Genomic DNA, 56,153 nt, shown 5'->3' with positions numbered 1-56,153 from the left:
GCCGCGGCGCCGACCTGCCGCGCCGGGCAGACCTCGGCCTTCCGCCCCTCTGACATTGACGCCGCGGCCAGTCCCGGGAAAACATGAAAAGGCCCGCCGGACAGGATCCGGCGGGCCTTTTCATCGTCATGCCGATGCCGGCGGCTGTCGCCGCCGGCACAGGTCCACTTAGTTGAAGTGGTAGGAAGCCTTGGCCATCACCGAGTGATAGGTCAGGTCGTTGTTGGAGTCGGTCGAGAAGTTCGCGATCGTGCCATCGCGCGAGGTGTAGTCGACGTCGACCGAGCTTTCGCCGAGGTCGGTGTAGAGGTACTCGAGGCCGAACGAGACGTTCTGGGTCGCGAGCACGTCGAAGCCGGCGCCCACAGCGTAGCCGATGTCGTCGTTGTCGGTCTGCGCCGAGACGTCAAACGTGGTGCCAGCGCCGTTCGTGTAGGTGCTGCCGCCGCTGTAGTTGTTGTCGATGTCGGCATAGGCGAGACCGCCCGTCGCATAGACCATGAACCGGTCCATGGCGTAACCGGCCTTGGCGCGGACGGTACCGACGTAGTTGATGTCCTGCTCCGAACCGAAAGTGTCGGTGGTGGCGACGCCGGTCGGCAGCGTGTAGCTCGTGTTCGACTCGGCGTCGATGTAGTTCAGGTCGGCGACGGCACCGATGACGAAGTTGCCCATCTGGTAATCGTAACCGATGTGACCGCCACCGATGAAGCCGGAATTGCTGTCGTCATTGCCGCCGTTGAAGCCGGACGTGTCTGACGAGAAGGCGCCGGAGTCGCGGTTGAAGGCAACGCCAGCCTGGCCACCGACATAGAGGCCGGACCAGTTCCACTGGGGAGCGGCTTCGACCATCGGCGCCGGGGCCGGCGGCTCGTCATAGATCACGTCGGCGGCGAGCGCAGGCGAGACGAAAACGGTGGCCGAAGCGAGAAGAAGAGCGAAACGTTTCATAGGGTGATACTCCAACTGTGTGTCGCCAGGAGCGACGTTTGATCGATCGACATTTCCCTCGTAAGGCCGACCGAAACTCTACCGGGGCTGTCTGACCCCGTCTTGTGTTCAAATGTCGGCCGGAAGAAAGCGTTGCAATGGCAGACTGACTTCCAAACGACCCTGTTGCCGAAGCGCCACATCGGTTACGACCGGGCATGGCGTTGGTTAAGAGTCACTAAGGCGAGACCGTTGATTTTGAATTAAAAAACCTGCGGGGCCGAGGCCCCGCAGGTCACGAAACGGTGTTGGAACTCAGCCGGGCTGAGCGTTCGCCTTAGTTGAAGCGGTAGGACAGCTTGGCCGTGACGGTGTGGAAATCGAAGTCGCCGTCGCTGCGGAAGTCGGTGGAGTTGCCGGGGATCACAGCCGCGCCGCTGCCGTCGAAGGGACCGCCGCTAAGCCGCGTGAAGGAATCACCGCCGCCGAGATTGGTGTAGAGATATTCCGCGCCGAACGAGATGTTGTCGGTCACGAGAACCTCCATGCCGGCGCCGACCGTGAAGCCGAAATCGTCCTCGTCCTCGTTGACGATGGCCGCCGGGTTGACGCCGGTCACCGCCGGGGAATCGGTCGAGAAGCCGTAGTCGACCTCGCCATAGGCCAGACCGCCGGTCACATAGGCCAAGGCCGACGGCGTCACCGTGTAGCCGGCCCGCAGGCGCGCCGTCGCCAGGAAATCGAGGCTCCGCTGGGCGGTATAGAAGGCCGGGGTGTTGGAGAAGGCGCTGGCGGTCTCCTTCACGTCGATGGCGTTGATGTCGAGGATCGCGCCGAGCACGAAGCTGCCCATCTGGTAGTCGTAGCCAAGATGCGCGCCGCCGACGAAGCTGGAGTCGAAGCTCGAGTCGAAATTGTTGCCGAAGGCATCGACGCCGTTGCCGATGATGGGACCGGCAAAGCCGTTGGTGTTCAGGCTGATATTGTCCGGATCCTCAGGATTGAAGGCGCCACCGCCCTGGATACCGATGTAGAGACCGGTCCAGCTGGCAGCCGGAGCGGCCATCGCCATCGGGGCCGGCGGCTCGTCGTAGACGACGTCGGCGGCCAGCGACGGCACGGCGCCCAGCGACACGGCTGCGAGAGCAAGGGCGATTCTTTTCATGATCTAATCCTTCCTGGGCGGCGCGATTACCGCGATAGACTTCAGCTCGGGCCGATAGCCTTCGCCCGACACGCGGGAAGGATGACAATCGCGAGAAATTCCACAAGTCCCGGCAGTACGGGCCTTCGGATATCGTTGCATGATAGGCACAACGGCGGTTCGGGGCGACCCGAGCCCGCTCCCGGCGATAACGCCTTAAACCAATGATATCGAAACCCTTTATCGGATGGATTTTAGGTCGCGTGAGATTCGTAACACATAAATTCACGCTCACTTTACTTCGCCGTTACAGTCCACCATCGACACCACATGCGTTCAAGCGAGGAGCCCGCGTCGCGCGGGCGCGAAATGTCGCATCAATTGCCAAGCGCCGGGCGCGCTGCATATGGTCTGCTCGGGCATCTAGAATCCCAGGAGGAAACATGCGGTTACAGACACTATTTGCTGGTGCGGCGCTGGCCGTCGCGCTCGCCACCCCTGCCCTTGCTCAGACCGCCGGCGATCCCGTGGCGGGCAAGAAGGTTTTCAACAAATGCATGGCCTGCCATGCCGTCGGCCCCGGCGCCAAGAACAAGGTCGGACCGGAACTGAACGGCATCGTCGGGGAAGCGATCGCCTCCGTCGAGGGTTACAACTTCTCGCCCGCACTGAAGGAGTATGCGGCGTCGCATCCCGTCTGGACGGAAGAAGAACTGACGGCCTGGCTCGCCAACCCCAAGGCGGTGGTCCCGAAGACCAAAATGGCCTTCCCCGGCCTGAAGAAGCCCGAGGAACTGGCCAATGTGATCGCCTATCTCAAGACATTCGACGAGAACGGCGAGCCGGCCGCCAACTAGGCCGGCCGTCAGGACACCCAGAGGGGAGCGCTGGCGCGAGCCAGCCTCCTCCGCTCAAGGCTCCCGCTTCGCCCTGTGCGGCAGCTGATCGATCAGGGTCTGCAGTTCGGCATAGAAATAACGTCGGCCGGGATAGCCGACCAGACGGCCGATTTCCCGGGCTCCGTCGACCAGAACGAAGGTTGGCGCAAAGACGGCGGGATCGAGCCCGGCAATGCCGCCCGTCCGGCTGTCGGCGATATCCACGCGTCGCAGGGTCGCCGACGCCCCGGCCGCGCTCCGCGGATAGTCCGGCGCGATCTCGCGGTCGAAGCGAGCGCAGAACGGACAGCCTTTTCGCTCGAACATCAGGAGTTCCGCGGCGGTCGCCGGGGAATAGCCGATGCCGGACGCAAGCCCCAGCATCCATACCGCCGAAACGGCAACGCACAGTCTCGCCAGTCTGCCGGATCGGGTCGAAACGCTCGTCATGCGACCAGCCTAGCGGCAAATCCGCGCCTGCGCGCACACAAAAGCGGGATGGCGGCCGCCGGCCCTCCCGCTCGGTAATTTCGTGGAACGGCGCCGAGAGACGGCGCCGTTCACGGGGCCTGTCAGCCCGAACGCTTTTGAGGCGGCCTGCCTGTCGCCTTGACGACACCCAGGCCCTGCAACCAACTCAGGCGTAGATGTCCATGACCTCGTTCAGCAGCGACAGCGCCTCTGCCTTCGGGCGCTGGAAGGAATTGCGGCCGATGATCGAGCCGTTGCCGCCGCCGTCGCGGATGCCGCGGACCTCGTCGAGCAGTTCTTCCCGCGTCTTGGCCGCGCCGCCCGAGAAGACCACCAGTCGCTTGCCGGCGAAGGAGGCCTGCATGATGTGGCGAACCCGGTCGGCCGCGTCCGCCGCCAGGATTGCGTGCTTCTCGTAGGAAGATTTGGCCGCGTCGAGATCGATGTGTTCGGTCGGCAGCTTCACCTTGATGATCGTCGCGCCCATCAGCGCCGCCACATGCGCGGCATAGGCGATGATGTCGAGGCCGGTCTCGCCGTCCTTGGTCACCTTGCCGCCGCGCGGATAGGACCAGACCACCGTCATCAACCCGCGCGACTTCGCCTTCAGGCTGATCTCGCGCAATTCCTCCAGCATGTCGTAGGCGCTGTCCGAGCCGGGATAGATGGTGAAACCCACCCCGACGCAGCCGAGGCGCATCGCATCCTCGACGGTGCCGGTCACGGCCTGATCGTTCGAACCCGAGGCGAGCGAATTGCCGCTGTTCATCTTCAGGATCAGCGGCACCTCGCCGGCGAAGGTATCGGCACCCTGCTCGAGCAGGCCGAGCGGGGCAGCATAGCCGGAAACGCCGGCCTCGATCGCCAGTTCGTAGAGGTAGTGCGGGTCGTAGGCGGCGGGATTGGGTGCGAAGCTGCGGGCCGGTCCATGCTCGAAGCCCTGGTCGACCGGCAAAATGACGACTCGCCCTGTGCCGGCCAATCGGCCGTGCATCAGCAGGCGGGAAAGATTACTCTTCAGGCCTGGGGTCTCGCCCTCGTACCAGGACAGGATCTTGCGGACGGTATCACTTCTGAGCATGGTGCCTCTTTCATTGCGTGCGACTTGATGCGGCATTCTATCCTGCCACTGTTGCTACCCCTGTCTTTGTCTGGCTTCCGCCAGAAGGTAAAGATGCCAAGGCAGGCAGAGAAATATTATAATCGTTTGAAACCGGGATGCCGCCTCGAAGCGGCTCGATGGGCAGGAAACAGGCCGCCCTCCCGCGTCCGATCGCCGTCCCGGCGGAGGGTGGATCGGCGCCGGGACAGATCCGAAATCGTCGGCGCAACTCCACCCGCCACCGTTGAACAAAGGCCGCCTTTCCGCGTTAACCTTTGGTTAGGAAACGGGAAAGCGGAGTGGAATCGATGTTGACGGGATTTCCCAAGGGGTTTGGCTTCGATCCGACGGTCATGGGCGAAAGCAGTGTCGGCTACATCGCCGGGCGATCGCGGCTTGCGCGTCTCCAGGCAGATCCTCGGAGCACCAGGCTGCCGGTCGTTCTCGTGGCCGACGAACTGCTGCCGGTCGATCCGCAGCAGGAGGCGGATGCTGCCCCTTCTGGGTCGGGCACGCAGAGCCCCTTCCTGGCGACTGCCCTCGTCGGGCTTTTGCTGGCCAGCGTCGGCTATTTCATGGGCTTCAACTAGCGCTCACCTCGACAGGTAGCGTTGTCGCAGTTTTGGCGTAGGGCAAAACCGCGTATCGTCACGCACCGGCACCTTTCCAGCGCCTGGAGACTGTCGTCTGGCAGACCGCCCTCGCGACCCCGAACCTGACTTTTTGTCCTGCAGTAAATATACTGCATATCTTCTTAACGCTGATTTATCCACTCAAGATTTTCTCGACGAGACGGCCCGCTGTTCAACTATAGAATGCTTCTAAAGAAACATTCGATCGTTGACAAAACCACTCAACAAATCTAGCCATCGGCAAGCAAACGGGTGGCCTGACCGCCCGACGCTGCCGGCCATCGCCGGCGGGTTGTCCGTTGGAGGTTTGAATGTCCCGCTCGATCCGCTCTCGCATGCTGTCTTCTGCCTGGCTCGCACTGGCCGGCCTCGCCGCCGTGCAGACCGGGGCCCGTGCCGAAGCGGCGCCGGACATGACCGCCGTTCTCGGCACCTATGCAGACATCGCCTTGGCCGGCTATTCCGATGCCCTGGCCGGTGCGAAGGCGCTGGACACGGCGGTTGACGCGCTCGTCGCGACCCCCTCGGATGCGACGATGGCCGCGGCCCGCGACGCCTGGCGCGCCGCCCGCCCCGCCTACCAGGAAACCGAGGCCTTCCGCTTCGGCAATCCCATCGTCGACGACTGGGAAGGCCGGGTGAACGCCTGGCCGCTGGACGAAGGCCTGATCGACTACGTCGCGCCGGCCTATGGATCTGAATCCGATTCCAACCCGCTTTACGTCGCCAATGTGGTGGCCAACACATCGCTGACGCTCGGCAGCGAGACCGTGGACGCCACCGTCATCGACGCGGCGCTGCTGGGCAAGCTGCAGGAGGCGGGCGGCGTAGAAGCCAATGTCGCCACCGGCTACCACGCCATCGAGTTCCTGCTCTGGGGTCAGGATCTCAACGGCACCGGCCCGGGCGCCGGCCAGCGCCCCGCCACTGACTATGCCAAGGACGGCTGCACCAATGGCCATTGCGACCGCCGGGCAGCCTTCCTGCAGGCGGCGACCGACCTTCTTGTCGCCGATCTGGGGGAGATGGTCGGCAATTGGGAAAAGGACGGCGCGGCCCGCAGCCATCTTCTCGCCGACCCCGCCGCCGGTGTTTCGGCGATTCTCACCGGCATGGGCTCGCTGTCCTATGGCGAGGTCGCGGGCGAGCGCATGAAGCTCGGCCTGCTGCTGCATGATCCCGAGGAAGAGCACGACTGCTTCTCCGACAACACGCACGCCTCGCACCTCCACGACGCCATTGGCATCCGCAACTTCTATACCGGTCGCTATACGCGCACCGATGGCAGCGTCATCGAGGGCCCGTCCGTGGCTGCCCTCGTCGCCGCCAAGGACGAGGCGCTCGACGACGAAATGCGCGCCAAGCTCGACGCCAGCGTCACGGCGATCGGCGAGATCGCCAAGGCGGCCGAGGCCGGCGAGGCCTATGACCAGCAGATCGGCGAGGGCAACGCGGCCGGCAACGCCCGCGTTCAGGCCGGCATCGACGCGCTGATCGCCCAGACCCGGACGATCGAACGCGCCGTGGCGGCGCTCGACCTCAAGAATGTGACCATCGAGGGCTCCGACAGCCTCGACAATGCCAGCGCCGTGTTCCAGTAGGCAGAACGTCCCGGAGCGAACGCGCCGAAAGCGGCTCGCCCACCGCCAGAATGACGGACGCGCCGCTTGGTGCGTCCGCGGCCGCCTCGGCCATCCGATCCAGAGTATCCCTGGCCATGAACATGCGTCGCCTCGCTCTCCTCGCCGCCATTTTCGGCGGTGCCGCGCTTTTGCCGATGGCCGCCGTGTTCGGCGAGACGCCGGCGGTCCGCACGGACCTCTCGGCGAAGGATCGCGCCCGTGTCGCTGCGGTCACCCGCCCGACCACCGACTTCTCGGCGCCGGAGAAATTCGAGCTGATGCAAGGCGGCGCCGGCACGCTTCAGAACCTCGTCAGCCGCGACAGTTTCAGCAGGATCGCCGCCAACCAGTCCTTCGCGGCGCGCGAGAGCTTCAACCTCGGCAACGGCATCTTCCGGAAATTCTGGGTGTCCTCCCCCTCCTCGACCGAGGCGTCGGACGGGCTCGGGCCGCTGTTCAACGCCCGATCCTGCCAGAGCTGCCATCTGAAGGACGGCCGCGGCCGCCCGCCCGAGGGCGGCGAGCCCGGCGTTTCGATGTTCCTGCGCCTCTCGGTGCCGCCGAAGACCGCCGAAGAGCATCAGGCGCTCGCCGAGCGGACGATGCTGCGCATTCCCGAGCCGACCTATGGCGGGCAGCTGCAGAATTTTGCCGTCCCCGGCATTTTGCCGGAAGGCCAGATGCGGATCGACTATGCCGACAGACCGGTGACGCTCGGCGATGGCACGGTCGTGTCCCTCCGCCATCCCCGCTATTCCGTCTCCGACCTGAACTACGGCCCGATGGCCGCTGACGCGATCCTGTCGCCGCGCGTTGCCCCGCCGATGATCGGCCTTGGCCTGGTCGAGGAAATTCCGGCCGCCGACATTCTCGCCCATGCCGACCCCGAGGACACCGATGGCGACGGCATTTCCGGCAAGGCGAGCCTGGTGCGCGATCCAGAGAGTGGCGCGTTGGTGCTCGGCCGCTTCGGCTGGAAGGCCAGCGCCAACTCGATCAAGGTCCAATCGGCCGATGCCTTTTCTGGTGATATCGGCATTTCGACGCCGCTCGTCACCGACGCCTTCGGCGAGTGCTCCGTTGCCCAGACCATCTGCCGCGAGGCGCCGAGTGGCGTGCAGGCCCGCCTCGGCGAGGTCGAGGCGCCCGATCCGGTGCTGGATCTGGTCGCCTTCTATTCGCGCAATCTCGCCGTTCCCGCCCGCCGCGATGTCGGCGCGCCGGCGGTGCTGAAGGGTAAGGGCCTGTTCTACGGCAGCGGCTGCGCTTCCTGCCACGTGCCGAAATTCGTTACCAGCCGCGACGCGCTCGACACGCCGCAGTCCTTCCAGCTGATCTGGCCCTATTCCGACTTCCTGCTGCACGACATGGGCGAAGGCCTTGCCGACGGTGCCACCAACGGCGATGCGACCGGCACGGAATGGCGCACGCCGCCGCTCTGGGGCATCGGCTTGACTGAGGCGGTCAACGGCCACACGCTGTTCCTGCACGACGGGCGGGCCCGCAATCTCACCGAAGCCATCCTCTGGCACGGCGGCGAGGCGGAGAAGGCGCGCGACGCTTTCGCCGGCCTCGCCAAGGCAGACCGGGACGCTCTCCTCGCCTTTCTGGAGTCGCTATGACCTTCGCACGATCCTGTCTCGCCGCAGCGCTGCTGGCGCTGACGACCGGCGCCGCGGCCGCCATCACGCCGGCGGACGTCGTGCGCCAGGCGGTCGATGGCACGATCCGCCCCGGCTATCAGCGGTTCGACAAGGCCAGCGAGGGCATGGTCGAGGCGCAGAAGGCGCTCTGCGCGGCCCCGTCCGAGGAGACGGTCGCGGCGGCACGCAAGAGCTTTGCCGATGCCATCCTGACATTCTCCCAGATGGAGTTCGTGCGCTTCGGCCCGGTCATGGTGGACAACCGCATCGACCGCATTCTCTTTTGGCCCGATCCCCGCGGCATCGCCTTGCGCCAGGTGCAGGCGCTGGTGGCCGAAAAGGATGAAACCGCCACCGATCCCGTGGCGCTGCACGGCAAGAGCGTCGCCGTTCAGGGGCTGACGGCGCTGGAGTTCGTGCTCTACGGAACAGGGTCGGAAGAGCTCGCCGGTGCGAAGGGCCGCTATCGCTGCCGCTACGGCGCGGCGATCGCGGCCAATATCCTCGCCATGTCGGACGCCATCGTCGAAGGCTGGCGGGAGGGCAAGGGCGGCTTTGCCGAGGAGATGCTGGATCCCCAGCCGACCAACCCGGCCTATCGCAGCATCACCGACTCGCTGCAGGAGATCACCGGCGTCTTCATCCACGGGCTCGAGGCGATCCGCGATCTTCGCCTGCGTCCGGCCTTCGGACGGCTGCCGGAAGATGCCAAGCCGAAAGCGCTCTTGTTCTGGCGCTCGGGTCTCACCGCCACAAGCCTCAAAGGAAATTTTACCGGCCTTTCCGACCTCTTCGAGTCGTCTGGTCTCGCTGATCTGCTGCCGCCTGCAGCCGCCGACAGCGCCGCATCGGTGCGCTCGACCTTCAACGATGCCGCCACCGTTCTCGCGACGCTCGACAGGCCGATCGCCGACGCCCTGACCGACCCGGCGGCGCGGACGGAAGTCGGTCGGCTCGTGGTGGCGACGCAGGCGCTGCAGCCGATGTTCGTCGGCGAGATCGCGCCGGCGCTCGGCCTCAGTGCCGGCTTCTCCTCGCTCGACGGGGACTGAGATGCTCGACCGTCGCCATTTTCTCGCCAGTGCCGGCGCCGCCTTCCTCACCGGCCTTTCGCCCGCCGCCGCCGAAGCCTTCGACCGGACAGAAGCGGTCTTCGGCGCCGCCTGCCAGAAGGCCGACGGCAGCTTTGGCTGCGCGATCTTCTCCGAGACCGGCCAGATCCTGTCGATGATCGACCTGCCGGACCGCGGGCACGACGTCACCGTCGACAGGACCAGCCGCCGCGCCGTCGCCTTCGCCCGGCGCCCCCGGACCTTTGCCGTCGTCTTCGATCCGCAGAGCGGCACGACGCTGCAGACCATCACTTCGAGCGAAGGTCGGCACTTCTTCGGCCACGGCTTCTTCTCGCCCGACGGCAAGCTTCTCTACGCCACCGAGAACGAGATCGAGACCGCCGCCGGCCTCATCGGCGTCTACGACGCGACGGCGGATTTCCGCCGCGTCGGCGAGTTTCCCACCCATGGCATGGACCCGCACGAGGCGCTCCTGATGCCGGACGGGGAGACCATCGTCGTCGCCAATGGCGGTATCGAGACCTATCCCGACTATGGCCGGCAGAAGCTGAACATCGCCACGATGGAGCCCTCGCTGGTGTTTCTCGACCGGCGCTCGGGCAGCCTGATCGAAAAGCACGCGCCGCCGCAGGACCTGCACCAGCTGTCGATCCGGCATCTGGCCATCGACGCCGGCAACCGCGTCTGGTTCGGCTGCCAGTACGAGGGCAATCCGAGCGACCTGCCGCCGCTGGCGGGCTTCGCCCGTCCGGGCGAGCCGCTCTCGCTCGTGTCTCTCGCGCCGGAAAAGCTCGCCGCGCTGTCGAACTATGTCGGCTCGGTCGCGACCAATGGCGACGGCAGCCTCGTCGCCTTCGCCTCGCCGAAAGGCAACACCATCCTGACGCTCGATGCGGCGACCGGCCAGGCGGCCGCGAGCTACACCCTCGCCGACGGCTGCGGCCTCGCCCCGATGCCGCACGGCCTCCTCGCCACCAGCGGCCGCGGCGACGTCATGGCCCTGCCGGGTGGCCAGGATCGGCAGCCGTCGCAGAAGGTACTGTGGGACAACCACATCCTCGCCATCTGAGGCGGGAAAGCGAACAGCAGCAGCGAGCCGCTCTACCGTCTGACAGTGCTCCCGGACACGGCCGCCACCTATCAGAGATTAGTCATCCCGGACCTGATCCGGGATCCATGCCAAGACGCTCGAAACCGATTGTTCGGCAGCAGGAACCGCCGTGCCCAACGCGGCGTCCTGACCCGAAGCAACGTCTCGAGCGCTTCGGCATGGGTTGTCGGGTCAAGCCCGACAATGACTCATTCCTGGGGTTTGCGCCTGGCGAACAAGCGCACGGCCCGGTCTCGATCGCGTTCGGCGGTGGATCCCGGCTCGAGGCCGGGATGACGATCTCGCTGTTTGCGATAGTCCAACTTCCAACAACGCCGACGCGAACGCTCCCTCCCCCCTCGACATCGCCGATCCGATCCGCATCAATAGGTCACCGACCATGATGGTCAGGGATGAGGAGGGGAGCATGACGCTGTCGCATCGTTTCTGGAGTGCCGGGGTCGCGCTCGGACTGGTTCTCGCCGTCCCGGCCCATGCCGCGGAGGGCCTCTGGTCGGTCTACGACACGGCCTTAAAGGGCGCAAAATATGTCGACCTGACGCACACGATCACGCCGACCATCCCGGTCTGGTCCGGCTTTGCGGCGGCGACCTTCTCACCGGCCAAGGCCGGGTCGGACATTCCGAACTACGCCGCGAAGGGCGACGCCTACACCTACGCCAAGCACGGCTTCGAGGCGACGGAATACACGCTGCGCACCGACCAGCTGGGTACCCAGCTCGATCCGCCGGCGCACTGGGCGCCGGAATATCCAGCCATCGACGAACTGCCGCCGACCTATGCGCTGCGGCCGCTGGTCGTCATCTCCATCGTCGAGCAGCTGAAGAGCGATCCGAACTACGCGCTGAAGGTCGCCGACATCGAGGCCTTCGAAAAGGCCCACGGAACGATCCCCGAGGGCTCGGTCGTTTTCGTGCGCTCGGACTGGTCGAAGACATGGCCGGACCCGGCGCTGGCGAAATTGAAGGAGTTTCCGGGCGTTTCGCTCGACGCGCTGAAATTCCTGCACGAGCAGCGCCGCATCCTGTTCCACGGCCACGAACCGCTCGACACCGATTCGACGCCTACGCTGGAGGGCGAATACTGGCTGATGCACAACGGCTATGCTCAGGCCGAGGGCGTCGCCCATCTCGACCAGGTCCCGGAAACCGGCGCGCTGGTCTCGATCGGCTATCCGAAATTCCAGGGCGGCCTCGGTGGCTACGCGCGCTACGTCGCGATCTGCCCGCCCGACTGGCCGTACGGCGTCGCCGCCGGCCCGGCCGACGCACCGCTGCCGAAATCGGACAAGCCGCTGCACTTCGACCAAGCGCAGGGCATGAGGGTGCGGTAACGGCGGCGTCTCTCATGGGTGAGAGACGCCGTTTCCTCAGCGCTTTGCGAAGTCCAGTGTCCCGATGGTTCTTCAGAATAGTCATTCCGGGCTTGACCCGGAACCCATGCCGAAACGCTCGTCGCTGCCAAACCGGGTCAGGAAATGGGAATGTCCACCGTCCTCGATCAAGTTCGGCGGTTTGGCATGGATCCCGGGTCAAGCCCGGAATGACTATTTGAGAGCGACGGTCCCGACGATCAGACGCAGCAATCGGGGGCAGCGAAAAGCGTCGCATTGCCGACGCTCAGCGACGCCGCGCCGCTCTTCTCGTTTTTCACACCGCCGGAAAATGCGCTGCCTCTGTCAGCAGCCCCCAGACATAGTCGGCAAACGAGCGCACGCAGAGGATCTCGAACTCGCTCTCGCTGGGCCGCCAGATCACGATCTCGGCCTTGGCCAGCACACTGCGGCTGACGGCGCCGACGGGGAAGGTCTGGGGGCGCAGGTCCTGCGGGCAGTTCGATGACAGGACGGCCTCGGCCGCTGGGCCCTCGATGCGGATGCCGACATAGCGGTCGGTGACGTCGACGGCCGAATGCAGCGCCGTGCCGGAGGCCTCGACGGCGGCGATCAGCTGCGACGCCGGGGGGCCGCCGACGAGCAGCCAGTCCTCGGGACCCAGCCACAGCGCCGCCATGCCTTCGGCGACGACGCTCGTCTTCGGCTGGTCCGGAAGGCTCAGCCCCAAGGCCGCGGCCACGGCCGAAACGGCATCGGGATGGGCGCGAAGGCTCACATGCGTGCGCGCCGGGATCGGCACCAGCGAGACGCCGGGGCCGGCGGCATAGTGGCCGGCCAGCGCCTCGAGGGCTCGGGGTGCGGCCGAAGCCGTCGTCATCGGATCAGCCATGCAGCCGCTCCCCTTCCGGATCGAAGAATATCGGCTTGGTGACCTCGACGGCGATGGTCTCGTCCGGCATCGGCACGTGCAGCGTCTGGCCCGTCAGGGCGACGCCGTCGCGCACCAGCGCCAGCGCGATCGAGCGGCCGAGCGTTTCCGACCAGTAGCTCGAGGTGACGTGGCCGATCATGGTCATGGGAATGGCCTGCTTCGGATCGGCGACGATCTGCGCGCCCTCCTCCAGCACCGTCAGCGGGTTGCGCGTCAGAAGGCCGACGAGCTGTTTGCGGCCCGGCGCCACGAGATCCGGCCGCGTCATGCCACGCTTGCCGACGAAATCCGCCTTCTTCTTCGACACGGCCCAGCCGAGCGCCGCGTCCGCCGGCGTGACGGTGCCGTCCGTCTCCTGGCCGACGATGATATAGCCCTTCTCGGCGCGCAACACGTGCATCGCCTCGGTGCCGTAGGGCATGAGGCCGAGCGGCCGGCCGATCTCGCGCAGCGCGTCCCAGACGGCCCGGCCGCGGTTCGACGGCACGTTGATCTCAAAACCCGTCTCGCCGGTGAAGGAGACGCGGAAGAAGCGCGAAGGCACGCCCATGAAGGTGCCTTCGGCGACAGACATGTGCTTGAAGGCCTCGGGCGAGATGTCGATGCCGCCGACCAGTGGCGTCACGATCTCGCGGGCCCGCGGGCCCTGGATCGCGATCGTCGCCCACTGCTCGGTGACGGAGGTCAGCCAGACGTTGAGGTGGGGAAACTCGGTCTGGAGATAGTCCTCCATGTGGTTCAGGACGCGCGGCGCGCCGCCGGTCGTGGTGGTGATGTGGTAGCGGCTTTCACCGATGCGGGCGACGATGCCGTCGTCCATGACATAGCCGGCCTCGCTCAGCATGATCGCATAGCGGCATTTGCCGACGGCAAGGCTCGCGATCGGCGTCGCATAGATCAGGTCGAGGAATTCGGCCGCATCCGGGCCGCACACCTCGATCTTTCCGAGCGTCGAGGCGTCGAACATGCCGGCGGCGTCGCGCACCGCGCGGCATTCGCGCTTGACCGCATCGTGCATCGAGGCGCCCTGCGGAAAGTACCAGGCGCGCTTCCAGTTGCCGACGTCCTCGAACACGGCGCCTTCGGCCTCCGCGCTGTCGTGAATCGGCGTCTTGCGGACGGGATCGAAGAGGTCCCCGCGCGACTGGCCGGCAATGGTGCCGAAGGTGACGGGCGTGAACGGCGCGCGGAACGTCGTCAGGCCGATCTGCGGCATGGTCTTGCCGAGCGCCTCGCCGGCGACGCCGATGCCGTTGATGTTCGACGTCTTGCCCTGGTCGGTCGCCATGCCGTTGGTGGTGAAGCGCTTGATGTGCTCGACCGACTTGAAGCCTTCGCGGGCGGCGAGGCGGATATCCTTGGCGGTGACGTCGTTCTGGAAGTCGACGAAGGCTTTGACGAAGCGGTCGGGGCCGGCGGAAGGCGTCGCCCCGGCCATGCCGCCCTGGGTGCCGGCGGCACCCGCGACCCGCACCGTGCCGGAGACGACCATGCCGCCGGAATCGTTGTCGGCACCGGCAGCTGCCGAAAGGCCGGCGGCGCGGCCCTTGGAAATGGCGGAGGCCAGATCAAAGTCCCCGGCGCAGGAGCCGACGGAGACGCAGTCCTGCGCCGACTCGCCCGGCACATAGGCCTGCAGTTCCGGCGCGAAGGCCACTTTCCCGCGCGACTGCGAGAACAGGTGCACCGAGGGCGTGAAGCCGCCGGACATGAGAAGCGCGTCGCAGTCGAAGCCGCGGCGGTCGAGGCCGGTTTTGGTCTCGACGACGGTGATGCCGCGGATGCGCTTGACGCCGCGCACCTTGGCGACGTCGTAGCCGGCCAGGACCTCGATGCCGAGTTCGCGCGCTTCGCGCGTCAGCTCGCTCTGCGGATCCTCGCGCAGGTCGACGATCGCCGGCACCTGCACGCCCGCGCGCTTCAGGTCGAAGGCGGCGGCATAGGCGCTGTCGTGAGCCGTGAAGACGACGACGCGCTTGCCGACCTTGACGCCGTAATGGTTGAGATAGGTGCGGCCGGCGCTGGCCAGCATGATGCCGGGCCGGTCGTTGTCCGGAAACACCAGCGGCCGCTCGATCGCGCCGATGGCGAGCACGACCTTCTTCGCCCTCACCTGCCAGAGCCGTTCGCGCGGCGCGGCCGGATCGGGAGCGGCGAGATGGTCGGCGAGTTCCTCGACGAGGGCGAGGTAGTTCTGCACGTAATAGCCGAAGGCGGTGGTGCGCGGCATCACCCGGACATTGGCCATGCCCTTCAAGCGCGCGACCGCGTCGGCGACGAAATCGGCGGACGTGACGCCGTCGATGGTCACCGCGCTCTCGGCCTTCAGCCAGCCGCCGAAGGCATCGCCCTCGTCGCAGAGGATGACGCTGGCGCCGCTCTCGCCCGCGGCGAGCGCCGCCGCGAGGCCGGCCGGGCCGCCGCCGACGACGACGACGTCGACATGCTCGAAGCGGTTGGCGTAGCGGTCTGGATCGGCGGCCTCCGGCACCTTGCCGAGGCCGGCGGCGGAGCGGATGTTCGGCTCGTAGACCTTATGCCAGAACGACTTCGGCCACATGAAGGTCTTGTAGTAGAAGCCCGCCGACAGGAAGCGCGAGAACAGGCCGTTGACCGCGCCGATGTCGAAATCGAGCGTCGGAAAGCGGTTCTGGCTGGTCGCGACGAGGCCCTGATACAGCGGCTGCATGGTTGCGCGGATGTTCGGCTGGCGCCGGGCCTTGTCGCGGGAAATTTCGACCAGCGCGTTCGGCTCCTCGGAGCCATGGCCGAGAATGCCGCGGGGGCGATGGTACTTGAACGAGCGGCCGGTGAGATGGACGCCGTTGGCGAGCAGCGCCGAGGCGAGCGTGTCGCCCTCGAGCCCCTCGTAGCGCGTGCCGTCGAAGCTGAAGCCGAGGCGACGGGCGCCCTTCAGGCGGCCCTGTCCGGGAAGGCGATGGGACGTCACTGCTGGGCCTCCGTACGGGCGACGGGCGTATGCGCGGCATCCCCCATGTGGTCGGGATCGACATGGGCGTCGCGCGATGCGCCGGCAAGCTGCCCGTTGTCGTCGATATCCGGCTTCGGCTCGCCGGCCTTGTAGGTGATCACGAACTTGTCCGTGACGGCATGACGCGCCGCATTGAAGAAGCGGCCGCAGCCATGGATGTGGCGCCAGCGCTCGAAGATCACGCCGCGGCCGTTGGAGCGGAAATAGAGGAGCTCGGCCGTTGCCTGGTCGGTGAGGCCGGCGGCGCCGTCGGGACGCTTCAGATGGGCCTCGCCGGCATGGCGGAATTCGGTCTCGGGCCGTTCCTCGGCGCAATAGGGGCAGTGGATGAGCAGCATGTCGGCCCCCTCTAGTGCGCGACGGCGGCGGCGGCCGCCTCGTCGATGAACCGGCCGGTGACGAAACGGTCGAGGTTGAAGGCCGCATTGATCGGGTGCGGCTCGTCGCGGGCGATGGTGTGGGCGAAGACATGGCCGGAGCCCGGCGTCGCCTTGAAGCCGCCCGTGCCCCAGCCGCAGTTGACGTAAAGACCCTTGACCGGGGTCTTCGACAGGATCGGCGAGCGGTCGGGCGTTACGTCGACGATGCCGCCCCAGGAGCGCAGCATCTTCAGCCGCCGGAAGATCGGGAACATGTCGGTGATGGCGTCGAGCGTGTGGTTGAGGATGTGCAGGCTGCCGGCCTGCGAATAGGAGGGATACTGGTCGGTGCCGGCGCCGATCACGAGCTCGCCCTTGTCGGACTGCGAGACGTAGGCGTGCACGGTGTTCGACATCACAACGCAGGGCATGCAGGGCTTGATCGGCTCGGAGACCAGCGCCTGCAGCGGAAAACTCTCCAGCGGCATGCGCACGCCGGCCATTTCCATCACGGTCGAGGTCGAGCCAGCGGCAACGACGCCGACCTTCTTCGAGCCGATGAAACCGCGGGCGGTCTCCACGCCCTTCACCGAGCCGTCGGCGCCGCGGCGGATGCCCGTGACGGCGCAGTTCTGGATGATGTGGACGCCGAGCGCCGAGGCGGCGCGGGCATAGCCCCAGGCGACGGCATCGTGCCGCGCCGTGCCGCCGCGCCGCTGCAGCGCGCCGCCGACGATGGGATAGCGGGCATCGGCCGAAATGTTCAGCGGCGGGCAGAAGGCCTTGGCTTCTTCCGCGTTCAGCCACTCGTTGTCGACGCCGTTCAGCCGGTTGGAATGGATGTGGCGCTTGGCCACCTGCACGTCGTGGACGTTGTGGGCGAGCATCAGCACGCCGCGCGGCGAGAACATGACGTTGTAGTTCAGCTCCTGGCTGAGCCCCTCCCAGAGGTTCAGCGCGTGGTTATAGAGCGCCGCCGATTCGTCGTAGAGATAGTTCGAGCGGATGATCGTGGTGTTGCGGCCGGTATTGCCGCCGCCGAGCCAGCCCTTCTCGATTACCGCGACATCGGTGATTCCATGCACCTTGGCGAGGTAGTAGGCGGTGGCCAGGCCATGCCCGCCGGCGCCAACGATGATCACGTCGTAGTGCTTGCGCGGTTCGGGCGAAGCCCATTGCTCGCCCCAGCCCGTATGGTTCCGCAAGGCCTCCCGGGCCAGCGCAAAGGCTGAGAAACGACGCATTCGGGCATCCCTAGATCTGGTGTCGGCACGGCGATCCACCGCCGCCATGGTGTATCGCACATGCGGGGGCACGCTAGTCCTTTCAGCCTCAGATCATGCTCATTTTGCGACGGGGCGTGACGCTTTGCCCGGCACGATCCGGGAAACATCGCCGCAGTCAAAAAAAAGGGCGGGGCGCAGAAGCGCCCCGCCACCGTCGATCATCGTGCCGAAAGGATCAGACCGCGACGGTCGCGATCCGCGGCCGCGGGCGGCCGACGAGACCACCGACGGCGGCGACGATCAGGCCGAGCAGCAGCGCGACGAAGCTAGCGAAAGACGCCGTCGACACCGTCTCGGCGGCCTGGTCGGCTGCGACCTTGGCCTTCTCGACAGCCTCATTGTAGGTCGCCTGGAACTGCGTCAGGCGCTGTTCGGCCTCCTGCTGCGAGATGCCGGCCTGCTGCGAGATGACGGTCACGGCCGCCTGGCGCTGCTCGGGCGTCGCGCCCTCGGCGAGACCGGCGACGATTTCCGGAACGGCCTTGGCGAGATCCGGCTCGCCCGTGGCCTGGCGGGCCGTATTGGCGGCCTGCTGACCCTGCTGCTGCGCCGCGTCGGCGGCCTGGTCGACCTGCTGCTCGCCGCGCTGCAGGAGCGCGCGCGCATCGGCCTCGAGGCCGTCCGGCAGAGCCGAGAGCGACTGCGGCCCGAGATTGCCGGCGGCCTGGGTCAGCGAACTGACCGAAGCGCCCAGCGCGCCGAACGTGCCGCCGATAACCGCCGAGACGCCGGAGGTCAGGAGATAGACGATGACGAGCGTCGACGTCGCCCAAGTGATAATGCCGTGCAGCAGGCCGTCGGCCTTCTCCGGCGATCCGGCAAGCCGCGCGGCGGCGAGTGCGCCGACGAAAGTTGCGATCAGAACCGTGCCCATCGTCCACAGGCCGCTCGCCGAGCCAAGGGTGGAGAGATCCGGCGAACCGTTCCCGGCCGGATCCAGCGTCGCAGTGCCGATGCCGACACCGAGCAAGGCCAGCATGATCTGCACGACGAGGGTCAGGATGGCGCCGGCGAAGATCGCACCCCAGGAGATGCGGCGCAGCGTGCCCTGCGCCACGGGCGCGGTACGAAGAGGGGAACGATCGATGATCGCGTCGGACATGGCATTCTCCTGAAGAAAGGGATGAAGCCGGCACAAAGAGCGGTGCAGGCTGCGGGACGAGGCCGCGTCATGCGGCCACAGCGTCCAGGCGCTCCAGAACCCCCGCGAAGCCGGCGCGTTCCTTTGACGCGATAAATTAAGCGAGAGAGGCTCGATACCGGGATCCGGGTCGTCGCGCGCTCGGACAGCCAAAGCTCGCGTCCGGCGCACAAAGGATGCTAACCGCGTCCGGAACGGGCCGCGCACAAACAGGGGACGACGGTCGATGCCAAGGACGTCTGCCGTCGAGGGGCTGAAAGCGGCGCGGGCCATGCTGGTCGCCTCTGATCCGGGCCTGTCGCGGCTGCGCATGGCGTCGCGCGTGACGCTGACACTCCTGGCCGTCGCCCTCGCCCTCGGCGGGCTGCACGCGGCTTTGCCGCTTCCCGTCGCCGCTTACGGGATCGCGGTGATCACCGCCATGCAGGGCGCGCTCGTCATTCGCGACGCCGGATCCCGGCAACGGGCGGTGACGCGGGCCTGGTGCGGCCTCGTCGGCCTTGCCGCCGTCGCCATGGCGATCCTCCTGCAACCCTGGCCGCTGGTGTCCGACGGCTTCTTCCTCGTCCTGGTCTTCGCCGCGGTCTACGCGCGCAAATTCGGCCCGCGCTGGAACGCCGCCGGCATGTTCGGCTTCATGTGCTATTTCATGGGCAGCTACCTGCACCCGTCCCTGTCGGACCTGCCGGGGGTCGCGGCAGCGATCGTCCTGTCCGGCGCCATCGCCCATGGCGTGCGCAACGTCGTTCTGCCCGAAAGGCGGCAGGCCGAGTTTCATCGCACCCTCACCGCCGTCGGCCAGCGGGTCACCGAACTGCGAGCGCGGCTGCGGCTCGGACGGACGGCCGGCTGGCCGGAGGCCATGCGCCGTGATGCCCACCGGCGGCAGGACCAGATCACCGAGACCATTCTGACGGCCGAAGGCTATCTGCCGCTCGCCGCGGCCGGGAGTGCCGCACCCGATCCCCCGGCGGCCGATCTCGCCATGGCGCTGTACGACCTGAACCTCGCGAGCGAGACCGCGCTTCTCTCCGAGCTGCGCGCCGGCGGGACGTCGCCCGAGACGCTCGACGCGCGCGATGCCACGCTCGGCCGGGCGCTGGCCTCCGTCCGAGCCAAGGCCGCGGCCCTTCCCGCCGGCGCCTTCGACGAACGGCCGGCGGCACCGGTGGCGCCCGAGAATGCCGCGCCCGGGCCGGGGTTCATGAAGGATCCAGCGTTCCGCCTCGCGATCCAGGTGGCGCTCGCCGCCGGCATCGCCATGACCGGCGGACTGATGCTCTCGAAGACGCGCTGGTTCTGGGCAATCCTCACCGCCTTCCTCGTCTTCACCAATACCCAGTCGCGCGGCGATGCGACGATGCGCGCGCTCCAGCGGGCGTTCGGGACGGTGGCCGGCATCGTCGTCGGCATCGCCCTGGCGACGCTGCTCGCCGGCCATGCCGCGGTATCGATCGGCCTTGCCACCGTCTTCGTCTTCGCCGGCTTCTACCTCTTGCAGATCTCCTATGCGGCGATGACCTTCTTCGTGACCCTCGTCGTCTCGCTGCTCTACGGCCTCCTCGGCGAGTTCACCCCGGAGCTGCTCGTTCTCAGGCTGGAGGAGACGCTGGTGGGGGCCGCCGCCGGGGCCTTCATCGCTTTCGTCGTTCTGCCGCGGTCGACGAGCGCTGCCGTCGAGGGCGCGGTCGACGCCTATCTCGGCACGCTCGACGATCTCCTCGCCGCCGTGGCGGAAAAGGCGGAGGGTCGCCCCTCCGCCGACCTCATCGCTTTGTCGCGCGGGCTCGACCGGCGCTATGGCGAACTGGCGACCGTGGCGCGTCCCCTCGGCAGCCCCTGGCAGCTGGTCCGCAAGCCCGGCCGCATCCGCCGGACGCTGTTGCGGTTCATGGCCATCGCCCATTGGGCCCGGATCCTGGCCCGGGCGCTGCCGGCCGGGAGCGGGACGCCATCGCCCGGCCTTGCCACGGCGATCGCGGCGCTGCGCGCGCAGATCGCCGAGGCGCGGGCGGCGAAGTCGAGCTTCTTCGGAACGGTCCCGGCGGACACCGTGCGTTCGCAGCGACCCGAGCCCCGGCCGTCGGACTTCACCGCGCGGCCCGACGATCCTGAGTTTGCCCTGGACGTGCTCGCCCATATCCTCGACCGGGCGGCCCATGGCGGCGAGCGCTTCGGCCAGAGGCGCGCTGCCGCCGACAGCGCAAGAGCCACCGGCTGAGAGACACCGCCGCCACCCCAGCGTCGCCGTCGGCGCAAGCCTCGAAAATGCCATGATTTGAACGACTTGCTGTGTGAGCGCAGCCGGCGACGGGCAGCGCATTTTGTCCTGCAACTCGACATGACGTCATTTTCGCGACAGGCTCGCGCTCTAGCCTTGCCGCAATGGCGGAACGGCCGGGGGTGCGGGGCGTTGCGGACGCGCCGCCAGCCTATGGCATGGTCGTGCCAGCCGGCGTGTCGGCCGGCCCGGCATGAGAAGCAAGACCCAAGAAGGACCGATGGTTTGAGACCTGATCTGAATGGCGCCGTCGGCGCGGCCCGCACTGCCCTTTCCTGGGAGCGCGCCGCCCTGACGTTCGGCGGCCTGTGCCTCGTCGGCTTCCTCGCGGCCTGCCAGACGGGCATGCCGTCGGCCAATGTCATTCGTCTCGACCAGGCCCAGGGCTCGACGGAGAACATCAGCTCGCTGACGGCGACCGTGAACGCCAATCCGCGCGATCCCGGCGGCTACAATGTCCGGGGCACCGCCTACGGCCGCGCCGGGCGCAACAACGAGGCTATCCAGGATTTCACCACGGCGCTGCAGCTCGACCCGCGCTTCTACCAGGCCTATGCCAACCGCGCGCTGGTCTACCGCCAGATGAACGACAACGCCAAGGCGGTCGCGGACTACAACGCCGCGCTGCAGATCAATCCCAATTACGACAGCGCCTATATCGGCCGCGGCAACATCTACCGCATGGCCGGCCGCAACCGCGAGGCGCTCGTCGATTTCCAGAAGGCGATCGACCTCAACACCACCGATCCCCGCGCCTACCACAACCGCGGCCTGCTCTATCAGCTCGACGGCCAGCACAAGCAGGCGATCGAGGATTTCTCCACCGCCATCTCGCTGCAGTCCGATGCGCCCGAGCCCTATTCCGGCCGCGGCGTCTCCTATCTCGCGCTCGGCGACGAGGAGAATGCCTTCACGGACTTCAACACCGCCTTGAAGCTCGACGACAAGAGTGCGGAATACTGGACCAACCAGGCGATCATCTACGAGCGCAAGGGCGAAAAGGCCCGCGCCTTCAAGTCCTATGCTCGCGCCGCGCAGCTCGACCCGAACTATCAGCCGGCCAAGGACGGCATGGGCCGCACCAGCTGACACCACGCATCCGCGGGCGGCCAACCGCCGCCCGCGTAAGGCCTCTGCGCCTGTCCGGTCGTGGCTATTATCGGAACCTTACGGTGCGTCGCACCCTTCCTGGGGCGAAGAGACATCGCAACAGGAACCGACCTCCCATGAAAATCCTTCTCGCCACCGCCGCCCTCGCCTCGCTGCTCGCCGCCCCCATGGCCGCGCAGGCCGACACGGCGCTCGGCATCCTAACCTGCAAGAGCGATGGTGCCACCGGCTACATCATCGGCTCCTCCGAGAATGTCATCTGTGACTTCGCGCCCGCCAATTCCGCGCAGGCAACCGAGATCTACACCGGCACGCTCGACAATATCGGCCTGGACATCGGCGTGACCGGCGAGACGGTAATGTCCTGGAACGTTCTGGCCGACACGGACGCCTATCAGCCCTCGCAGCTCGCCGGCACCTATGTCGGCGCCAGTGCCGATGCGTCCTTTGCCGCAGGCGGCGGCGTCAAGCTCCTGACCGGTGGGCCGAACGGCGGCTTCAGCCTGCAGCCGCTCAGCGTCCAGGCCCAGGAGGGCGTCAATGCGGCCCTCGGCGTGACCAAGTTCACCCTGGTTTCGGCCTCGCCGGCCGGTGCGGTCGTCGCCCCCGTCGGCGGGGTTGCTGTGCCGGCGGGCTCGGTCGTCGTGCCCGAGGGCACGGTAGTGACCCCGCAGGGCGACGTCATCGTCCCCGCCAACTGAGCTTTTCTTTCAGCACGAATGGAAGCCCGCGCCCTCTGGCGCGGGCTTTTTCGTTCGCCATTGTTGCAGTGCGAAAAGAGCCGTGATCGCAGGCGACGAAACCTGTCGGCAGCCGCGGCGTTTCTCTCGCTCAAGACAGGAGATTTCTCATGAAAATGCCCGCCATCCTCTCCCTCGCCGCGATCGCCCTCGCCACCGCCCTGCCGACGACGGCCGCCCAGGCCGGCACCAAGCTCGGCCTTCTCAGCTGCCAGAGCGACGGGTCGCTCGCCTACGTCATCGGTTCGTCGAAGGACTATCTCTGCGTCTTCAAGCCGGCTGACGGGGGCGCCCGCGAGCCCTATCTCGCCACGCTCGACAATGTCGGCGTCGATCTCGGCATCACCGGGCGGCAGGATCTCAGCTGGATCGTCTATGCCGGCAGCTTCCAGGAGGGCCAGCCGGTCTCGCTGCAGGGCGACTATTACGGCGTCTCGGCCGATGCCTCGGTCGCGGCCGGCGGCGGTGCCAAGATCCTGGCCGGCGGCCCGAACAACGGCTTCACGCTGCAGTCGGTCAGCCTGCAGGCGCAGTTCGGCCTGAACGCGACCGCGGCGCTGTCGCGCCTGTCGCTGACTCCCGCGCCGACCGAGCCTGCGGTCTACAAGCCCTGAACCCCGCGGCTTTCGCTGCCCATGAAAAAGGCCCGCATGCCGGTGGCATGCGGGCCTTTCTGTTCTCCGCCGAAGCGCAGGATCAGTGCGCCATCGCCTTGACGATGTTTTCGACCATCTTCTTTGCGTCGGCAAAAAGCATCATCGTGTTGTCCTTGTAGAACAGAGTGTTGTCGATGCCGGCATAGCCCGACGCCATCGAGCGTTTGACGAAGAGGCACGTGGCCGCCTGGTCGACATTGAGGATCGGCATGCCATAGATCGGCGAGGTCTTGTCGTCGCGCGCCGCCGGATTGGTGACGTCGTTGGCGCCGATGACGAAGGCGACGTCGGTCTGGGCGAACTCCGAATTGATGTCCTCGAGCTCGAAGACCTCGTCGTAGGGAACGTTCGCCTCGGCCAGGAGCACATTCATGTGCCCGGGCATGCGGCCGGCGACGGGGTGGATGGCGTATTTCACCTCGACGCCGTGCGCCTTCAGAGTGTCGGCCATCTCGCGCAGCGCGTGCTGGGCCTGGGCGACGGCCATGCCGTAGCCGGGCACGATGATCACCCGTGCGGCATTCATCATCAGATAGGCCGCGTCCTCGGCCGAGCCCTGCTTCACCGGGCGCGCCTCGCCGCCTTCCGCCGCCGCCGGTCCGCTCTCGCCGCCGAAGCCGCCGAGGATGACGGAGATGAAGGAGCGGTTCATGCCCTTGCACATGATGTAGGACAGGATCGCGCCGGACGAGCCGACCAGCGCGCCGGTGATGATCAGCGCCAGATTCTGCAGGGTGAAGCCGATGCCGGCTGCCGCCCAGCCGGAATAGGAGTTCAGCATCGAAACCACGACCGGCATGTCGGCGCCGCCGATCGGCACGATCAGGAGGACGCCGAGCGCCAGCGCGATCAGCACCACCAGCCAGAAGGCGATGTGGCTCTCAGTGGTGGCGAAGATCACGAGGCAGAGGACGAGGCCGGCGGCCAGAGCGATGTTGATCAGGTGGCGGGACGGCAGCATGATCGGCTTGCCGCCCATGCGTCCGTCGAGCTTCAGGAAAGCGATGATTGAGCCGGTGAAGGTGACAGCGCCGATGGCCACGCCGATCGCCATTTCGACCAGGGCCTGGGTGTGGATGTTGCCGACCGTGCCGATGTTGATCGCCTCGGGGGCATAGAGCGCGGCCGCCGCGACGCAGACCGCGGCCAGACCGACAAGGCTGTGGAAGCCGGCGACGAGCTGCGGCATGGCGGTCATCGGAATGCGCTTGGCGACCACGGCGCCAACGCCGCCGCCGGCAGCGATGCCGACGATGATCAGAAGCAGCGCGCCGGCCGAGGGGTGGGCGAGCAGCAGCGTCGTGACGACGGCGATGCCCATGCCGACCATGCCGAAGATATTGCCCTGGCGGCTCGACGTCGGATGCGACAGGCCCCGCAGCGCCAGGATGAACAGCACCCCGGAGACGAGATAGAGGAAGGCGGCGAAGTTCTCGGACATCATCGCCTCACTTCTCCTTTTTCTTGTACATCGCCAGCATGCGCTGGGTGACGAGGAAGCCACCGAAGATGTTGACGCTGGCAAGCACGAGGGCGACGAAGCCGAAGCCGGTGGCGATGCCGGAGGCGGAAATGCCGACCGCCAGGATCGCGCCGACGATGATCACCGACGAGATCGCGTTGGTGACGGCCATCAGCGGCGTGTGCAGCGCCGGCGTCACCGACCAGACCACGTAGTAGCCGACGAAGATCGCCAGCACGAAGATGGCGAGGTGGAAGACGAAGGGGTTGGAGGCCGCATGCTCGGCGGCCGGGGACGTCATCATCTGCTCCACCCCGAGGCGGGCGTCGCGGATGGCGGCACCGGCCTCGTTTAGGCGTTGCAGGGTCGCTTGCGCGAGATCGTTTTCCATCATGCCTCTCCCGTCTTTTCGGCCACGCCGGCGTCAGCGGCGTCCGCCACCATCGTCGGCGCGGGGGCCGCGGCCTTTGCGAAGTTCGGATGCACGACCGCGCCGTCGCGCGTCAAAAGCGTCGCCTTGACGAGGTCGTCGGCGAAATCGATTTTCAGCGTCTTGGAGTCCTTGTCGATCATCGTCTCGAGGAAGGCACTGAGGTTGCGGGCGTAGAGCAGCGACGCGGTGGCGGCGATGCGGCCGGGCACGTTGAGATGGCCGACGATCCTCGCCGGACCGACCTCGACCACCTCTCCCGCGACCGCACCCTCGACATTGCCGCCGCGCTCGACCGCGAGGTCGACCAGCACGGAGCCGGGCTTCATCGACTCGACCATCGCCCGCGAGACGAGGCGCGGCGCCGGCCGGCCGGGGATCAGCGCCGTGGTAATGACGATGTCCTGCTTGGCGATATGGGCGGCGACCAGCTCGGCCTGCTTGGCCTGATATTCCCTGGACATCTCCTTGGCGTAGCCGCCGGAGGTCTCGGCTGCTTTGAACTCGTCGTCCTCGACGGCGACGAACTTGGCGCCGAGCGATTCGACCTGTTCCTTGGTGGCCGGGCGCACGTCGGTGGCGGTGACCACGGCGCCGAGGCGGCGGGCGGTGGCGATCGCCTGCAGGCCGGCGACGCCGACGCCCATGACGAAGACGCGCGCGGCCGGTACGGTGCCGGCGGCGGTCATCATCATCGGGAAGGCGCGGTCGTATTCGCCAGCGGCGTCGAGCACGGCCTGGTAGCCGGCAAGATTGGCCTGGCTGGAGAGGACGTCCATAACCTGCGCGCGGGTGATGCGCGGCATGAATTCCATGGCGAAGGCGAGAATGCCGGCATCGGCCATGGCCGCGACATCCTCGTCACGCCCATAGGGGTCCATGGTGGCGATCACCGCGGCGCCCCGCTTGTAGCCCGAGAGTTCTGCACGCGCCGGCCGGCGAACCTTCAGCACCACGTCCGCATCGGCAGCGTCGCCGGCATTGCCAATCGTCGCGCCGGCGGCGGCAAAGGCTTCGTCGGGGATGCGCGAGCGAAGGCCCGCGCCGGCCTCGACCACGACATCAACCCCGAATCCCTTCAGCTTCTTGATGCTGTCAGGCGATGCCGCGACGCGGGGCTCGTCCCCCTGCTCCCTTGGCACGAAAACCTTCATCCCGATCTCCTCCCCTGCACCGGCGCGCCTTTCGCGGCAGCGCCGATCGATGGCCCCCGCCCGCGGCGGCGAGCCGTCACTTCATGAAATAGCTGATCACCGCACCGAAGAGCAGGAAAGCAAAGATACCGGCCAGGAAGCCGGCCGACGAAACGAGCCCGACCGCCATACCGACGACGATGGCCGCGACCCAGATCGAGCCGAACTTCACCAGAAGCAGGAACCGCTCATAGGTCCGGTCGTGCTCGCTGTAGTCCATCTTGTCGGCGAAGGTGATGGGGTGGGCGTGGTCTTCTGACATGTCGTTCTCCGGGGACGGGCCTTCGTTCCGCCAGGAACGAAGCGTGCTGCCATGGCTGTCGAGGCCGGCAGGCAAGCATGTTCGCCTCCCGCCGGCAAGACGATCTCCCCCGCCCCATACACGCTATCGCCTTGGTCAGGCAATGCCGCTCCGCCCCCTGGAAACGCAAAAGCCGGGCCCTTTCGGACCCGGCTTCTTCGGTGTGCCGTCCTGGTATCGCTCAGGCGACCTTGCGACGATCCTCGTGCCGGCCTTCCTCGACCTCCTCGATGATCTTGGCGACGAAGGCCGGGATGTCACCGGGATTGCGCGAGGTGATCAGGGCCTCGTCCACTACCACCGCGCTGTCCTGCCAGTTGGCGCCGGCATTCTTCAGGTCGGTCTTGATGGAGGCATAGGAGGTCACATCGCGCCCCCGGACCACATCGGCCTCGATCAGGAGCCACGGCGCATGGCAGATCGCCGCGAGCGGCTTCTTGGAGTTATAGAACTCCTTGATGAACGCGACCGCCTTTTCATCGGCGCGCAGGACGTCGGGGTTGATCTGCCCGCCCGGCAGGACGAGCGCGTCGTAGTCGGCGACGCTGACCGCCGACAGCACCTTGTCGACGGGTACGCTCTCGCCCCAATCCTTCTCGTCCCAGCCCTTGATCGAGCCTTCCTTCAGCGACACCACATGCACTTCGGCACCTGCCTCGCGCAGCATTTTCAGGGGCTGCATGAGCTCGGACTGCTCGAATCCGTCGGTGGCGAGAATGGCGATCTTGGCGCTGCGAATATCGGTCATGATGAGTTTCCCTTCGAACAAGACGGCATGCCGCTGCACTGGCAGCGGCGAGGCGTCTTATGTTTCGGATAGACAGGGAAAATGCAGGCCGCCGTCGATCGTTCCGACGCGGGCAGGATGCCGCACCCCGCCCCTCAGCCCTCGTCCTCAGGATCGGCTCCCGGCTCGGCGTCGATCGCCGCCCGGGCGTCGCCGAGGCCGAAGCCGGCGCGCATCATCGCCGCGATGTCGCGCTCCCGCCGCTCGGCCCGGTCGCGCAGCCGATGCGGTCCGAGGCGCCGGCGTCTGGCATGGGCGAAGGCGGCGGTGCGGTCGGTGCTCTCGTCGGCCTCGAGGGTTTTCGCGATCGTCTCGCGGTCGACGCCCTTCTCGCTCAGCTTCGCCTCGATCTTGCGCAAGGAGGCGCCGCCGCGCCGGAGGCTCGAGAGCCTCGCCGCGGCGAAGGCGTCGTCGTCGAGAAGCTTCAGCTCGTGGAAGCGCATGAGCGTCGCCTCGATCATCGCCCGGCATTCGTCGGGACCGGGCGCCTCCCCCTCTTCGGCCTCCGCGACGCGGCGCGCCGTCTTTCGCTGGAGCACGCGCCGAAGGTTTTCGGCGCTGCTGGCATAGCGGCCGAGATAATGCGCGGCGGCGCGAAACAGCCATTCGGGCGTGACCGGTCGGGCACGGCGTTTCGGGACGGCATCGTCTGAGGAGGAAGGGGGGCGTCTCATCGTTCCGGTATAGAGCGCCGGCGGGCCCCGCGACAACGAAAAGCCCCGTTCCTTTCGGATCGGGGCCTCTCCAGTCTGTGGCGATGGCGGCGGCGAAAACGCCAAGCGCGGCGTCAGGCGGCGCGCGAGAATTCCTCGGCCGGCTCGAGCGGGACGCGGGACGCTGTGTCGCCGAGGATGCCGCACTCATAGGCGATGGTCGCGGCCTCGGCGCGGGCGCGATCGAGGCCCGGCGCGATCTCGTCGGCGAGGCTGAACAGCGTGCCGCCGTGAAGGAAGGGCGCCTCGTAGGCAGCGCGCAGCACCATGCCGCAATGGATCTTGGTGGCGTGGCTCTGCTGGATCACGCTCTCGACCATGCGCGCGATGCGGCTCGGGATCGCGGTGACGGCGGTGGCGAGAAAGGCCCAGTCGCGGCCGCGGCGGCCCTTGCCGGCTTCCGAGGCGATCAGGCGTTCGGTGGCAATCGCGGCATAGGCCGAGAGCGGCGAGAAGCGGACCGGGATCAGAGTCCGGTCGGCCAGCCGGGCGCCGGCGCGGATGGCATCGGCCGTGTCGCCGGCATCGATGATGGCAAGATCGCCGCGGCGGCGCGCGGCGCGCACCAGGCGCTCCATCGTGGCTTCGTCATCGACCGCCTCGACCGTGATCCGGGCGGGAAGCCCGCCCTTCGCCGCCCAGGCGACGAGGTCCTTGTCGCGGGCCGCGTCGATCAGGACGACGGGAATGTCGGCGGCCGCCGCGACGCTGGCCAGCGTCAGAGCGAGCGTGGTGGTGCCGGAGGTCTTGAGGGAACCGATGGAGATGACGGGGATCATGGGGCGCCTTCCGATGGGTGCTGAGGATTGTCGCCTCGAGCGGATGGTCGCCGCGAAAGGCCGGTGAAACGGGATACTGAATGCCTGCGTCGCCTATGTCTTTGCCGCTCGAAGATTTCGCGAAACTGGAAAGCAGGCGGTAGCAATGACGCCCGATGCGCAATTCGTGCAGCGTCCCTGCATTTTGATCGCACCGCTCGATCAGCGGTTGATTGCGCGGCGAGAAGCTGGCCTTAGCGTCGCCGACGGGCAAGACGTTTTCCCTCCGCGAGCGTCCGGTCGACCTGACAAGGAGCGACCCAAGCCCGGGTCCCGCCCAAAGTCCCTGCCCCCGCATTGCCTTGCGTGCGATGCCGCATTGACCTCGCGCCGATTTCGGTGATGGTCGCAAAACATCCGCCGCCGTCTTTTGGAAGCTCCCGCATGCCTGCGCACTCGATCCTCGTCGCCGTCCCCGCCGACATCCGCACCATCGGCAATCACCGCTGGCACGCGGCGCCGGAAACCTACCTCAAGGCGATCGTCCGGGTGGCCGGCGCCATTCCGGTGATCGTCCCCGCTTTGTCGGAAGAACTGGACATCGCGGAGATCCTGTCGCGGGTGGACGGGGTGCTCGTCACCGGCTCGGTCACCAACGTCCATCCGAGCCGCTATGGCGCCGAGCCGACGGCCGCGCACGAGCCCTACGACCTCGATCGGGACGCGCTGACCGAGGCGATGATCAAGGGGGCGATCGCCCGCGACGTCCCCCTCCTCGCCATCTGCCGCGGCCTGCAGGAGATGAACGTCGCGCTCGGCGGGTCGCTGGCGACGGAGATCCAGGACATCGAGGGACGCATGGACCACCGCGCCGTCGACGATCCCGAGCAGGGCGTGCGCTACGCCATCCGTCAGAAGGTCACCGCCGAGGGCGGCAGCAAGCTGAACCGCATCCTCGGCAAGCAGGAGTTCCAGGTGAACTCGCTGCACAGGCAGGCGATCGACCGGCTCGCCGAAGGGCTGACGGTCGAGGCCCTCGCGCCCGACGGCACGATCGAGGCGGTCTCGGTCGACGGCGCAAGGGGCTTTGCCCTCGGCGTGCAGTGGCATCCGGAATACTGGGCCGAGAGCGACGCGGATTCGGCGGCGATCTTCAGCGCCTTCGGCGAGGCCTGCCGGGCGTTTCGCAAAAGCCGCGCCACCGCGCGCTGATGGGAGCGCCGGGGGAAAGAGGGGCTCCCGGCCTCTCGCACTGTCCGGCGCGCCCAGAAGGACTGGCGCGCCCAGAAGGACTTAAGCGAGCGCACCACCGAGAAGCGCGACGCCGAGGGCGATGACGAGAAGCGCGCCGAGAAGCTCCACCGCGTCGAGCACGAGGCCCCGCCGTCCGCCGGCGGCGCCGAAGCGCAGCGCCACATCCTTGGCGAAGACAGCCAGGGCCGCGATCGCCGAGACGGTGATCGCGGTGCCGAGCGCCATTGCCGCCACCGACAGGATGCCGCCGAGATAGAGGCCGTTGAGGAGCGCGAAGGTCAGCACCACGATCGCCCCGGTGCAGGGCCTGAGGCCGACGGCGAAGACGGCCGAGGCAGCCGAGCCGAGTGACAGCCGGCCGGCCCCCAAAGCTCGCGGATCGGGCATGTGCGCACGGCCGCAGTCGCAGTCGTCGGCCGCGTCGATGCAGACGTCGGGCGCGAGACTCGCCGAGGCCGGGCGCATGATCGGTCCGCTGCGCGCGGCCGCGGCCGGCATGCCGCTGCCGCGCAGCCGCATGGGCCCCGCTGGCGCCGCCGGCGCCGCTGGGCCGCCCGCAAAGGCCAGGCCGGACACCGGCTCGCCGGCGCCCAGCGGCGCGAGTGCGGACACGTCGGCCGGACGCCGTGCCCGCTGAACCAGCCGCCAGACCTTGCGCAGCAGCAGCCCGCAGCCGAAGGCGATGATCAGGACGAAGGAGGCGATCTCCAGCCAGTTCGTCGTATCGGTCATCGACACCCCGGTTCCCCTAAGGAAGAACCAGCCGACGCCGACGACGACGAGCGCCGTGACCGCCTGCAGCAGCGCCGACACGAAGGACAAAGCGATGCCGCGGCGCAGCTGCACCTCGTTGGCGAGGAGATAGGACGAGATCACCGCCTTGCCGTGACCGGGCCCGGCCGCGTGAAAGATGCCGTAGACGAAGGACAGGCCGACCAAGAACCAGACCCCGCCGGCGCCCTGGCGCATGCCGACCAGCGCCTCGCGCAGCGCGGCGAAGAACTGCCGCTGATAGGCGTTGATCTCGATGAACAGGCCCGCCAGCGGGCCGCTCGGCTGCGACACCGATTCCGCCGTGCCGATCCCGAGCGACGACCGGGCAAGGCTCGGCTCGGCGAAAACGGCCAGCGCCAGCGCGGCGAGCAGCACGAGGGCGACGGTCCTGCGCCCGGAGCCCGACGTCAGCTGCACGTGATCTCCAGCCGCGTCGCCAGAACCTTGGCATAGTCGACGCCGTCGGCGGGGACCGTCTCGTCCGGGCCGAGGCCGGCGATCGAGGCCATCCACTGCTGCGCCGCCTCGTCTTCGTCCGGCACGATCATGTCCTTCTTGCAGCTCGGTGGCGTGTCGACGAGCTGAAAACTGTTCTCGTCCTCGAAGACGAAGGCGACGAAGAAAGTTTCGTCGAAACTCGACACGGTCAGCTTCTGCGTCTTCATGTCGATCGGCTCGCCCGCCTTCATCTCGAAGAACAGGAGCAGTTGGCCGTCCTGGAAGAGCGCCCGGATCGTCTCGGGCGGCTGCATCTTCACCGGTTTGTCGGCGACGACCGCAAACGTATAGAAACTCCACTCGGCGATCGATTCCTTGACCGTGTCGCCAACGGCCTGCAGTTCGTCGTCGTCGAGTGCCCCGTTGGCGTTCTTGTCGAAGTCGACGATGACGCTGGAAGAAAACAGCTCGTCCATGCGCCAGATGTTGCGCACCGAGACCAGCTGGCCCGCGGCGTCGCCGACGATCTCCATGCGGGCATCGGCGAAGACATGCGGATGTGCCTCGGCCCTGGCGGCCGGCAGCAGGGTCGCGGCCAGAAGAAGGACCGCCCAACGGTTGATCGACGTCATGGCCCCTCCCCTGTGAACGCGGCCCCGTGCTGACCCCAGAAGAATGGCCGAAGTTGGGAAGAGGCCGCCGGTCGGCCACCGCGAGGGCTTCATGCGCCGTGCGGCAGAGCACCGCAAGAGTCCGTCGGGACTCGTCGGAACGATCGGACACCCCATCTGTTCACCCAGTGCCGCACGCGGCCCAACCCGGAGATCTCGCATGAAGACGACCCAAGCCGAACTGGAAGACCAGATCACCGCTCTGCGCGACGAGCTGGCCACGCTCACCAAGTCGCTGTCGCGCCGTGGATCCGCTGCCTTCGAGGATTTGGAGGGCCGTGCGTCCGACCTTTACGGCTATGTCCAGGACCGCGGTCCGGAAGTGGCGCGCGAGTTGCGCAAGCAGGCCCGCCAGATCGAGCGGACGGCGCGCGACAATCCTGTCGCTTCGATTGCCCTCGGCGCGGTCGTGCTGCTGGTCATCGGCGCGCTGCTGCGCCGCGACTGACGCCGAGGCGGCAGACCGCTTTAGCGCAGGGACGCGGCATGCGGCCGCGTCCCTTCTGGGCAGGACGCCCAGACTTTTTATTTCAGAACGATAACCTGGGCGCCGACATGCACCCGGTCGAACAGGTCGCTGACATCGGCATTGCGCATGCGAAAGCAGCCGGACGATGCCGCGCTGCCGATCGAGCGCGGCGAATTGGTCCCGTGGATGCGATAGGTCCCCCAGCCCAGATTCATCGCGCGGACGCCCAGCGGATTGGATGGCCCGGGCCCCACCGACTGCGGCAGAGCCGGATTTTTCTCGCGCATCGAGGGCGTCGGCACCCAGGTCGGGTTGAACCGCTTGCGGGTGACGAAGCTTTCGCCGAACCACTGCTCGCTCGGCCGGCCGACGGCGATCTCGTAGCGGAGCGCGGTGGTCGCCCCGGTGACGAGGTAGAGCTTGCGCTCGCTGGTCTTGATCACAATCGTGCCGGGGTCGTAGTCGCTGGCGAACGTCTCCTCCGCCCATCGCGGCTTCGGATCGCCGGCCGCCAAGGCCGTTGAGGACGGCCCGGCCACCGACAGGACGAGACAGGCGGCAAGCAGAAGCGGACGCATACGAATTCCCTCGGACGATTTCGCTGAGGCCGCCTTCGCCGCCCCAGGCCCCAGTATCGGGGCCAATCATTGCCAGAGCGTGAGCGGCGCCTTTCTATCCCGGTCTCTTCGGCCCCGGCGCCCTCAGACCGCCGTCACGGTCTCGGGTGCCCGCTCGGCATCGCATTTGCGGAACCAGACGGCGAGAAAGTCGACGAACAGGCGCACGCGCAGCGGAAGATGCCGACGGTGCGGGAAGACGGCATAGATGCCCGCCTCCTGCGGCATGTAGTCTTCGAGGACCGTCACCAGCCGCCCCGCGGCGAGGTCGGCGCGCACGACGAATTCCGGGATCATCGCAAAGCCGAGGCCAGCCCTCACCGCGGCCCGGACGGTGACCGGGCTGTTGGCGGTGAACTGCCCCGACACCGGCACCGGAAACGGCTCGCCCGTCGCGGGATCGCGGAACGACCAGTTGGAGAACATGCGCGAATTGGAGTCGATCACCGCGGGATAGCCGGTGAGGGCCGAGGGGTGAGCCGGTCGCCCGACCCGTTCGATCAAAGCGGGGCTGGCGCAGAGCGAGAAGTCCAAGGAGGCGAGACGCCGCGCGATCATCGCCGAATCGCTGAGCCGCGTCATCCGGATGGCGACGTCGAAGCCATCCTCGACGAGGTCGACGAAATTGTCGTCGAGATGGATGTCGAGCGAGATGTCGGGATGGGCGACGGCGAAATCGACGAGCGAATGGCCGAGCTCGGCATCGCCGAAGGTGCGGGCCGCCGACACCCGGATCCGGCCCTTGGCCTCGCCCGTCGCCTCGCGCGCCTCCTCGTTGAGGCTTTCGAGATCGGCGAGGATCGCCGAGGCCCGGGCAAGATAAACCTCGCCGGCGCCCGTCAGGGCGATCTGGCGCGTCGTCCGGTTGATCAGGAGGACGCCGAGTTCGTCCTCCAGCTCGCGCACATATTTCGACAGCAGCGCCTTGGAGCGACCCGTCTTGCGGGCGGCCGCCGAAAAGCCCTCGTTCTCGACCACGGCGATGAAGGCGCGCATCCGCGTCAGGGTGTCCATCGGCTCTCCAGGCTTGCGCGAAACTGGTGCAATGTTGCACGATTCCGACACTTCGCACCTTCGTCGGGCGTCTCAGGACAAAAATCAACCGGCACAAGATTTTGCGGTTGTGTATGACGCGAACCGGTCATATATCGGCCTTGCCCAAAGTCGCACGAGCCTGTGGGCGTCCCCCGATCCTCATATGCGAGGCCATCGGGACGGTCCTGGAGTAGTACCCTCCAGTCGTCTTCGCGCCAAGCGAAGTCGAGGACGCCTTAAAGCAACGACGGTGCGGGCTTTTTTGGTCTCCCCTGGTCTCCACAGCCGGGAATACTGAAGAGGCACACCCTCATTGCCCCATGTGCGGCGGGTTCAAGCCCTCCATGCCAAGGCAGACAACGACCGATACCGGCGCGCATAGCGCCGTCGTCGGACCACGTCGCGAACGTATCCGAGCTTGTGAGCGCCTGTCCGGCGATCGCGGGACCGTCTTCGTCCGCTCCTCGTTATCCCTCTGGTTCTTGGGAATGCTTACCATGGCAACGCAGCGCATCATCGACTTCCTCGCCACCCGACGTCCCGCCGGCCCCTGCCTCGTCGTCGACCTCGACGTGGTCGAAAGCAATTTCGGCGCCTTCCGCAAGGCGCTGCCGAATTCGGCCATCTATTATGCCGTGAAGGCCAATCCGGCGCCGGAAGTGCTGCGCCTGCTCGCGGCGCTCGGCTCCAGCTTCGACTGCGCCTCGGTCGCCGAGATCGAGATGGCGATGGATGCCGGCGCGACCGCCGATCGCATCTCCTACGGCAACACCATCAAGAAGGAGCGCGACATCGCGCGCGCCTTCGATCTCGGCGTGAACCTCTATGCCGTGGATTGCGTCGAGGAAGTCGAGAAGGTCGCCCGCGCCGCCCCCGGCGCCAAGGTGTTCTGCCGCGTCCTGACCAATGGCGAAGGCGCGGAATGGCCGCTGTCGCGCAAGTTCGGCTGCGTGCCGGCCATGGCGATCGACGTCCTGGTCTACGCCCAGAGCCTCGGCCTCGTCGCCACCGGCGTCTCCTTCCACGTCGGCTCGCAGCAGACCGACACCGAGGCCTGGGACGCGGCGATCGCCGATGCCAGCCATGTCTTCCGCATGTTGGCCGAGAAGGGCATCGTGCTGACCCTCGTCAACATGGGCGGCGGCTTCCCGACCCGCTACCTCAAGGACGTGCCGTCGGCCGAGGCCTACGGCCGCTCGATCTTCGGCGCGCTGAGCCGGCATTTCGGCAACCGCATCCCGGACACCATCATCGAGCCGGGCCGCGGCATGGTCGGCGATGCCGGCGTGATCAAGGCGGAGGTCGTCCTGGTCTCGCGGAAGTCCGCGACCGACGCCAACCGCTGGGTCTTCCTCGACATCGGCAAGTTCGGCGGTCTCGCCGAGACGATGGACGAAGCCATCCGCTACCCCATCACCACGCCCCGCGACGGCGACCGCATGGAAGCCTGCGTCATCGCCGGCCCGACCTGCGATTCGGCCGACGTCCTCTACGAGAAGAACCCCTACCCGCTGCCGATCACGCTGACGGTCGGCGACGAGGTCCTCATCGAGGGAACCGGCGCCTACACGACGACCTACTCGGCCGTCGCCTTCAACGGCTTCGAACCGTTGCGATCCTACGTGATCTGATCCCGGCGCATCTGGCGCCGGGCTTTTCGCCCGCGCGCTGGATGCTCACCCGGAAATCCAGCGCGTCCTTTCTCGGCCTCCCCCGTCTCGAGGTTGATCGCATGATCGCATCTGTCCCCCTGTCCGCCGCTCTCCCGGCCGCGCCCTTCGCCGTGCCCGCCTTCCACATCGGTGCGGAAGCGACGAGCGACGCGGCTGCGCGCGAGGCGCTGCTCGACCGCGCCATGGGCCCCGGCCGCCGCCGCAAGGCTTCCGAAGCGATCCGTCGCGGTCGCCTGCCGGCCGAAGGGTTGGCGCTCGTGGCCCGGACCGAGGCCGGCGGCATCATCGGCAGCGTCCGGCTCTGGCATGTCGCGGCCGGCGATACGGGCACGCCTGCCCTCCTGCTTGGGCCGTTGGCAGTGCTTCCGGAGCTCGCCGGCTGCGGCGTCGGCTCGGCTCTGATGCGGCGGGCCGTGGCGGAAGCGCACTGGCGCGGCCATGCCGCGATCCTTCTCGTCGGCGATCCCGACTACTACGCGCGCTTCGGCTTTTCGGCGGCGCCGGCGGCCGGACTGGCCATGCCCGGTCCCTTCGAGCGTCACCGCCTGCTCGGCCTGGAACTGGCCGAGCAGGCCCTGGCCGGCACCGAGGGTCTGATCTGCCCGACGGGTCGCAAGGCGATCACCGCCGGAAGGCACGCCGCACAAACGGCCTAGGTTCGGCCAAACGGTCGCACCGGCTCCCGCACCGCTCGATCATATTCCCTATGGTCAATTGTTCGTAGCTTGCTATTGATGGGCATGCCGATCGGGCACGGATGATTCGCGGCGAGCGGGGGCCCGGAGCCCCCACCGCAGTGTGGACGGGTGCGCCGCATGGCTCCGATGCAAGAGGTCGAATTGTCGTCGCTGCAGGTCGAGAATGCCGATCTGCGCCGGCGACTGGCCGATGCACAGGCCATGATGGCCCGGTTCCAGATCGATGGCAGCGTCGACGACGCCCTGGCCCTGCCGACACGCTCCTTCTTCCTCGGCGGCCATGCGAGCGGGCAGGCCCGGCAACGCGATGCGGAGATGGCCCGGCAGAGCCGGCAAGCCGCCTTCGACGTGTCGGCGCTCGCCTGCACCTGGGACTGGGACGTCAAGCGCGGCCGGATCTATGCCGATCCCCGCTTCGCCCACCTGTTCAGGATCGAGCCCGCGGCCGCCATCTCCGGATTTTCGATCGCCGACTACGCCAGCGGCGTCCACCCCGAGGACCGCCCGGCGACGATGGTTCGGATTGACGAGGCCGTCGTCACCGGCGGGCTCTTCGCTGCCGAGTTCCGCACCGTCGATGTCGACGGACGCGTGCGCCATGTCCGGGCTGAGGGACGCTGCCTCCGCGATGAGCGCGGGCGTCCCGACCGCTTCCCCGGCGTTCTCGTCGACGTGACCCTGGAACGCGCCCGGCTGACGCAGCAGGCCGCGCTGCTGCAGATCAGCGACGATGTCCTGACCGGCACGGAGGATCTGGACCATGCGGCCCACATGGCCGAAATCCTCGGCAGGACCCTCGGCCTCTGCCGGGCGGGCTATGTCAGGGTGAGCCCGGATGGCCTCCTGGCATCGGTGATCGCCCAGTGGACGAGCACCGGCGTCGCGCCGCTCGCCGAACACCTGGCGCGCCAGAGATATGGCGAGCAGCTGGTGGTGGCCACGGCGTCGGGACGGGTCGTGATCGACGACATCGCCACCCATGCCCTGACGCGCGACAACCTGGAGCCGTGGACGCAGGACGGCATCCGCTCCTTCGCCATCATGCCGGCGCTCGATCCGAGCCTCCAGAGAGCCACCCTGTTCCTGCATGACTCCCGGCCGCGGGCCTGGAGCGCGGAGGAACTCGCCTTCGTCGACGAGGCGCTGCAGCGATCCTGGCGCTTCGCCGAGCGACAGCGGGTGCAACAAGCGCGGCTGAACGCCGAAACACGGCTGCGACTGGCCCAGGAGGCAGCCAATATCGGCACCTTCGACCACGATCTGGCGACCCGGACCCTGCTCTGGGATCGGCGCTGCCGAACCGCCTTCGGCGTCCTCGACGAGCAGTCGGTCAGTTTCCGCCGTACTTTTCTGCCGACGCTGCATCCGGAGGACCGGTCCGCGGCGCTGGGAGCGATCGCGCGGGCCCTCGACCTGTCCGGCACCGGCACCTACGACGCGGTCTTCCGCACCATCGGGCGCGACGATGGCCTGCTGCGCTGGGTCCACGCCAATGGGCAGGTCATCGTCCAGAACGGCGTGGCCGTCCGTTTCGTCGGCGCCGTCCGCGACATCAGCCGCGAGCAGGAGGACGAGGAGCGGCAAAAATTCCTGGCGCGGGAACTGCAGCACCGCGTGAAAAACACGCTGGCCATGGTCAACGCCCTCGCCAACCAGACCCTGCGGCGCGCCCCCAGCGCCCAAGCGGGCCTAGCCATTTTCACCGATCGCCTGATCGCTCTCAGCCGCGCCAACGAACTCCTGGTCCAGACGTCCTGGCACGATGCCGACATCATCAACATCGTCTGCGATTCGCTGCGGGCCCTGCAGCCGGAAGAGGGGGGCCGGGTCACCTGGACCGGGCCGCCTGTCCGGCTGTCGGCCAAGCAGAGCCTGGCGCTCGGCCTTGCCCTGCACGAACTCTCGACCAATGCCGTCAAATACGGCGCGCTCAGCAATGACGAGGGACGGATTTCCATCGGCTGGACCGTCACCACGGGCCCCGAAGGATCGCATCTCTGGCTGGAATGGCGCGAGAGCGACGGCCCGCGGGTGACCGCGCCCCGGGCCTTTGGCTTCGGTTCGCGGCTGATCGAAAAGACCCTGGCGCTGGAATTCGGCGGCAAGGTCTCGCTCAGCTATCACGAGACCGGCGTGGTCTGCGTCGTGGAGGCGCCGCTGCGCCCGCAGGCCGTGCCGGCTTGACCGCTTCAGGCGGCGATGTCGATCACGCCCGCCTCGCCGCTCTCCGACCCGAAAGCCAAGCGCGCGCCCTTGCCGTCCCAGCCCATAGTCCGCACGGGGCTCAAGCCAGCGCGCCGCAACACCGCCTCGCGGCTGTCGGAGAGGCGCACGGCCAGGATCATGCCGTCCTGATAGCCGATCGCCAGCATTTCCTCGACCGGATGGCAGGCGACGGCGGTGACCATCGAATCGCCGCGCGTGCCGAGTTCCAGCGGTGCCTTGCCCATCGGCCCGTCCTTGCCGGAGAAGGGCCAGAGGATCGCCGCGGGCGCGCCGGAGGTGGCGAGATACTTGCCCTTCACCGACCAGGACCAGCTCTTCACCTTGGCGGGATAGCCGGTCATCTTCATGTGCTTGCCGTCCTCGACCCGCCAGCCGTGCAGGGCATTCTCCTGCATGCGGGTGACGAGGAAGCGACCGTCCGGGGAGAAGGCGATGCCGATATGCGCGCCCTTCCATTCCAGCGTCGCCGGCGCGCTCTCGGTCGCGGCGAAATAGAGCGACGCGCCGTCGTAGCGGGCCGTCGCCAGCCGCATGCCTTTCGGCGCGAAGGCGATGTCCTCGACCGAGCGGGTGTGGAGAAAATCCTTCACCCGGCCATCGGCAAAGCGCACGCTGGCCGCGCGCCCGACGGCAAAACCGACGCTGTCGTTCGGTCCGCCGGCCACCGCGTCGATCCACTTGCGCTCGATGCGCACGAGTTCGCTCTGGCTGCCGTCGGCCTTGATCGCCAGAACGCGCCCATCCTCGCCGCCGGACAGGAGCCGGCGCGCGAAGGGGTCGTAGCGGGCGGTGGTCAGTCCGCCCTCGTGGGCGGTGACGACCCGCTCGCCGCCGGCGGGAAACCGGACAGTCCCGTCGACGAGCGCGAAGACCGGTTCGTCTCCCAGAAACAATGCCGTCTCGACGAAAGCCTCGAAATCATACGGGGCAATCGAGGGCATCAGGCATGGGCTTTCTGCTTGGCGCGAACGGCGCAGGCGTCGAACTCGGCCGAGAGCGCCTCGCGGTCGAGGTCGCGGCCGATGAAGACCAGCCGGCTCTCGCGCTTTTCGTTCTCGCGCCAGGGACGCTGGTGGTCGCCCTCGATGATCATGTGCACGCCCTGCACGACATAGCGGTCGGGATCGCCGTCGAAGGCGATGATGCCCTTCAGCCGGAGGATGTTCGGCCCCTGTTCCTGGGTCAGCGCCTGGATCCAGGGGAAGAACTTCTTCTGGTCGAGCTCGCCGCCGCGCAGCGACACCGAGGTCACGGTGATGTCGTGGATCGCCGAGGCATGGCCATGGTCATGCCCATGATGATCGTGTCCGGCATGATCGTGGCCGTGATCGTGATGATCATGGGCGTGGTGGTCATGGTGCTCGTGGTCGCAATCGGGACCGCAGGCATGCTGGTCGTGGCTCTGCTCGGCCGCCTCGATGAATTCCGGATCGGCATCGAGGACGCGGGCGAGATCGAAGGCGCCCTGGTCGAGCACGCGCGCGAGGTCGATGTCGGCGCGCACGGTCCTGTGGATGATCGCGTGCGGGTTGATGGCGCGCACCGTCGCCTCGATCTTCGCCAGTTCTTCCGGCGAGACGAGATCGGTCTTGTTGAGGAGGACGACGTCGGCGAAGGCGATCTGGTCCTCGGCCTCGCGGCTGTCCTTCAAGCGCAGCGGCAGGTGCTTGGCATCGACCAGCGCGACGACGGCGTCGAGCCGCGTCTTGGCGCGCACGTCCTCGTCCATGAAGAAGGTCTGCGCCACCGGCACGGGATCGGCGAGGCCCGTCGTCTCGACGATGATGCCGTCGAAGCGACCCTTGCGCTTGGTCAGGCTTTCCACGACGCGGACAAGGTCGCCGCGCACCGTGCAGCAGACGCAGCCATTGTTCATCTCGTAGATCTCCTCGTCGGATTCGACGATGAGGTCGTTGTCGATGCCGATCTCGCCGAACTCGTTGACGATGACGGCGTAGCGCTTGCCGTGGTCGCCGGAGAGGATTCGGTTCAACAGCGTCGTCTTGCCGGCACCGAGATAGCCGGTGAGGACGGTGACGGGAATCTGATCGGTCGATGCGGTGTCGGACATCTCTGCCTCCTTGATGATCGGCCGGATATAGGCCCGGTCGAGCGAGATTGCACGGGGTTCGCCCGGGAAAGCCGAGGACGTTACGGTGCGTCCCCTTTTACGCCAGCCGGCGGAGGTCGAAGCGCGCGACATCTACCAGCAACTCGGCAAAGCCCTTTGCCTGGTGCTCGGCGATGGTGCGGCCCATCTCAGCCGTGGCGAGCCGCGTGTCGCCGACGACGCCGGCCGGGTTGAGATCCCCCGCCATCCAGCCGAAGCCGAGGCGGCCGTGGGCGCGCAGTTTTGTCGCGCTCTGTTCCAGCTCGGACTGCAGCGAGGGGAAGTCGGCCAGCGCCTCGCCGCGCACGAGGTCCGGGCGGAAATGCAGCATCAGCGCGGTCTCCACCGCCCCGCCGTGGATGCCATGCGCCAGCTCCGCCTCGGGCAAAAGCCCCGACGGCGTGCCGAAACGCATCCAGTTGCAGGTCGCGACCAGAAGCCCGTGCGACCGCCGCAGTTCGAGCGCCGCGGTCTCCATCGCCGGCGTGTTGCCACCGTGCGAACTGACGATGACCAGGCGCTGGAATCCCGCCGCGGCGAGCCCTTCGCCGACGGCGATCAGGCCTTCGACGGTTTGCCGCCAGCCCTGGTCGATCGTGCCGGCAAAGCCGCCATGCTCGGCCGAGGCGCCGACGCGCATCACCGGCAGGAAGGTCGCAACGAGATCGTCCGGCAGCAAAGGCAGCACCGTCTCGACCATGTGGTCGGCGATCAGCGCATCGGTGCCGAGCGGCAGATGCGGTCCGTGCTGCTCGATCGCGGCGATCGGTACCACGGCGATCGCCCCGGCGAGGTCCGTCCGCGCGGCCAGGTCCGTCGATGTCATCTCTTCGTAGCGGCGGCGCATCGGCATCCTGTCATGTCGGCGTGTCAGGGTGTCCCGTCTCTATAGCGGCACCGGCCGCAACGGAAGGCGGATGGCCCGCTTCGGTGGACTTTCACCGACCCATCCGCCATCTTCACGGCGCAAGGGTCGGGGTGGTGATGCAGGTCAAGAAGAAGAAGCGATCGACGATGACGCAGCTTGTCCTGTCCGCCCGGGCCAGCCGCACGGCGCTGTCGGCGCGGCTGTCGGCGATCGATCTCTATCCGGGCCAGGACGCGGTGCTCCTGGCGCTCGGCGCCGAGGACGGCCTGTCGCTGCGCGACCTCGCCGACCGCCTGTCGGTCCGCCCGCCGACCGTCACCAAGACCGTGGCGCGGCTGACGGCGCAGGACCTGGTCGAAAAACGCGCTTCGTCGAGCGACGCCCGCCAGAGCCATGCCTTCCTCACCGAAAAGGGCCTGGCCCTGGTCGCGGAAGTTCGCGGCGCGCAGAAGACCGTCGAGCGCAATGCGCTGCGCGGCCTGTCGGAGAAGGAGCGCAAGACGCTGCGCAAGCTGCTGCAGCGGATCGAGCGCAATCTCGGCCTCTCCGCCGATGCCGACGACGGCGACGAGTGAGCCAGGATTTGACGACCGATTGCCGCGCTGCTTCGCAATGCGGGCTTTCCGTCCGCTCCGGTCTTTGCCATAGCTCAGTCATGACGAACACGACGAAACCGGATCGGGCATAGGTGGCGCAGAAGGTCAAACTGTCGACGATCGCCGATGCGCTGGGCCTGTCCACCGCGACGGTCTCGCTCGCGCTGCGCGACAGTCCGCTGGTCGCCGAGGTGACGCGCGAGCGCATCAAGGAGGAGGCGCGCGCCTCCGGCTACATCTACAACCGCCGGGCTGCCAGCCTGCGCACCTCCAAGTCCGGGATCGTCGGCGTCTGCGTGCACGACATCATGAATCCCTTCTTCGGCGAAATCCTGCAGTCGATCGAGAACGAACTCGACCGGCACCGCCAGACCTTCATCCTGTGCAACCACTACGACGAGCTGTCCAAGCAGCGCGCCTTCGTCGACACCATGCTGCAGCTGGGCGCCGACGGGCTGATCATGTCGCCCTCGATCGGCACGCCGGCCGCCGACATCCGGCTCGCCGAGGACAACGACCTGCCCTGCGTCCTGATCGCGCGGACGGTCGAGGGCGCGGGCGTCACCAGCTTTCGCGGCGACGACAGCTACGGCATGAGCCTGGCGGTGGAACACCTGATCGCCCGCGGCCACCGGCGCATCGCGATGATCGGCGGCACCGAGCTGACCTCGACCGGCCGCGACCGCGAAAAGGGCTATCTGAATGCCCTCGCCGGCGCCGGGATCGAATTCCGGCCGGAATGGCGGGTGACGGGACCGCGCAGCCGCCATTCCGGATTCGACGCCACGCCGCAGTTTCTGGCCATCCCCGACCGTCCGACCGCGGCCTGCTGCTTCTCCGACCTCGTCGCTCTCGGCTTCATGTACGGTCTGTCGCGTGCGGGTCTCAGGCCCGGCATCGACATCGCCGTCACCGGCTATGACGACATCGACGAGGCCGCGATCGCCATGCCGCCGCTGACGACCGTCGCCAACGGCCAGAGCGAGGTCGGTCGTCGCGCCGCCGCCGCCCTCCTCGCCCGCCTCCAAGGCGCCCCGGCCGTCGACCGCGTCGAGCTCATCACGCCGGAGCTGAAGATCCGGCAGTCCTGCGATTTTCTCTGGCCCACGGGCCGGCAACCCAGTGCAATGGAGCCTGCATGACCGATCCCAAGACCGTCCCCGTCTTCATTCCCGGCCGGATGAACCCGGACACGCTGAAAACCCTGCAGGAGAGGTTCGACGTCCGCCAGGGCCCGCCGATCGACCAGATGAGCGAGAGCGAGAGGGCGGAGATCCGAGCCGTCGCTTTGATGGGCGTGTTCACGGCCGAGATGATGAAGCAACTGCCGAACCTCGAGATCATCGCGCATTTCGGCGTCGGCTATGACGGCGTCGACGCCGGCTATGCCGCGGCCAACGGCATCATGGTCACGAACACGCCGGACGTCCTCACCGACGAGGTCGCCGACACCACGATCGGCCTCCTGCTCAACACGGTGCGCGAGCTGTCGCGGGCCGAGGTCTATCTGCGCGCCGGCCAGTGGGAGAAGAACGGCAACTATCCGCTGACGCCGACCACCCTGCGCGGCCGCAGCGTCGGCATCATGGGCCTCGGCCGCATCGGCCTCGCCATCGCCCGGCGGCTGGAAGGGTTCGGCGTGTCGATCGCCTATCACAACCGCTCGGCACGCGACGACGTCGCCTATGCCTATCATCCGACCCTCGCCGCGCTCGCTGCCGCGGTGGATACGCTGATCATCGCCGCACCGGGCGGCGGCGGCACGGACAAGGCGGTGGATGCGGCGGTTCTCCAGGCCCTCGGGCCGGACGGCGTCCTCATCAATATCGGCCGCGGCACGGTCGTCGACGAGGAGGCGCTGATCAAGGCGCTGCAGGACGGCACGATCCGCGCCGCCGGCCTCGACGTCTTCGCCCGCGAGCCGCATGTGCCGCAGGCCCTGATCGACCTCGACAATGCCGTCCTCCTGCCGCACGTCGCCTCGGCGTCGGTCCACACACGCAAGCAGATGGGCGATCTCGTCATCCGCAACCTCGAGGCCTGGTTCGGCGGACGGCCTGCCGAGACCCCCGTGCCGGAGGCCGTCAAAGCGGGGATCAAGCAGCGCGGCTGACCGCGGCCCGATTTTCGTCCCGGCAAAGCAATTTGCTGGGAAGCCGCCTGGACTGGGGCGTAGGATGCGAAAAGCCTTCGGGCGCACAGGCGGCGTGGCGTTTTGCCGGTGCGCCGTCCGCCGCGTCGTGAAGGATGCGTTCATTCGGCAAGCTTCGCTTAACCCTTTATTCATATCGTTGGAGCGAGAGTACACTTTATCCCGCAAGGAGCCCCCCATGAGATTTGCCACGATTGCGATGGCCGTCGGCTTGGTCGGTGCCTTCCTGGCATCCAGTCTTCAGGGCACGGCCAAGCTCGCCACCGATGACCTCGCCACGACGGCGCAGCTCGTCGACGGGACGATCACGACCGGGGCCATCGCGCCCCGGGGTCCGGCCAATGGCCCCGGCGCCATGCGCCTCATCGACCTGCGCACGGGCGCGACCTGCAAGGTCAGCAAGCCCGACCCCGCCGCCCGGATTTTCCGTCCCGTCCCCTTCGGACCCGACTGCGTCCGTTCGCCCGGCCTGTCGCGGGTGTCGCTCTGGCGCTCGACCGAAGACGGGGCGCTGATCATGGCCGACAGCGGCGGCGGCACCGTGATCGAGTTCGCGCCCGGCGATGGCGTTCTCTACGAGAGCATCTATCCCGAGAACCAGTTGATCACGATCGTTCCCGCCAAGAGCTGAGCGTGCGGCGTCGGTAGCGCCTCACCAGCGAAGCCGGCGCGCGTTCAGGCGGCCTGGACCCGCCTTACGGGCGAAAGTCGGACAGCGGCCGGACCTGCCGTCCCGCCGCGTCGAAGTTCGCCGGGTCGAGCCACTGGGCGAAGGCATGGCGCAGGGCCGGCCACTCGCCGTCGGTGATCGACAGCCAGGCGGTATCGCGGTTGCGACCCTTGACGATCATGTGCTGGCGAAACAGCCCCTCTTCGACGAAGCCGAGGCGCGTCGCGGCGCGCTTCGACGGCTCGTTGCCGTTGTCGCACTTCCACTCGAAGCGGCGATAGCCGAGCGTGTCGAAGACATAGGCCATGAACAGCGCGAAGGCCTCGGTCGCCGCCACCGTCCGCTGCAGGGAAGGCGCCAGACAGATGTGGCCGATCTCGGTGACGCCCATCGCCGTGTCGGTGCGCATCAGCGCCGCCACGCCCTCGGCCCGGCCGCTGGCCGTGGGCACCAGGGCATAGAAACAATTGTCGCCGCCGATATAGGTCCGCCGCGCGAAATCCTTGAATTCGGCGCGGGTGGAAAAGGGCCCGTAGGGCAGCCAGTGGTACAGGCTGCCCTCCACGTCCGCGGAAAACGCGTCATACAGTTCGTCGAAGCGGCGTTCGTCGACGATGCGCTCGAGGGAGACGTGCCTGCCGGTGGCCGCCAAAGAGTCCGGACGCGGACGCGGCGACCAGGATGCGAGATCGGCGGTCATGAATGCTCCTTGATGAAGGCGAGGACGGCGGGACGGATCGTCCGGTCGCCGAGCGGCAGCGCCGTGGCGAGCCCGCTCACGGCGCCAATGTGATCCACGCCCGGCAGGATGTCGACGGTCGCCGAGCCGCCGGCGGCGCGAACCTTTTCGGCGAGCGAACGGCTGTTGGCCGGCCTGACGGTCGTGTCGGCCGCACCGGCGACGAGGAGCATCGGCGGCGCCGTGGCCGTGACGAAATTCACCGGCTGGCTGGCGGACCGCAGGCGCGGTGGAAACACCCGCTTGTAGCGCTCGTCGGTGAGGGGCAGGAAATCATAGGGTCCGGCAAGCCCAATGAGGCCCGAAAGCTTCTGCCCCGTCCCGCCGGCATCGGCCAGATAGGGCGAATCGAGCGACAGCAGCGCGGCGATCTGGGCCCCGGCGGAATGCCCCATCAGGAACAGCGGGTGCACCCCCGGGACGAGGCCGTGGCGACCTTCGCGCGCGGCGGTCGCCACCGCGGCGACGGCCCGGGCGCCATCCTCGACGAAGCCGGGAAATTGAACTTCGGGATAGACGCGGTAATCGGGAATGGCGACGATGACGCCCGCGCTCGCCAGCGACTGGCCGACAAAGGGATAAATGCCCTTCGACCCGGAATCCCAGCCGCCGCCATAGAAGAAGACGACGACCGGCGTCGTCGCATCGGCGCCGTCCGGGACGTAGAGATCGTAGGTCCCGCGCTCGCCCGGCCCATAGCGGAGATCCTCCGTCACGCGGTAGCCGGCTTTGCTCGTCACCGCGTTCAAAAGGGCCGGTCCCGAGCAGGCGGATAGAACCGCCAGAAGCATGAGGCAACCGGTGAGTGCGAGCCAGCGAAACGGCATGAGGGACCTGCGACGACGAGAGCGGGAGCCGTCTAAGCTGGGCGAAAGCCGTTTCAGATCAAGGCGTCGGCACCACTCCCGCCATCACCATGGCGTGCTCGGCTCAGGCCGCCGTGAGGGCGGCCGCCTCGGCGGCCAGCCGGGTGATCTCGTCGAAATTGCCGGCAGCGACCACGTCCTTCGGTGCGACCCAGGAACCGCCGACGCAGACGACGTTCGGCAGCGCCAGATAGTCGCGCACGTTCTTCATCGAGATGCCGCCGGTGGGGCAGAAGCGGACCTGTTGGAACACCGGGGCCAGCGCCTTCAGGAAGGCGATCCCACCGGACTGTTCGGCCGGGAAGAATTTCAGGATCTCGTAGCCTTCCTCCAGCATCGCCATCAGTTCGCTCGGCGTCGCCGCACCCGGCAGGAGCGGCACCGAGGAATTCCTGGCGGCATCGAGAAGCTCGATCGTGGTGCCGGGCGACACGATGAACTTCGCGCCGGCCTCGCAGGCGGCGTCGAACTGGCGGGGGCCGAGCACCGTTCCGGCGCCGCAGATCGATTCCGGCACCTCCTGCGCCACGGCGCGAATCGCGTCCATCGCCGCCGGGGTGCGCAGCGTGATCTCGATCGCCTTCAGCCCGCCCTTGGCGAGCGCCCGCGCGAGGTCGACGGCCTCGCGCGCGCTGTCGACGGCGACCACCGGCATCACCGGTTGCGCGCTGAGCACCGCCATCAGCGCCTGCTTGTTCTGTGCCATGTCGGAGGGCTCCGCTGTTGGTTCGCTGTCTGGATCTGGGGCGCCGCGCCAGGCGCCGCCACCGCTTCTATCGCATCTGTCGCGGGATCAAAATCGACCCGCCGAAATTCTAAGCCGGCGCAGAAAAGGCGTCTGACGCTGCGTCGGCCGGCAATCGCGCCTCGGGTTCGGCCGATTCCAATGCCGTCAGGAAACTCTCGCACCAGTGCGCGGCGGTGCCGTGAAAGACCTTTTCCCGCATCGCCTGATGCCGCTCCTGACGCTCTGCCAGCGGCATGGTCAGCGCCCGCTGCAGCGCCCGGGCCACTTCGTCGGTGGCGTAGGGATTGACGATCAGGGCATCCATCAGCTCGGCCCGCGCGCCGGCAAAGCGCGACAGGATGAGGACTCCCGGATCGGTCGGATCTTGAGCCGCGACGAACTCCTTGGCCACGAGATTCATGCCGTCGCGCAGCGGCGTGACCATGCAGACCCGCGCCGCCCGGTAGATTCCTGCCAGCGCACGCCGCGTGAAGCCGGTGGTCATGATCTGGATCGGCGTCCAGTCGAGCGTGGCGAATCGGCCGTTGAGACGGCCGGCCAGGCCCTCGAGTTCGGCACGCAGGTCGATATAGGCGTCGAGCTCGGAGCGCGACAGCGGCGCGATCTGCAGAAAGTTTACGCCGCCGCGGTTGTCCGGGAAATCCTCGAGCAGGCGCTCGAAGCCGAGCAGCCGTTCGACGAGTCCCTTGGAGTAATCGAGGCGGTCGACGCCGACGATCTGCAGCCGGCCCCGCGCCAGATCGCGCAGCATCTCCTCGTGCTCCCCCGCTTCCGGCGAGACGGCAAAGCGCGCGAAGCCCTCGGCATCGATGCCGATCGGAAACACGGAGGCCTGGACGATCCGCCCGCCGACCTCGATCCGGTCGCCCGGCAGCTTGTGGCCGCCCAGCTCGTGAATGCAGAAATTGACGAAGTTGCGCCGATCCTGCCGGGTCTGGAAGCCGATGAGGTCGTAGGCCAGCATCGAGTGGACGAGATCGTGTGCTCCCGGCAGAGCCATGAAGATCTCGGGCGACGCAAAGGGAATGTGCAGGAAGAAGCCGAGCCGACCCTTGTAGCCGCACCGGCGCAGGTCCGAGCCGAGATAGAAGAAGTGGTAGTCGTGCACCCAGACGAGATCGTCGTCGGTGACGAGCGGCGCCAGCCGCGCGGCAAAGCGCTGGTTCACCGAGCGGTAGACCCGATCCGACTGGCGGTCGAACTGCACGAGGTCGAGCCGATAGTGCAACAGCGGCCAGAGCGAGCGGTTGGCATAGCCGTGGTAGAAGCCCTCGAGCTCCTCCTCGGTCATATCGATCGTCGTCATCGCCGTGCCGCCGAAGACCTCGGTCTTTTCCTCGCTGAACGTTCCCTCTTCCGAAGTCTCGCCGCTCCAGCCGAACCACAGCCCGCCGCGGCGCTTCAGCGCATCGGCGAGACCAACGGCGAGACCGCCGGCCTTGCCCTCGTCGGTGAGCGGACCGACGCGGTTGGAGACCACGACGAGACGACCTTTTTGATGATGGGTCATGACGAACCTCCCTTGGCAGCCGGCCCCCTCATCGGGCCCGGACACCGAGCCAGCGATGGAGTGCCGTAACATCCTCCAGGCGAAATTCCGCCGCACTTTGCGCCTTGCCGATCTTGACCGACACGCCTCCGGCCTCGCGGACATAGGCGAGCGCGAACTCGTCCGTCACGTCGTCGCCGACATAGACGGGGATCCGGCCGGCAAAGACCTTCTCCTGCATGAGGTCGGCGACGGCTCTCCCCTTGTCCATCCCGGCCGGGTGGACTTCCACGATCCCCTCGCCCTGCATCAGCACCAGATCGCTTCGATCGGCGATGGCGCTTTGCATCATCTCCAAGGCCGGGGCGGAAAGTTTGGGGGCGGTCCGGTAGTGGATGACGAGGGCCGTTCCCTTGTCCTCCAGCGACAGGCCCGGCATGGCGGCCAGCGGCGCCGCGAGCGCCGCACGAACCGTGTCCAGCGCCTCGGGGCCTGCGAGCATCAGCGTCTCGCCGCCGGCCACCACGCGCCGCTCCAGCCCGTGGACGCCGGCAGCCGCGAAAGTGAGGGGGGCGAGGAAGAGATCCAGGTCGACGATGCGCCGGCCACTGACGATGGCCAGTGCCCCGCTATGGCTGCGCTGCAAGGCCGCCAGCCGCTCGAGCGCGGCGGGCGCGATCGCTACCTGGCGGGGATCGTCGTCGAACTCGACCAGCGTTCCGTCGAAGTCGAGAAAGACGGCGTGCGCGTCGGCACGAAGGGCGGGGGGCATGGTCATGGTGCGGCTGTAGATAGCACGATCGCCGGATTCCGCCACCCTTTGGACACGATCGGTCGCCGCCGAGGCCGCGATCCGCCCTCAATCCGGCCGCGCCAGCCGCCGCCCCGCCGCGGCATAGGCGGCCCTGATCTTGCGGTCGTAGCCATCGCGCCCGAAGGCCGGACCGTTGTATCCGCGGGCAAAGGCGGCAAAGCCGCCGCGCGGCAGCAGGACATCGAGCCGGTTCTGTCGCAGGAAGGTCGCCATGATGGCGAACTGGCCCTCGGCCGAGCGCCGGGCCTCCTCTGCCATGGCCTCGGGCGAGGCATAGCCGAGTCGTTGCCAGTGCGCCCCCATGACCTGGCCGAGCCCCCAGGAGGTCGCCGCGAAGGCTGCCGCCGGATCGATCGCCGCGGCCCGGTCGAGGAGGCGCCAGCGCGCCGCCTGGGCCAGCGGATTTTTCACCCCGCCGACCTTCGGATCGGCGAGACCCGCCGTCCGCGCCCGCGCGCGCCGGGCCGGATCGAGCAGGCGGTCGAAATGGTGGCCCTCGAAGCGGATCAGCGGCTCGCGCCGTCCCTCGAATTCGGCATAGGCGACGCCGTTCGTCTCGACGATCGCGACCGCCAGCAGCACCTCCGCCGGCAGGCCCGTAAGACTGGCCACAAGCCGCGCCGCCGCCGCCACCTCCGCTTTCACATTCGTGCGCTCCGCCATGTCCGCTCTCCCTCGCCTCGACAGCGATTGTCGCAGACATGACGAAGCCGGGGATTTCTCCCCGGCCTCGTCATTCTTTAGACTCCCGGAGCGGTCGCCTCAGGCGCTGTGAGCGAGTTCCCGCGCCACGGCGGCGGGCTTGCTCGCCGCCTGCGAAGGCTGGCGCATCGCCGTATCGAGCGTAGCGGACACCGTCTCGGCCGTGATGGCGCAGAGCGTCCAGCCGAGATGGCCATGACCGGTGTTGTAGAAGACGCCGGGCTTCGAGCCCGCGCCGACGCGCGGCAGCATGTCGGGCATCATCGGCCGAAGGCCGGCCCAGGGCACGACCGAGGCGGTGGAGACGCCGGGAAAGCGCTTGCGCACCCAGGCCGTCATCGGATCGATGCGGGCCATGCGGATGTCGCGGTTTTCGCCGGTGAACTCGGCGGTCCCGGCAACGCGCAGCCGGTTGGCGCCGAAGCGGCTGGTGACGAGCTTGGCCTTGTCGTCGAGAATGCTGACCCAGGGCGCCGCGTCCTGGCTTGCGGCGTCGTTTAGGTTCACGGTCACGGAATAGCCCTTGACCGGATAGATGTTCACCCGGTCGCCCAGCATGGCGGCGAAGCGGCGGCTCTGAGTGCCGGCGCAGACGACGATGGCATCGGCGTGCACGGTTTCCGTCGCCGGCCCCTGGCCGAGCACGATGTCGACGCCGTCGCCGGTGTGGCGCAGCTTCGAGACCTCGGCGTGATAGCGAAACTTCACGCCCTTGCGCAGGCAGGCGGCAGCCAGCCCCTGCGTATACTTGTGGATGTCGCCGGTGAAATCGCTTTCGGTGAAGAAGCCGCCGTGGAATTTGCCCTTGATCGCCGGCTCCAGCGCCTCGATCTCCTCCGGGGTCACCGCGCGGCGGTCGACGCCGCCTTCGGCCAGCATTTTGTTGACCGAAAGGCCATGCTCGAACTCGGCCGGCGTCTCGTAGACGTGCAGGATGCCGCGCTTTTCCAGATCGAAGTCGATGCCCTCGTCGTCGGCCATCTTGATCAGATGGGCGCGGGCGGCGACGGCCATGCGGACCGTCTTCACGGTGTTGTCGTGATAGTTGCGCGCGGCGGCGACGAATTCCGCCATCCAGGACATCTTGTGCCAGGACGGGGCGGGATGGACGAGCAGCGGCGCGTCCTTCTTCAGCATCCACTTCAGACCCTTCAGGAAGGTCGAGGGATGGTTCCAGACCTCGGCATTGCTGGCCGACAGCTGGCCGCCATTGGCGAACGAGGTCTCCATGCCGGCATGCCCCTGACGATCGAAGACCGTCACGTCGTAGCCAAGGGCGTTGAGCTTGTAGGCTGTGGTGACGCCGGTAATGCCGGCGCCGATAACGGCGATAGAGGTCACAATCGATCCTTCCGACCAAGGGGTATTATCCCCCCAGCCTGTCGTTGTGCCCCTCCGTTCATGGCCTGAAAGTTTCACGCGGCGCGGATGATTCCGGCCAGCGCTTGCTCCTTCGGCGGACGGGTACGCCCGTCACTCTCCGGATATGTATTAGCCGCGCGGTCCCTGGTACCTGAGAGTTTCCGGGGCGGTTGCTCCTTCGGCGCCGGCTCGGGGCCGGTCTCTCCCGCTGCGGCAGGAGCCTATGGGATACGCTCCGCCCGACTTTTGTGCAAGTGCGAAAAGCCGGCAGCGTTAGCGATGCCCTACTCTCCCCGGGGAAACCGCTTGGCCTCTTCGAGAACGTTGAGGTCCATGTGGTTGCGCATGTAGCGCTCGGAGGCGCGCTGCAGCGGCTGGTAGTCCCAGGGATAATAGGCGCCGTTGCGCAGCGCCTCGTAGGTGACGTGACGCTGCGCCTGGCTCTCGCGCACCTCGCGGTCGAATCGCGCCATGTCCCAGCGCCGGGCGACCAGCGCCTGGAAGCGCGCCACTTCGTCCGCATAGGCCGGGTCGGGGGCGAGATTGTTGAGTTCCAGCGGATCCGCGGCGAGATCGAAAAGCTGCGGCGGATCGAGTTCGCAGTGGTTGAACTTGAACTCGCCTTCGCGCAGCGAGACCATCGGCGCCTGGCTGCCCTCGGCGGCATATTCGACCGGCACCGCGTCGCGCCGTTCGCCCCGGGCGAGGGTGTCGATCAACGAAACGCCGTCGGTCCAAGGCTCGATCTCGCCGAGGTCGATCCCGGCGATGTCGCCGAGCGTCGCCACCACGTCGAGGGTGGAGACCGGCGTTTCGACGCGGCGCGGCGCCAGGCCCGGAGCCGCCAGCATCAGCGGCACCCGCGCCGAACCCTCGAAAAAATTCATCTTGAACCAGAGGCCGCGCTCGCCCAGCATGTCGCCATGGTCGGACAGGAAGACCACGACGGTGTTCTCCGCCATGCGGCAGCGATCGAGGATGCCGAGCAGCTCGCCGATCTTGTCGTCGACATAGGAGATGTTGGCGAAATAGCCGCGGCGGGCCCGGGCGATCTCGTTCGGCGTGATCGCATAGGCCTCGTCTTGGCAGGCGTTCATCAGCCGCTGCGAATGCGGGTCCTGGTCGGCATAGGCGATCTTGCCGACCTCCGGCTGCAGCGCCGGACAGTCCTCGTAGAGATCCCAGTACTGCCGCCGCGCGACGTAGGGATCGTGCGGATGGGTGAAGGAGACGGTCAGGCAGAACGGCCGCTTCTCGTGCCCGCGCGACAGATCGTAGAGTTTTTGCCCGGCGAGATGGGCGACCTCGTCGTCATATTCGTACTGGTTGGTGATCTCGGCGACGCCCGCCCCGGAGACGGAGCCGAGATTGTGATACCACCAGTCGATGCGCTCGCCCGGCTTGCGATAGTCCGGCGTCCAGCCGAAATCGGCGGGATAGACGTCGGTGGTCAGGCGCTCTTCGAGGCCGTGCAGCTGGTCCGGCCCGACGAAATGCATCTTCCCCGACAGCGCGGTGTAGTAGCCGGCGCGCCGGAGATGATGGGCATAGGTCGGGATCGACGAGGCGAACTCCGCGGCATTGTCATAGACGCGGGTGCGCGACGGCAATTGCCCCGCCATGAACGCGGCCCGCGCCGGCGCGCAGAGCGGGCTCGGCGTATAGGCATTGGCAAAGCGCACCGAGCGCGCCGCCAGCGCCTTCAGATTCGGCGCATGCAGAAAGTCCGCGGGACCATCGGGAAAGAACGTGCCGTTCAGCTGGTCGACCATCAGGATCAGGAAGTTCGGACGATTCATGGATGTCCCGGGAATTGGAGAAGAGGCAGGGATGGACCGGCCGGACCGCCGGGCGGGCTGACGGCAGGGCGAAGCCCTTGGCGGACTTCCCCTGAAGCGGCGAGCATGAAGCCTAATCGCATTTCCCCGGCCCGCCCGTCCAGTCGCGGCGGCCGAGGCCGCAATGGGAATAGAGCGCGGCGCCCCATGCAAGTGCCGCAGCCGGCCTCTCGACCCCAGCGAGGCCAGCCCGAAAGCCGCCGCCGATTTTGCCAGGTGGGCTTTCGTCACCCGCCGCCAACGCCACGCTCCTGCCGGCCCCGCCGGCTCCCTTTCCGCGAGCGGGTGCCCCTTTTGCCTCCGCTCGGCGGAGGAGGCCGCGTGACGGGAGGTCGGCGATTTCCTATCACTATCCCCGGAACGAGTCTGGGAGGACCGACATGGGCATTTACGACGAAAACCTCGACCGCAACGCTGCCAATCATCAGCCGCTGACACCCCTCACCTACCTGTCGCGGGCCGCCCACACCTTTCCCGACACGGTCGCGATCATCCATGGCCGCCTGCGCCGGACCTATCGCGACTTCTACGCCCGCTCGAAGCGACTGGCTTCGGCGCTGGAGCGGCGCGGCATAAGGAGCGGCGAAACGGTGGCGGTCATGCTGTCGAACACGCCGGCCATGCTGGAAGCCCATCACGGGGTGCCGATGGCTGCGGCCGTGCTGCTCTCGATCAACACAAGGCTCGACGCGGCCACCATCGCCTTCCAGCTCGACCATTCCGAGGCAAAACTCGTCATCGTCGACCGGGAGTTTTCCGCCGTGATGGGCGCGGCGCTGGCCCTGGCGAAAGCCCGGCCGGTGATCGTCGACTATGACGATCCGGATTTCCCCGAGGACGCGCCGGTCGCCAAGGGCGCCGCCATCGGCACGATCGAGTACGAGGCGCTGCTGGCGGAAGGCGATCCGGACCATGACTGGCCCCTGCCCGCCGACGAGTGGGACGCGATCTCGCTGAACTACACGTCGGGGACCACCGGCAACCCGAAGGGCGTCGTCTACCACCATCGCGGCGCGGCGCTGATGGGCTACGCCAATGTCGTCGCGGCCGGCCTCGGCCAGCGGCCGGTCTATCTCTGGACGCTGCCGATGTTCCACTGCAACGGCTGGTGCTTTCCCTGGACGCTGGCCGTTCAGGCCGGCACGCATGTCTGCCTCCGATGGGTGCGGGCCAAGGCGATGTACGACGCCATCGCCGATCACGGCGTCACCCATCTTTGCGGCGCGCCGATCGTCATGTCGCTGCTGATCAACGCCGCGGAGGCGGACAAGCGTCCCTTCGACCAGACGGTGACCTTCAACACCGCCGCCGCCCCGCCGCCGCAGTCGGTGCTCGCCGGCATGAAGCGGGCGGGCTTTGCCGTGACACATCTCTACGGCCTGACCGAGACCTACGGCCCCGCCGTCGTCAACGAATGGCAGCCGGTCTGGGACAGCCTGCCCGACGCTGAACAGGCGGCGCTGAAGGCGCGGCAGGGCGTGCGCTACACCGCCCTCGAGGACCTCACGGTGATGAATCCGGAGACGATGACGCGGGTGCCCGCCGACGGCGAGACCATCGGCGAGGTCATGTTCCGCGGCAACATCGTCATGCGCGGCTATCTGAAGAATCCGGCGGCGAGCGCCGAGGCCTTTCGCGGCGGCTGGTTCCACTCGGGCGACCTCGGCGTCCTGCACGAGGACGGCTATATCGAGCTGAAGGACCGCGCCAAGGACATCATCATCTCCGGCGGCGAGAACATCTCTTCGATCGAAGTCGAGAACGCGCTCTACCAGCATCCCGCCGTGCAGACCGCCGCCGTGGTGGCGCGGCCCCACGAGACATGGGGCGAGACGCCCGTCGCCTTCGTCGAACTGAAGCCCGGCCACGACGCCAGCGCCGAAGATCTGATGGCGCATTGCCGCAGCCATCTCGCGCGCTTCAAATGCCCAACCGCCATCGTCTTCGCCGACGTGCCGAAGACCTCGACCGGCAAGATCCAGAAATACGTGCTGCGCCAGATGGCGCTCTGAGCGCGCCCCGTCCCAAGGGAGCGGGCACGGCTGCCGATGGCAGCGCGCTTCCAAAGGAGCTGGCAAGGCTGCCGATGGCAGCGCGCTTCCAAAGGAGCTGGCAAGGCTGCCGACGGCAGCGGCGACACGGCCGCGGGCGGCCCCGGCGAAGGTCAAGCGTCGCGGTTCCGCTCGCCCGCGCATCGCGTGTTTGAACGGCATCATCCCCGGTGTCTTTCGACACCGGGGATGCTTCTTAGCAAGCCTTCGC

53 protein-coding genes and 1 riboswitch (1 of these 54 running past the window's edge) are annotated in these 56,153 nt (G+C 67.5%); of the genes, 22 read left to right on the top strand and 31 right to left on the bottom strand.

Annotated features, from left to right (window positions below):
- On the top strand, positions 1-53 hold the 3' portion of the coding sequence (locus IEX88_RS16195) for a carbohydrate kinase family protein (RefSeq protein ID WP_188852581.1). Its footprint begins 895 nt before the window's first position; the window shows 53 of its 948 coding nt (coding positions 896-948); the start codon falls outside the window, past its left edge; the stop codon is at positions 51-53.
- Between the two features lie 115 nt (positions 54-168).
- Here the strand turns inward: IEX88_RS16195 and IEX88_RS16190 are convergent, their stop codons facing one another.
- Positions 169-951: an outer membrane protein gene (locus tag IEX88_RS16190; protein ID WP_188852579.1), complete on the bottom strand. Its 783-nt coding sequence runs from the start codon at positions 949-951 to the stop codon at positions 169-171.
- A 316-nt stretch (positions 952-1,267) separates the two neighbouring features.
- Complete coding sequence (locus IEX88_RS16185) at positions 1,268-2,095, bottom strand: outer membrane protein (RefSeq protein ID WP_188852577.1); 828 nt, start codon at positions 2,093-2,095, stop codon at positions 1,268-1,270.
- 422 nt (positions 2,096-2,517) lie between these two features.
- Here IEX88_RS16185 and IEX88_RS16180 point away from each other — a divergent pair, with 422 nt between their 5' ends.
- Positions 2,518-2,931 (top strand): c-type cytochrome, encoded by a 414-nt coding sequence (locus IEX88_RS16180; RefSeq protein WP_188852575.1) that lies wholly within the window; start codon positions 2,518-2,520, stop codon positions 2,929-2,931.
- Between the two features lie 54 nt (positions 2,932-2,985).
- On the opposite strand, the gene IEX88_RS16175 is transcribed toward IEX88_RS16180, so the two are convergent.
- Together IEX88_RS16175 and IEX88_RS16170 are read right to left on the bottom strand one after the other, a co-directional pair.
- Entirely contained in the window at positions 2,986-3,336 is a 351-nt protein-coding gene (locus IEX88_RS16175; protein ID WP_188852573.1) for a thioredoxin domain-containing protein, read from the bottom strand.
- 253 nt (positions 3,337-3,589) lie between these two features.
- On the bottom strand, positions 3,590-4,504 hold the full coding sequence (locus IEX88_RS16170; protein WP_188852571.1) for a class I fructose-bisphosphate aldolase: 915 nt from the start codon (positions 4,502-4,504) through the stop codon (positions 3,590-3,592).
- Positions 4,505-4,824: 320 nt separating this feature from the next.
- On the opposite strand from IEX88_RS16170, the gene IEX88_RS16165 reads away from it, so the two are divergent.
- The 6 genes from IEX88_RS16165 to IEX88_RS16140 all read left to right on the top strand — a co-directional run bounded on the left by IEX88_RS16165 (position 4,825) and on the right by IEX88_RS16140 (position 11,939).
- On the top strand, positions 4,825-5,115 hold the full coding sequence (locus IEX88_RS16165; protein ID WP_188852569.1) for a hypothetical protein: 291 nt from the start codon (positions 4,825-4,827) through the stop codon (positions 5,113-5,115).
- 365 nt (positions 5,116-5,480) lie between these two features.
- Positions 5,481-6,758 carry an imelysin family protein gene (locus tag IEX88_RS16160; protein ID WP_373289611.1) on the top strand — a complete coding sequence of 426 codons (1,278 nt, stop codon included), beginning with the start codon at positions 5,481-5,483 and terminating at the stop codon, positions 6,756-6,758.
- A gap of 116 nt (positions 6,759-6,874) precedes the next feature.
- Complete coding sequence (locus IEX88_RS16155) at positions 6,875-8,401, top strand: di-heme oxidoreductase family protein (RefSeq protein ID WP_188852568.1); 1,527 nt, start codon at positions 6,875-6,877, stop codon at positions 8,399-8,401.
- Positions 8,398-9,474 (top strand): imelysin family protein, encoded by a 1,077-nt coding sequence (locus IEX88_RS16150; protein ID WP_188852566.1) that lies wholly within the window; start codon positions 8,398-8,400, stop codon positions 9,472-9,474. The genes IEX88_RS16155 and IEX88_RS16150 overlap by 4 nt, the downstream gene beginning before the upstream one ends.
- A gap of 1 nt (position 9,475) precedes the next feature.
- Positions 9,476-10,564, top strand: coding sequence for a DUF1513 domain-containing protein (locus IEX88_RS16145; protein ID WP_188852564.1), 1,089 nt, complete (start codon positions 9,476-9,478; stop codon positions 10,562-10,564).
- Between the two features lie 448 nt (positions 10,565-11,012).
- Entirely contained in the window at positions 11,013-11,939 is a 927-nt protein-coding gene (locus IEX88_RS16140; protein WP_188852562.1) for a cyclase family protein, read from the top strand.
- A 316-nt stretch (positions 11,940-12,255) separates the two neighbouring features.
- Here IEX88_RS16140 and IEX88_RS16135 read toward each other — a convergent pair whose 3' ends face one another.
- From IEX88_RS16135 to IEX88_RS16115, 5 genes are all read right to left on the bottom strand, one after another.
- The gene (locus IEX88_RS16135) at positions 12,256-12,831 is read right to left on the bottom strand and encodes a sarcosine oxidase subunit gamma (RefSeq protein WP_244640247.1); all 576 of its coding nucleotides are present in this window, start codon (positions 12,829-12,831) and stop codon (positions 12,256-12,258) included.
- On the bottom strand, positions 12,824-15,823 hold the full coding sequence (locus IEX88_RS16130) for a sarcosine oxidase subunit alpha family protein (RefSeq protein ID WP_188852560.1): 3,000 nt from the start codon (positions 15,821-15,823) through the stop codon (positions 12,824-12,826). Before IEX88_RS16130 ends, IEX88_RS16135 begins: the two co-directional genes overlap by 8 nt.
- Positions 15,820-16,203 carry a sarcosine oxidase subunit delta gene (locus IEX88_RS16125; protein ID WP_188852558.1) on the bottom strand — a complete coding sequence of 128 codons (384 nt, stop codon included), beginning with the start codon at positions 16,201-16,203 and terminating at the stop codon, positions 15,820-15,822. The genes IEX88_RS16130 and IEX88_RS16125 overlap by 4 nt, the downstream gene beginning before the upstream one ends.
- Before the next feature lie 11 nt (positions 16,204-16,214).
- The gene (locus IEX88_RS16120) at positions 16,215-17,468 is read right to left on the bottom strand and encodes a sarcosine oxidase subunit beta family protein (RefSeq protein ID WP_188852557.1); all 1,254 of its coding nucleotides are present in this window, start codon (positions 17,466-17,468) and stop codon (positions 16,215-16,217) included.
- A gap of 217 nt (positions 17,469-17,685) precedes the next feature.
- Complete coding sequence (locus tag IEX88_RS16115) at positions 17,686-18,612, bottom strand: hypothetical protein (protein ID WP_188852555.1); 927 nt, start codon at positions 18,610-18,612, stop codon at positions 17,686-17,688.
- A gap of 265 nt (positions 18,613-18,877) precedes the next feature.
- Between IEX88_RS16115 and IEX88_RS16110 the strand changes: the two genes are divergently transcribed.
- From IEX88_RS16110 to IEX88_RS16095, 4 genes are all read left to right on the top strand, one after another.
- Positions 18,878-20,872: an FUSC family protein gene (locus tag IEX88_RS16110; protein ID WP_188852553.1), complete on the top strand. Its 1,995-nt coding sequence runs from the start codon at positions 18,878-18,880 to the stop codon at positions 20,870-20,872.
- A 351-nt stretch (positions 20,873-21,223) separates the two neighbouring features.
- Positions 21,224-22,021, top strand: a complete 798-nt coding sequence (locus tag IEX88_RS16105) for a tetratricopeptide repeat protein (protein WP_244640277.1) — start codon at positions 21,224-21,226, stop codon at positions 22,019-22,021.
- A 137-nt stretch (positions 22,022-22,158) separates the two neighbouring features.
- Positions 22,159-22,743, top strand: a complete 585-nt coding sequence (locus IEX88_RS16100; RefSeq protein ID WP_188852551.1) for a DUF992 domain-containing protein — start codon at positions 22,159-22,161, stop codon at positions 22,741-22,743.
- 149 nt (positions 22,744-22,892) lie between these two features.
- Positions 22,893-23,396, top strand: coding sequence for a DUF992 domain-containing protein (locus IEX88_RS16095; protein ID WP_188852549.1), 504 nt, complete (start codon positions 22,893-22,895; stop codon positions 23,394-23,396).
- Positions 23,397-23,478: 82 nt separating this feature from the next.
- Here the strand turns inward: IEX88_RS16095 and IEX88_RS16090 are convergent, their stop codons facing one another.
- The 7 genes from IEX88_RS16090 to IEX88_RS16060 form a co-directional block, all read right to left on the bottom strand.
- A complete protein-coding gene (locus tag IEX88_RS16090) occupies positions 23,479-24,879 on the bottom strand; it encodes an NAD(P)(+) transhydrogenase (Re/Si-specific) subunit beta (protein WP_188853019.1) in 1,401 nt (466 codons plus the stop codon).
- 7 nt (positions 24,880-24,886) lie between these two features.
- Positions 24,887-25,291 carry an NAD(P) transhydrogenase subunit alpha part 2 gene (locus IEX88_RS16085; RefSeq protein WP_188852547.1) on the bottom strand — a complete coding sequence of 135 codons (405 nt, stop codon included), beginning with the start codon at positions 25,289-25,291 and terminating at the stop codon, positions 24,887-24,889.
- Entirely contained in the window at positions 25,291-26,490 is a 1,200-nt protein-coding gene (locus tag IEX88_RS16080; protein ID WP_188853017.1) for a Re/Si-specific NAD(P)(+) transhydrogenase subunit alpha, read from the bottom strand. Before IEX88_RS16080 ends, IEX88_RS16085 begins: the two co-directional genes overlap by 1 nt.
- A gap of 70 nt (positions 26,491-26,560) precedes the next feature.
- Entirely contained in the window at positions 26,561-26,785 is a 225-nt protein-coding gene (locus tag IEX88_RS16075; RefSeq protein ID WP_188852545.1) for an aa3-type cytochrome c oxidase subunit IV, read from the bottom strand.
- 220 nt (positions 26,786-27,005) lie between these two features.
- Positions 27,006-27,572, bottom strand: coding sequence for a type 1 glutamine amidotransferase domain-containing protein (locus IEX88_RS16070; RefSeq protein WP_188852543.1), 567 nt, complete (start codon positions 27,570-27,572; stop codon positions 27,006-27,008).
- Between the two features lie 134 nt (positions 27,573-27,706).
- The gene (locus IEX88_RS16065; protein ID WP_188852541.1) at positions 27,707-28,285 is read right to left on the bottom strand and encodes a regulatory protein RecX; all 579 of its coding nucleotides are present in this window, start codon (positions 28,283-28,285) and stop codon (positions 27,707-27,709) included.
- 113 nt (positions 28,286-28,398) lie between these two features.
- The gene (locus tag IEX88_RS16060) at positions 28,399-29,103 is read right to left on the bottom strand and encodes a P-loop NTPase family protein (RefSeq protein WP_188852539.1); all 705 of its coding nucleotides are present in this window, start codon (positions 29,101-29,103) and stop codon (positions 28,399-28,401) included.
- 423 nt (positions 29,104-29,526) lie between these two features.
- On the opposite strand from IEX88_RS16060, the gene IEX88_RS16055 reads away from it, so the two are divergent.
- A complete protein-coding gene (locus IEX88_RS16055; RefSeq protein WP_188852536.1) occupies positions 29,527-30,294 on the top strand; it encodes a gamma-glutamyl-gamma-aminobutyrate hydrolase family protein in 768 nt (255 codons plus the stop codon).
- Between the two features lie 81 nt (positions 30,295-30,375).
- Here IEX88_RS16055 and IEX88_RS16050 read toward each other — a convergent pair whose 3' ends face one another.
- The gene (locus IEX88_RS16050) at positions 30,376-31,527 is read right to left on the bottom strand and encodes a nickel/cobalt transporter (RefSeq protein WP_244640245.1); all 1,152 of its coding nucleotides are present in this window, start codon (positions 31,525-31,527) and stop codon (positions 30,376-30,378) included.
- A complete protein-coding gene (locus IEX88_RS16045) occupies positions 31,518-32,180 on the bottom strand; it encodes a DUF1007 family protein (RefSeq protein ID WP_188852534.1) in 663 nt (220 codons plus the stop codon). The genes IEX88_RS16050 and IEX88_RS16045 overlap by 10 nt, the downstream gene beginning before the upstream one ends.
- Before the next feature lie 199 nt (positions 32,181-32,379).
- On the opposite strand from IEX88_RS16045, the gene IEX88_RS16040 reads away from it, so the two are divergent.
- Positions 32,380-32,667 carry an ElaB/YgaM/YqjD family protein gene (locus IEX88_RS16040; protein WP_188852532.1) on the top strand — a complete coding sequence of 96 codons (288 nt, stop codon included), beginning with the start codon at positions 32,380-32,382 and terminating at the stop codon, positions 32,665-32,667.
- Between the two features lie 77 nt (positions 32,668-32,744).
- Here the strand turns inward: IEX88_RS16040 and IEX88_RS16035 are convergent, their stop codons facing one another.
- Both IEX88_RS16035 and IEX88_RS16030 read right to left on the bottom strand, forming a co-directional pair.
- Positions 32,745-33,266, bottom strand: coding sequence for a L,D-transpeptidase (locus IEX88_RS16035; protein WP_188852530.1), 522 nt, complete (start codon positions 33,264-33,266; stop codon positions 32,745-32,747).
- 123 nt (positions 33,267-33,389) lie between these two features.
- Entirely contained in the window at positions 33,390-34,319 is a 930-nt protein-coding gene (locus IEX88_RS16030; protein ID WP_188852529.1) for a LysR family transcriptional regulator, read from the bottom strand.
- Positions 34,320-34,837: 518 nt separating this feature from the next.
- Between IEX88_RS16030 and odc2 the strand changes: the two genes are divergently transcribed.
- From odc2 to IEX88_RS16015, 3 genes are all read left to right on the top strand, one after another.
- A complete protein-coding gene (gene odc2, locus IEX88_RS16025; protein WP_188852526.1) occupies positions 34,838-35,971 on the top strand; it encodes an ornithine/lysine decarboxylase in 1,134 nt (377 codons plus the stop codon).
- A 101-nt stretch (positions 35,972-36,072) separates the two neighbouring features.
- On the top strand, positions 36,073-36,669 hold the full coding sequence (locus IEX88_RS16020; protein WP_188852524.1) for a GNAT family N-acetyltransferase: 597 nt from the start codon (positions 36,073-36,075) through the stop codon (positions 36,667-36,669).
- A gap of 159 nt (positions 36,670-36,828) precedes the next feature.
- Positions 36,829-38,895: a PAS domain-containing protein gene (locus IEX88_RS16015; protein ID WP_188852522.1), complete on the top strand. Its 2,067-nt coding sequence runs from the start codon at positions 36,829-36,831 to the stop codon at positions 38,893-38,895.
- A 5-nt stretch (positions 38,896-38,900) separates the two neighbouring features.
- On the opposite strand, the gene IEX88_RS16010 is transcribed toward IEX88_RS16015, so the two are convergent.
- From IEX88_RS16010 to IEX88_RS16000, 3 genes are all read right to left on the bottom strand, one after another.
- Positions 38,901-39,878: a WD40 repeat domain-containing protein gene (locus IEX88_RS16010; protein ID WP_188852520.1), complete on the bottom strand. Its 978-nt coding sequence runs from the start codon at positions 39,876-39,878 to the stop codon at positions 38,901-38,903.
- Positions 39,878-41,008, bottom strand: a complete 1,131-nt coding sequence (locus tag IEX88_RS16005; RefSeq protein WP_188852518.1) for a CobW family GTP-binding protein — start codon at positions 41,006-41,008, stop codon at positions 39,878-39,880. The genes IEX88_RS16010 and IEX88_RS16005 overlap by 1 nt, the downstream gene beginning before the upstream one ends.
- A 97-nt stretch (positions 41,009-41,105) precedes the next feature.
- Complete coding sequence (locus IEX88_RS16000; protein ID WP_188852516.1) at positions 41,106-41,894, bottom strand: creatininase family protein; 789 nt, start codon at positions 41,892-41,894, stop codon at positions 41,106-41,108.
- Positions 41,895-42,061: 167 nt separating this feature from the next.
- Here IEX88_RS16000 and IEX88_RS15995 point away from each other — a divergent pair, with 167 nt between their 5' ends.
- The 4 genes from IEX88_RS15995 (at position 42,062) to IEX88_RS15980 (ending at position 45,294) form a co-directional block, all read left to right on the top strand.
- The gene (locus IEX88_RS15995; RefSeq protein WP_244640243.1) at positions 42,062-42,490 is read left to right on the top strand and encodes a MarR family winged helix-turn-helix transcriptional regulator; all 429 of its coding nucleotides are present in this window, start codon (positions 42,062-42,064) and stop codon (positions 42,488-42,490) included.
- A gap of 113 nt (positions 42,491-42,603) precedes the next feature.
- Positions 42,604-43,653, top strand: a complete 1,050-nt coding sequence (locus IEX88_RS15990; protein WP_188852514.1) for a LacI family DNA-binding transcriptional regulator — start codon at positions 42,604-42,606, stop codon at positions 43,651-43,653.
- A complete protein-coding gene (locus tag IEX88_RS15985; protein ID WP_188852512.1) occupies positions 43,650-44,624 on the top strand; it encodes a 2-hydroxyacid dehydrogenase in 975 nt (324 codons plus the stop codon). Before IEX88_RS15990 ends, IEX88_RS15985 begins: the two co-directional genes overlap by 4 nt.
- A 217-nt stretch (positions 44,625-44,841) precedes the next feature.
- Positions 44,842-45,294 carry a hypothetical protein gene (locus tag IEX88_RS15980; RefSeq protein WP_188852510.1) on the top strand — a complete coding sequence of 151 codons (453 nt, stop codon included), beginning with the start codon at positions 44,842-44,844 and terminating at the stop codon, positions 45,292-45,294.
- 64 nt (positions 45,295-45,358) lie between these two features.
- Here IEX88_RS15980 and IEX88_RS15975 read toward each other — a convergent pair whose 3' ends face one another.
- The 8 genes from IEX88_RS15975 to betC form a co-directional block, all read right to left on the bottom strand.
- On the bottom strand, positions 45,359-46,033 hold the full coding sequence (locus IEX88_RS15975; RefSeq protein WP_188852508.1) for a GNAT family N-acetyltransferase: 675 nt from the start codon (positions 46,031-46,033) through the stop codon (positions 45,359-45,361).
- A complete protein-coding gene (locus tag IEX88_RS15970; RefSeq protein WP_188852506.1) occupies positions 46,030-46,899 on the bottom strand; it encodes an alpha/beta hydrolase in 870 nt (289 codons plus the stop codon). The genes IEX88_RS15975 and IEX88_RS15970 overlap by 4 nt, the downstream gene beginning before the upstream one ends.
- 103 nt (positions 46,900-47,002) lie before the next feature.
- Positions 47,003-47,644, bottom strand: coding sequence for a 2-dehydro-3-deoxy-phosphogluconate aldolase (locus IEX88_RS15965; protein ID WP_188852503.1), 642 nt, complete (start codon positions 47,642-47,644; stop codon positions 47,003-47,005).
- Positions 47,645-47,753: 109 nt separating this feature from the next.
- Entirely contained in the window at positions 47,754-49,196 is a 1,443-nt protein-coding gene (locus tag IEX88_RS15960) for an alpha,alpha-trehalose-phosphate synthase (UDP-forming) (RefSeq protein WP_188852501.1), read from the bottom strand.
- A gap of 28 nt (positions 49,197-49,224) precedes the next feature.
- Positions 49,225-49,953: a trehalose-phosphatase gene (otsB, locus tag IEX88_RS15955; protein ID WP_188852499.1), complete on the bottom strand. Its 729-nt coding sequence runs from the start codon at positions 49,951-49,953 to the stop codon at positions 49,225-49,227.
- 81 nt (positions 49,954-50,034) lie between these two features.
- Positions 50,035-50,652: an N-acetylmuramidase domain-containing protein gene (locus IEX88_RS15950; protein ID WP_188852498.1), complete on the bottom strand. Its 618-nt coding sequence runs from the start codon at positions 50,650-50,652 to the stop codon at positions 50,035-50,037.
- Between the two features lie 99 nt (positions 50,653-50,751).
- Positions 50,752-52,032: a D-amino acid dehydrogenase gene (locus IEX88_RS15945; protein ID WP_188852496.1), complete on the bottom strand. Its 1,281-nt coding sequence runs from the start codon at positions 52,030-52,032 to the stop codon at positions 50,752-50,754.
- Between the two features lie 149 nt (positions 52,033-52,181).
- Positions 52,182-52,272: riboswitch (glycine riboswitch) on the bottom strand.
- Positions 52,273-52,337: 65 nt separating this feature from the next.
- Positions 52,338-53,852, bottom strand: coding sequence for a choline-sulfatase (gene betC, locus IEX88_RS15940; RefSeq protein WP_188852494.1), 1,515 nt, complete (start codon positions 53,850-53,852; stop codon positions 52,338-52,340).
- A 419-nt stretch (positions 53,853-54,271) separates the two neighbouring features.
- Here betC and IEX88_RS15935 point away from each other — a divergent pair, with 419 nt between their 5' ends.
- Positions 54,272-55,903: an acyl-CoA synthetase gene (locus tag IEX88_RS15935; RefSeq protein WP_188852492.1), complete on the top strand. Its 1,632-nt coding sequence runs from the start codon at positions 54,272-54,274 to the stop codon at positions 55,901-55,903.
- Positions 55,904-56,153 lie beyond the last annotated feature (250 nt).

This window comes from Aureimonas glaciei (genome assembly GCF_014643375.1).
GTDB lineage: Bacteria > Pseudomonadota > Alphaproteobacteria > Rhizobiales > Rhizobiaceae > Plantimonas > Plantimonas glaciei.
Note: the sequence above shows the minus strand (reverse complement) of the source record. Positions and strands in the feature narration are given on the sequence as shown.

Excerpts from the sequence above, each read along its gene's own strand:
- IEX88_RS16190 (WP_188852579.1), bottom strand. The coding sequence starts at position 951 with ATGAAACGTTTCGCTCTTCTTCTCGCTTCGGCCACCGTTTTCGTCTCG.
- IEX88_RS16185 (WP_188852577.1), bottom strand. The coding sequence starts at position 2,095 with ATGAAAAGAATCGCCCTTGCTCTCGCAGCCGTGTCGCTGGGCGCCGTG.
- IEX88_RS16180 (WP_188852575.1), top strand. The coding sequence starts at position 2,518 with ATGCGGTTACAGACACTATTTGCTGGTGCGGCGCTGGCCGTCGCGCTC.
- IEX88_RS16175 (WP_188852573.1), bottom strand. The coding sequence starts at position 3,336 with ATGCTGGGGCTTGCGTCCGGCATCGGCTATTCCCCGGCGACCGCCGCG.
- IEX88_RS16170 (WP_188852571.1), bottom strand. The coding sequence starts at position 4,504 with ATGCTCAGAAGTGATACCGTCCGCAAGATCCTGTCCTGGTACGAGGGC.
- IEX88_RS16155 (WP_188852568.1), top strand. The coding sequence starts at position 6,875 with ATGAACATGCGTCGCCTCGCTCTCCTCGCCGCCATTTTCGGCGGTGCC.
- IEX88_RS16150 (WP_188852566.1), top strand. The coding sequence starts at position 8,398 with ATGACCTTCGCACGATCCTGTCTCGCCGCAGCGCTGCTGGCGCTGACG.
- IEX88_RS16145 (WP_188852564.1), top strand. The coding sequence starts at position 9,476 with ATGCTCGACCGTCGCCATTTTCTCGCCAGTGCCGGCGCCGCCTTCCTC.
- IEX88_RS16140 (WP_188852562.1), top strand. The coding sequence starts at position 11,013 with ATGACGCTGTCGCATCGTTTCTGGAGTGCCGGGGTCGCGCTCGGACTG.
- IEX88_RS16135 (WP_244640247.1), bottom strand. The coding sequence starts at position 12,831 with ATGGCTGATCCGATGACGACGGCTTCGGCCGCACCCCGAGCCCTCGAG.
- IEX88_RS16125 (WP_188852558.1), bottom strand. The coding sequence starts at position 16,203 with ATGCTGCTCATCCACTGCCCCTATTGCGCCGAGGAACGGCCCGAGACC.
- IEX88_RS16120 (WP_188852557.1), bottom strand. The coding sequence starts at position 17,468 with ATGCGTCGTTTCTCAGCCTTTGCGCTGGCCCGGGAGGCCTTGCGGAAC.
- IEX88_RS16115 (WP_188852555.1), bottom strand. The coding sequence starts at position 18,612 with ATGTCCGACGCGATCATCGATCGTTCCCCTCTTCGTACCGCGCCCGTG.
- IEX88_RS16110 (WP_188852553.1), top strand. The coding sequence starts at position 18,878 with ATGCCAAGGACGTCTGCCGTCGAGGGGCTGAAAGCGGCGCGGGCCATG.
- IEX88_RS16100 (WP_188852551.1), top strand. The coding sequence starts at position 22,159 with ATGAAAATCCTTCTCGCCACCGCCGCCCTCGCCTCGCTGCTCGCCGCC.
- IEX88_RS16095 (WP_188852549.1), top strand. The coding sequence starts at position 22,893 with ATGAAAATGCCCGCCATCCTCTCCCTCGCCGCGATCGCCCTCGCCACC.
- IEX88_RS16090 (WP_188853019.1), bottom strand. The coding sequence starts at position 24,879 with ATGTCCGAGAACTTCGCCGCCTTCCTCTATCTCGTCTCCGGGGTGCTG.
- IEX88_RS16085 (WP_188852547.1), bottom strand. The coding sequence starts at position 25,291 with ATGGAAAACGATCTCGCGCAAGCGACCCTGCAACGCCTAAACGAGGCC.
- IEX88_RS16075 (WP_188852545.1), bottom strand. The coding sequence starts at position 26,785 with ATGTCAGAAGACCACGCCCACCCCATCACCTTCGCCGACAAGATGGAC.
- IEX88_RS16070 (WP_188852543.1), bottom strand. The coding sequence starts at position 27,572 with ATGACCGATATTCGCAGCGCCAAGATCGCCATTCTCGCCACCGACGGA.
- IEX88_RS16065 (WP_188852541.1), bottom strand. The coding sequence starts at position 28,285 with ATGAGACGCCCCCCTTCCTCCTCAGACGATGCCGTCCCGAAACGCCGT.
- IEX88_RS16060 (WP_188852539.1), bottom strand. The coding sequence starts at position 29,103 with ATGATCCCCGTCATCTCCATCGGTTCCCTCAAGACCTCCGGCACCACC.
- IEX88_RS16055 (WP_188852536.1), top strand. The coding sequence starts at position 29,527 with ATGCCTGCGCACTCGATCCTCGTCGCCGTCCCCGCCGACATCCGCACC.
- IEX88_RS16045 (WP_188852534.1), bottom strand. The coding sequence starts at position 32,180 with ATGACGTCGATCAACCGTTGGGCGGTCCTTCTTCTGGCCGCGACCCTG.
- IEX88_RS16040 (WP_188852532.1), top strand. The coding sequence starts at position 32,380 with ATGAAGACGACCCAAGCCGAACTGGAAGACCAGATCACCGCTCTGCGC.
- IEX88_RS16035 (WP_188852530.1), bottom strand. The coding sequence starts at position 33,266 with ATGCGTCCGCTTCTGCTTGCCGCCTGTCTCGTCCTGTCGGTGGCCGGG.
- IEX88_RS16030 (WP_188852529.1), bottom strand. The coding sequence starts at position 34,319 with ATGGACACCCTGACGCGGATGCGCGCCTTCATCGCCGTGGTCGAGAAC.
- odc2 (WP_188852526.1), top strand. The coding sequence starts at position 34,838 with ATGGCAACGCAGCGCATCATCGACTTCCTCGCCACCCGACGTCCCGCC.
- IEX88_RS16020 (WP_188852524.1), top strand. The coding sequence starts at position 36,073 with ATGATCGCATCTGTCCCCCTGTCCGCCGCTCTCCCGGCCGCGCCCTTC.
- IEX88_RS16015 (WP_188852522.1), top strand. The coding sequence starts at position 36,829 with ATGGCTCCGATGCAAGAGGTCGAATTGTCGTCGCTGCAGGTCGAGAAT.
- IEX88_RS16010 (WP_188852520.1), bottom strand. The coding sequence starts at position 39,878 with ATGCCCTCGATTGCCCCGTATGATTTCGAGGCTTTCGTCGAGACGGCA.
- IEX88_RS16005 (WP_188852518.1), bottom strand. The coding sequence starts at position 41,008 with ATGTCCGACACCGCATCGACCGATCAGATTCCCGTCACCGTCCTCACC.
- IEX88_RS16000 (WP_188852516.1), bottom strand. The coding sequence starts at position 41,894 with ATGCGCCGCCGCTACGAAGAGATGACATCGACGGACCTGGCCGCGCGG.
- IEX88_RS15995 (WP_244640243.1), top strand. The coding sequence starts at position 42,062 with ATGACGCAGCTTGTCCTGTCCGCCCGGGCCAGCCGCACGGCGCTGTCG.
- IEX88_RS15985 (WP_188852512.1), top strand. The coding sequence starts at position 43,650 with ATGACCGATCCCAAGACCGTCCCCGTCTTCATTCCCGGCCGGATGAAC.
- IEX88_RS15980 (WP_188852510.1), top strand. The coding sequence starts at position 44,842 with ATGAGATTTGCCACGATTGCGATGGCCGTCGGCTTGGTCGGTGCCTTC.
- IEX88_RS15975 (WP_188852508.1), bottom strand. The coding sequence starts at position 46,033 with ATGACCGCCGATCTCGCATCCTGGTCGCCGCGTCCGCGTCCGGACTCT.
- IEX88_RS15970 (WP_188852506.1), bottom strand. The coding sequence starts at position 46,899 with ATGCCGTTTCGCTGGCTCGCACTCACCGGTTGCCTCATGCTTCTGGCG.
- IEX88_RS15965 (WP_188852503.1), bottom strand. The coding sequence starts at position 47,644 with ATGGCACAGAACAAGCAGGCGCTGATGGCGGTGCTCAGCGCGCAACCG.
- IEX88_RS15960 (WP_188852501.1), bottom strand. The coding sequence starts at position 49,196 with ATGACCCATCATCAAAAAGGTCGTCTCGTCGTGGTCTCCAACCGCGTC.
- otsB (WP_188852499.1), bottom strand. The coding sequence starts at position 49,953 with ATGACCATGCCCCCCGCCCTTCGTGCCGACGCGCACGCCGTCTTTCTC.
- IEX88_RS15950 (WP_188852498.1), bottom strand. The coding sequence starts at position 50,652 with ATGGCGGAGCGCACGAATGTGAAAGCGGAGGTGGCGGCGGCGGCGCGG.
- betC (WP_188852494.1), bottom strand. The coding sequence starts at position 53,852 with ATGAATCGTCCGAACTTCCTGATCCTGATGGTCGACCAGCTGAACGGC.
- IEX88_RS15935 (WP_188852492.1), top strand. The coding sequence starts at position 54,272 with ATGGGCATTTACGACGAAAACCTCGACCGCAACGCTGCCAATCATCAG.